We start from the raw sequence: 57,671 nt of genomic DNA, 5'->3' as shown, positions 1-57,671 counted from the left end.
AGAGTGTGATTTCGACAAGCTCAATCACCACTTCAATAGAACCAAAGATTCAACCTAAATATTGAATTAAAAAAAGGATAGTTTTTTATAAAGCTATCCTTTTTTCTTTAGTTGTATTTTCTCACAAATATACTTACCAATATTTCTACCTTGTACTAAACCATTATCTACAGCTGCTCTGTAATGAATTCCTCCATAAAGTCTACTTATTGCTGCTTCTTCCGCTGCCTGATTAAAAGAGGTAAATTTTCTTGAGGGTAATCCATAAGGCAATTCAGTAGTGTCTACAAAAGCAAAATTGTCTTTAAAAACATGAGTTAGTATAGTTGATGCCGCTCCAGAAACCACTGAATGACCACTTGTATATTCTGGAAACGGGGGAGTTTGTAAAAGTGGAATCCAGTTTTTATCAATAGTTGTATTAATTAAAGTTTCAGGTCGTATTAGATTACTTCTATACTTTTCATCCCAACAACTTATAAAAGCATCAAACATTCCTATTGAAGTATAGGTATGTGCATAAATTGCTTCTTCAAAACTTAATTTATTTTGAATACAAGCTATTTTGGTTATCCCTACCCAATGTCCACCTGGGGTTATTTTTTTAGTCGCTACAGTTAAATGTCCTGTACTTACTGCCACATAAGGATTACAATCCCAAAATTGAGCTATTTTAACCTCTTCTGCCTCATCTCCCTTTTCTCTTATTTCATTTGTCACTTGATAAACCTCAAGCAATTCTTTGTAAAAATCGCTAGTCTTTTCAAGAGAAAAATCAGGATGCCTTTCAGGTTTGAATTGAGAAGCTGAGTTTAAAACCAAAGGAGTAATTTTATTCCAATGTGGTTCTATTCCATCCATGTATGATGGTGGTGTAGGCTGCCATCTAGAAATATCATCAGTATCGACTGAAAACTTTGGCATTGTTCTCGTTTGATTGTAATGATCGTTTGTAAACCACTCTTGTATATGTTGTGCTACTTTTTCTCCATAATTTTTAGACACTTCAAACTCATTTTTATTTATTTTTTCCCAACTTTTATATAATGAATCTTGAAGTTTATTCACAAAATCATGTGTGAAAGTAAGTTTTTTACTAACTTCCATATAAGCTACTAAAGCGGCTACTTTTGTATTCACAGCATCTGCATTTACCACAGGAATCTTTTGTAACGATTCTATTTGAGATGATAAAGACAGATAATTTTCATCATTTTGAGCTATAATTTCATACGCTGCAATATTAGGATATACATATACCCTACTGGCTACTGGTGGCGAAAAAATATCGTGAACTAAAGTATTTGTAACTTGATCTATACAAGCATAATAATTTTGTGCACTAATGCTAATTGTTTTCTTTTCTTGTGTACATGAAGAAAAAAGAAATACGCAAAAAACTATTAAAAGAGTGCGAAAATTATTCAAGATTAAAGTACTAAAATTCTGTTTCATAATACGTTGTTGCATCTGCTAAAAGTATATGTAAACTCTCTCTTTCTTCTTGTACACGTTTGTCATCCCAGTCCAATATTTTAATACAGTCTTTAACAACAATATCAACATATTTAGATACACTTTGAATATCAAAATATAATCTGCCTGTACGTCTTACAAAGAAATCTGCTAGTCCATTTGTCATTTCAAAATGAACACAATACCATAACTCCGCACGGATTAAGCGTTCTTCTACGGTACCTGTCATAAAAAATGATATTTTATCTACAATCTTAGTTGCACTTTTTCCATAGTTAGTACATAAATACCAAGCAAAATAAGAATCCTCAATACCTAAATCTTGTAATGTAACTTCTAGTTCTTTTTGGTATTGATCTACCTCTTCTGAAGAAATCATTGTTGGATTGACTAATGAAATATGATCTGTCTCAGATTTTTTTAATGATTTCTTTCTTTTTTCACTCATCGTTTTTAATACAGCATCAATAACTCGATGAGCCATTTTTCGATATCCTGTTAATTTTCCTCCAGCAATAGAAATTAAACCAGTTTTAGAAATAAAAATTTCGTCTTTTCTAGACAAATCAGATGGATCTTTTTCTTCCTCATGTATTAAAGGTCTGAGTCCTGCCCAATTAGATTCTATATCCGCTATGGTTAAATGAATATCAGGAAACATGTTGTTAATTGCATTCAACAAATACGTGGCGTCTTCTTCAGTAGCTACTACCCTATCCAAATTACCATAATAATTGGTATCTGTTGTACCTACATACGTACACCTACCTCTGGGAATTGCAAAAACCATTCGCCCATCTGGTACATCAAAATAAATAGACTGTTTAATTGGTAATTTTTCTACAGGAAAAACAATGTGTATTCCTTTTGTAAGATGTAAATGTTTATGATTCATTGAAGCATCTTTCCTTCGTAAGGTATCTACCCATGGCCCTGCTGCAGACACATAATTATTTCCACTTATGTTTAATGTTTTACCTGTGTTATGATCAATACAATTTAAACTTTCAATTTTACCATCACTATTGTATACAAAAGAATCCATTTCACAATAGTTTAATATTGTTGCACCAAACTCAGCTGCCTTTTTAAGAATTTCAATAGTTAATCTGGCGTCGTCAGTTCGGTATTCTGCATAATAACCACTTCCTAATGTAATAGCTTCATCTAGTAATGGTTCTTTTTCTAAGGTTTCTTTTTTATTCAACATCCTTCTTCTATCATCTCCATCTACATTTGCCAACATATCATAAACCTTTAATCCAATTGCTGTCATCATTTTACCATAGGTCCCTCCTTCAATTAACGGTAACAGCATCTTTTCTGGAATTACTAAATGAGGAGCTAGTTTATGTACAATAGCTCTTTCTGTTCCTGATTCTCTAACTAAACCTATTTCTAATTGTTTTAAATAGCGAAGTCCACCATGAATAAGCTTTGTTGATTTATTACTTGTTCCTGAAGCAAAATCATTTTTTTCTATTAAGCATACCTTCATTCCTCTAGAAGATGCATCTAAAGCTATGCCTGCTCCTGTGACTCCTCCTCCAATAACAACAAGATCAAATGTATTTGATTTTGCTTTTTTTAAATGTTTTTCTCTATCTAAAACAGAAAAACGAACTTTCTGTTTCTTTTTTTTCTTTGTACTGCTTTGAGTTCTTTCTATGGCTTTTAACCAGCCTTTGTACTTTTTCTTTCTAACTTTTGGTGCTAGGGAAGCATTAAAAACAGTATCTACTTTACGAATAGAATCAATATCTTCTTGACTCCATATTCCAGCTTTTATTCCTGCTAAAAGGGCTGCTCCAAAAGCGGTTACTTCAATCATTTTTGGTCTGTCTACAGCTACATTTAATATATCTGCTTGAAATTGCATTAAATAGTTATTAGCACTTGCTCCTCCATCAACTTTCAGGGTAATCATTTCCTTACCACTGTCATTAATCATGGCATTAATTACATCTTTTGTTTGATACGCTAATGCTTCAACCGTTGCTTTTATAATTTCATTTCTTCCTGTATCTAAAGTCATTCCATAGATACTTCCTTTAGCTTCAGCATCCCAATACGGAGCTCCTAAACCAGCAAATGCAGGCACCACATATATATTTTCTAAAGGTGGTATACTTTTACATATCGCTTCGGTATCTGATGCTTTTTCTATGATTTGCATTCTATCTCTAAGCCATTGGATAGAAGCTCCTCCAACAAAAATACTGCCTTCTAGCGCATATTTAGTAGACTCAGATTCTAAACTACAAGTTAACGTAGTTAACAAACCATTATCAGAAATCACCTGTTCTTCACCAATATTAAGTAGTATAAAGCAGCCTGTTCCATAGGTATTTTTGGCTATTCCTGACTTAAATCCTCCCTGTCCAAATAAAGAGGCTTGTTGATCACCAGCCACACCATAAATCGGAATAGATAATCCTTCAAAGTCTAGTGTACCATAATCAGATGACGAGTGTTGTACGGTGGGTAGCATTACACTAGGTACATCCAATGCTTCTAATATGGTTTCACTCCAACATAAGTTTTTGATGTCATACATCATAGTTCTTGATGCATTGGTGTGATCAGTAAGGTGTTTTTCTCCTTTAGTAAACTTATATACCAGCCAACTATCAATTGTTCCAAAACATAACTCTCCTTCTATAGCTCTTTCTCTAGCCCCTGCCACATTATCTAAAATCCACTTGAGTTTTGTTCCAGAAAAATAAGAATCTATAACTAGCCCTGTATGTTCCTTTATATATTCAGTTAATCCTTTATCCTTGAGTTCTTCACAAATTCCAGTGGTACGCTTATCTAACCAAACAATAGCATTATGAATGGGTTCTCCTGTTTTTTTATCCCAAACCACAGTAGTTTCCCTTTGATTAGTGATTCCTACCGCTGCAATTTCTGATGGATTAATTTCCGATTTTGCTACTGCTTCCTTAAAGGTCTCTAACTGATCATTATAAATATCTACAGGATTGTGTTCTACCCAACCTGATTCTGGATAATGTTGTGTTAATTCTTTTTGAGCGATTGCTTTTATTTCTCCCTCTTTATCAAAAATAATAGTTCTAGTACTTGTAGTACCTTGATCAAATGCGACTAAATATTTTTTTTCCATTATGACTATGGATTTATTTTGATTAATTTTTTATCTAAAAATGAAATAGGTACTTAACACCAAAATTGTAATGATTAATCCTACTGTTTTTGCGTGTTTCCAAGGAGTAATATCAATTTCTTCTGTAATTTTAGGGATATAAACATCAGTTTTAGGACTTACTTTACCTATCACTAACATGATAATAATGTTAATAACAAATAGAATTCCCATGATGTGAAGAAAGTGTGGATATGCCTCCGCTTCAACAAGACTTACCTTTTTTACATAAGCTTCAATATTTGTAACGTTTATTTCTTTATAATACTCAATAGCTTGTTCTTCGGTCATTTTACTCAAAAAACTACTACTTTTCATGTTATTACTTTCTAACGCTTTTTTAGTAAAGTATGGTTGTAAGCCTAACAAACTTATTAAATACATTAAAACACCAGCAGTAAGTACTATTTTTGCGGCTTTAGCTGGTACATGTTTTGTTATAATACCAACCGAAACCACAGCTAAAATGGGCACACTTAAACTTCCTAATGCTTGTTGTATATAAGAGAATAATCCATCTGGAGCATTGGCAATAAACGGAGAAATACTCATGGCTACTAGTGCTAAAAACAAACCAAAAATTTTACCTGCTTTTACCGTATCTTTTTCTGAAGCATTTTTATTGAAATATTGTTTGTATAAATCGAAACCAAACAAGGTTGCACTACTATTTAATAAACTGTTGAAAGAACTTAATACTGCTCCAAATAATACTGCTGCAAAAAAGCCTAAATAAGCACCTGGTAACACTTTACGTACTAAAGCCGGATAGGCTTGATCCGCATTTTCTAAGTTTCCTTGAAAAATATGCCATGCAATAATACCTGGTAACACAACAATTACAGGAATTAAAAACTTAACAAAACCAGCCAAAATCATTCCTTTTTGCCCCTCTTTTAAACTACTTGCTCCAAAAACTCTTTGTAGTATAGATTGGTTTGTTCCCCAATAATACATTTGGGCAATCATCATACCTGTAAAAATAGTTCCAAAAGGTATCGAAGCATCTGCTCCCCCTATAGCATTAAACTTTTGAGGATTTTCTTTCCAAAGTATGGATAATCCTTCTGAAAAACTATTTTCTCCAATATACATTAGCCCAAAAACCGGTATTAATAATCCTCCAATTAATAAACCTACGGCATTTACTAAATCAGAAACTGCTACTGCTTTTAATCCTCCAAAAATTGCATAAATAATTCCTATAATTCCAATAGACCATACGCAAATCCATATCACAGCAGTTTCAGATATTCCTAATGCTGTGGGTAAATCAAACATAGTACTAAAAGCTAATGATCCAGAATATAAAATAGTGGGAAGTAAAACGACACCAAAAGCTACTAAAAATAATATGGATAAAATTGCTTTTGTTTGATGGTCGAAACGATCTTGTATAAATTCAGGAATTGTAGTAATACCTGACCTCATGTACTTTGGCAGTAGGTATATTGCTGTAAAAATCATTGCTATTGCCGCTAAGGTTTCCCAAGCCATTACTAGTACTCCTTCTGAAAATGATTGTCCGTTAAGTCCCACAATTTGTTCGGCAGATAAATTAGTTAATAGTAAGGAACCAGCTATGGTAATTGCACCTAAGCTTCTACCTCCTAAATAATAACCTTCAGCAGAATTTTCATCTGTTCCTCTAGTTGCATACCAAGCAATAAAGGCTACTAATAGCGTAAAACCAACAAACGAAAAGATCGATAAAAAATCCATAAATTTATTTTATTTTAAGTTGAATTAATCCACAAGCTGGCACTTCAAATTCATGAATACCAGAATTTAAGTTTATAGAATCTTCTTCAATTTTTTCACCTTTACAGTTAAAAATATTCATATGATATTCTCCAAGATCTATTACATTCTTCAGTATAATAGTAGTTGATAATTTTCCATTAATTATATCTAGACTATTAGACTTTTTGTTGATTTCTATAAAGTAGTCGTCATATACTCCTACAATACTTTTGTTTTCCTTAGAAACTTGTTTTATGGGGTAATTTGCTAACGGTTTAAAAGGAATAAAATATCCATTGGTGATTATATCTCTGTTTAGATTCCAATATTTGGTGTAGAATTTAATCATTTTTAAATGATCTTCAGGAATATTTTTTAATACTACTGAAATTTGTGGTACTCCAAAAAGTGTATTGACTAATTGTAAAGCTGCAATCTCTACCTTTTCATCAGTATGCCAAGTAATCATATCACTATGAACTGCTGTATTACCTGCTAGCATTTTTATATCTGCTATTCTCACTCTATTCATTGTTCCATCTCCTGGACAATCAAAAGCTCTAAACATGTTTCCATATTTACGCATTGCAGGCCCTGTATATTTTTGTCTGAATTCAATAAAAACATTAGGATTTATATTTCTTAAGGTATACATGACATCCGTTAATAGCCTATCTACTGCTTCATTTATAGAATGAAAATCCATTTCATCATTTTTCTCTTTTATAGTATCTGGATACAGTTTAAAATCATCTATAAAATCAAGTTTAAATCCATCTAAATTCCATTCTACTAATGCTGTTTTATAGATGTTGATTAAATATTCTCTGACTTCTGGATATCTAGGATCGAAAACTGGTGCCCAGCGATGATCCTCCGTAAGAAACTTTCCTTTAAAACGTTGATAAGCTTCTGAATGTTTACCACAAAAAGGAACGGAGTACCAAAAACCTACTTTCATTCCAGTAGCATGCACATCAGCAACAAACTTTTTAGTTTCTGACAATCGTTCAGGCTTCCAATCACCAGTATAATCATATCCTCTATTACTATCATTGGTTTGCCATCCATCATCTATGATTATAGCTTTATAGCCTAAATCATAAGCTATTTTACATTCTTCTATTAGTGTTTGTTCTTTTAAACTTTGATGAAATTGATACCATGTAGAATATAAAGGCATCTGTGCTATTTCTGGAACAAAAGCTGGTTGTAGAGCCTCATAAGTTTCCCACCATTTTGATACGCCTTTAATCGCTTCAGAAAAATGTTTGTCTCCTGAATCTATTCTAATCTGAGCATTAAAATGATTCAATTTAGAATGACGCTCTTTAAACATTTCAATATGACAATAAAAATGATCATCTTCCTCTCGTATTACTGCGTCTAACTCTAATTTATTAATTGCATTTGAACAAGAAAACGTATGTATATTTTCATCATTATTTCCAAACAAACAAATAATAGGTGAATCTATTGAAATTCGAGATTCCATAGGTTTTAGTTCCCAATCTGCTTGAATACGTTTTGCAAAATCTGTAGTAGGTTTCCATATTCCTTTTACATTATGAGCGGGTATTTTCCATGAAAAAGAAATTGGTTCTGGAATGGCAGGTTCTACTGCGGTTATATTGATGTCATAAATAGTTATTCCATCCTGATTATAAATTGTATTAACTTGTGTTTTAAAATTATCTGTTAATCCACCTATTTGTATGTCTTTATCTAAAATAGTTGATATTCCTATGTTCATTTTTTCTTTTTATTAATTGAAAAAAGTTTTGCTCTCTGATTGTTTTGAGTCGCTAAAACTATCTGTTCTCCCTTTTTATTTTTAAATTGAATGATATGATTTGACTGTCCAGGCACATAAAATCCTGAATTATTATTTTTTACTACTTCAAAACCATTTTTACCTCCTTTTAGATACACTCCTATAAGTCCGTCGTTATAACCATAATTAGTCTCACTGGTCATATCATTACCTACCAATAAAGCATCTAAATATCCATCATTATCTATATCTTTTATAGATATATCATTAATGGGGGCTATTTGGCAAGTTTGGGGTAATTCTGTAAGTTTAAAATTACCGTTTCCTAAATTTTCTATATAACTACTTGAAAAAGTTGTTGCTTTTAACGTTACTTTTTCTAGGTTTTCGATTTGTAAAATTTCTTCATAACTCGCTTTTGAAAAGGCTCCATAAGTTGGGTATCGTTTTTTTAAACTCACCACTTGTTTCATTATATCATCCCTTGATTGTACTGGAAATAACGCTTCATTATTAGGTGAGTTCATATGATATTGTCCAATAATAGGATCTATACTTCCATTACCATCAAAATCATTAGCATATACGTATACTGGTTTATTTTTTTGGGGTTTAATAAATCCATTAGTTCCTTGATTACCTATTAAAAAATCAACATCTCCATCATTATCAAAATCACCTGACGCAATAGTATTCCACCATCCATTAGTTTCAATTGAATTATTATGGTTATCTATAAAGTTAAATGTAGTTTTTTCTAGCTTTCCTTTATTATTGATTAATATGGTAATTGGCATCCATTCACCAACTAATATTAAATCATCCCATCCATCGGAATTTATATCTTCCCATACAGCATCTGTGATCATTCCTAGAGTTGCTATCTCCTTATGAATTATATCTGTAAAAATTCCATTCTTATTTTCCAACAAATAACTTTTAGGAGCTGTAGGATAACGACCTGTAACTATTCTAGTTCCTACAAAAAAATCTATATCACCATCTTTATCAAAATCGTTAGGTCTTACACAAGAACTAGTTGTATACAGCTCTTTTGGTAATTTATTTTCAGCTAATTTGAACTCACCTTCTCCATTGTTTATATAAATTCTATCTTGTAGTTCCTTAGCATTATCGGGGAATTCTGAACCTCCACTTGCCACATACATGTCTAAATCATTATCTCCATCGATATCAATTAAAGAAATGTCTGTATCTTCACTTTCATTGCCAAGTGTTTGCTTTAATTCAAAATTACCTACTGAATTTTCAAACCAAATTGTTAAAGGTTCACCTTTACTTCCTCCAAGAATGATTTCATCTCCAGTTTTTCCATCAATGTCTCCCGCTGCTACACATGGACCAAACTTTGAATATTGACGGACTAATAGATGTTGCTTTGTATAATCATGACCTTTATTTTCTTTATGTTCGTACGCTATTGTTTTAGAGATATCTCTAAAAATCGTTTGATTATGGGTTAAGTGTTTAGTATACTCTTTAGCTAAAAGTATGTCAAGCTCAATAGTTGTGTTGGTATTAATTTCTTTTAGTTTAGAAATTTTTCCATTGGGCCAAATTACTTGTAGTGAATCTGCTTTGATTGAATCTACCCCAAAATGGACAATTGGTTCCATAGAAGATAAATACCCTCTAATTACGGATTGATATTGATGTTGTGATTTTCCATTTTGCCATAGGGTTATTTTAGCTCCAATTGCCTTTTTGTTTTTAAACGTACCCTTTAACTTTACTCTTAAAAAGTTAGTATCCTCAAACTGCTCTGCATTATTTTGTAGTACAAAAGCATTTTCATTACTGTTGTTTACTACTATATCTAAATCTCCATCATTATCTAAATCAGCAAATGCTGCTCCATTTGAAAATGATGCTTTTTCCTCCATCCATTCACTACTAACATCCTTAAATTGTATTTTCCCATTGTTCTTATAAAAATAATTTGGCAGATAAATACCGGGTAATTCTTTAAGCATTTTTTTGAGCTTTTGATCTTTGGATTTTTGATCTCCAAAAATGGTACTCTGCGATGAATAATTTATAAAATCTAAGTCGGTAATATCTTTTACATATCCATTGGTTACAAATACATCTTTATCTCCATCATTATCAAAATCAGCTAAAATGGGAGCCCAACTCCAATCAGTAGAAGACATTCCTGACATAAAACCTACTTCACTAGCTTTCAATAATGAATCTTTGAGCATTCCATTGTGTATTTGTAATGTGTTATGCATAAACTGTGAAGCATAGTAATTACGTTTACTCAATAGGTGTTTATCGTAGTTCATACTTCCTAACATTTTCTTTTGCCTTTGATATTCCTCTGGAAGCATATCTACCACCAAAACATCTGGATTTGCATCATTATTTACATCTGCTACATCCACACCCATAGCATTATAGGTAAGATGTTTAAAAATGAACTGATTAGACTCTTTAAAACCTAAATGTGTATTGGTTTGTATATCTACTCCTTGATTTAAATACAATAAATCTTCAGTAATAAAGTCATTAGAAACATAAATATCTGGTAAATTATCATTATTAAAATCCTGAATAGTTACACCAAGAGCAAAACCTTTATATAGTATTCCTAAATCTTTAGAAACATCTTTATACACAGGATGATTGTCTCCTTCTTTTTGTTCATTTACTAATAAAACATCTGTTAAGTTTTCTGGCAAATAACGTTTGGGTAATGGTGAATTTTTATCATATTTCAAGTTCCCATTTCTAGCAATAAAAACATCTAAATCTCCATCTGTATCAAAATCAAAAAAGACAGCTTGTTGGCTATATTCTCCTTCGTTTAAATTATAAGCTGCTGCTTTTTCTACGAAAACGGGTATGCCTTTATTGTTAGTTCCTTGATTGACAAACAGTAAATTATTACAATCATTATTACAATTTGCTCCACCAACACTTAGGTAAATGTCATCCCAACCGTCAGCATTTATATCAACTATGGCAACACCTGTAACCCATTCTTTAGAGGGTATTATTAATCTTGACTCTTCAGTTATATCTTTAAATTCAAACTCTTTTTGATTTAAATATATTTTAGACGGAACTTGGTTTCCAGTGAAAATAATATCTGAAAAACCATCATTATTAAAATCACCGATACCAACACCTCCCCCATTATACACATATTGAAAAGTAACTACATTTAAGGAATCATTTTCAGTTATTGTATTTTCAAAAGTAATATTGGATTTTGAAGATGGTACAAATGTAAATTGTTTACTTAACTTCTCTTGTTTACAGGAGATTGTAAACAAAACAATACATATGGCGAAAAAAAGGGTCTTAGTTTGCAAATTATTTATTTTATATCACTAAAAATCAATACAAAAGTCAAATTTATGTATAAACTTGACTTTTGTAAAAACAATGATTAATGGAATGGTTAATATCCAGGGTTCTGACCTAATCCTGGATTTGCGTCTCGTTCTGAATTTGGTATCCAAACTAATTCGTGCTTTGAAGTTTGAAACACTCCTCCGCTTAATGATTTCGGATGATAGGTTTGTGAACCATTAGTTACATGTAATGATGTAGCTCCTAAATAATCGTCTGCCAAGCCCCAACGTACTAAATCGAAAAAACGATGACCTTCACCAGCAAGTTCCATTGCTCTTTCATCTATAATAGCTTGTTGCGTTTGTTCCTTGGTTAATCCAGAAGCTACAGGTGTTAAACCAGAACCTGCTCTTTGTCTTACCATGTTAATATAGCCTATAGCTTGTGACGTCATATTATCTTCATTCAATGCTTCTGCTAGCATTAATAGTACATCCGAATACCTTATAACTCTCCAATTATTTCCAACATTGGTTCCTAAAAAATCTACTTCTGCTCTAGAACCTATATCCATTCCTGAATATTTTTTTGAGAAAATAGGTTCTACACTTGCATCATTAGCTACTGTAATATCTTCACTTAAGTCTGTTAAAAAAGCTTCTCCTCCATATCCTGTAGCCCCAGGATAATCGTAAGCTAATGTTTCATTTCTTCTAAAGGTATCATTATTTGATTCAAATAGATTTTTTAACCATGGATTTACCACATGGCTTCTATCTGGAGATTTTGTAGGTGGTGCATAATCGATATGATAATTCCCCATAGTTCCTGTTTGTGGTATATCTGACCCCCAAACGAAATTAGCTTGACCTAAAAATTGCAGTTCAAAAACAGATTCCGCATTATTTTCATTCGTAGTTGAGAAATTCTCACCGAATTGTGCTGCTGGAAGTAAGCTATATTTACCTACTAAATCATCTAAAGTTTCATGTGCTTTTTTCCATTCTTTCATATATAGGTAACTTTTACCTTTTAATGCCGTAGCTGCTCCTGAAGTTGCTCTACCTAAATTTTCGCCAGTCCAGCTATCTGGTAACATCATTTCTGCCTTTTCTAAATCTGCTATAATTTGATTCCAAACATCTTGTGGAGCAGCTTGATCTACCAGTAAATTATCTAAATCTGGTAATTCTGTAATTAAAGGAACATTACCATATAAGTTTAATAGATACCAATAATCAAAAGCTCTTAAAAAATAAGCCTGACCTACCAAACTATCGTAAGATGTTAGATCTTTAGAAGTATTTATGATGATATTATTACATCTGGCAATAGATTTATATAATTCTTGCCATGGTTCTGTTGCCCATCTATCTCCCGGATTTCCTAAAAAAGTAGACATTGCTGTATTGCTTCCAAAAGGAAATACATTGAATTCATCTGAACGTAATAGTGCTCCAGTATGTACAATTCTACCCCAGAAAAAAGTTCCTGTTACTGGATGAAATGCTCCATTTATTGCCGCTTCTACTTGTTCTACTGAAGTACCAAAATTGGCGGTTGATGTAGCATTATTATTTTGTTGATTTAACACATCATCTGAACACGACACTACAATGAAAATTAAACTAAATATTGCAGTTCCTATTACATATTTATAACTGAAGTTTTTTATTTTTTTCATAATTAGTTTTTAAAATTTTACTTGCAATCCTAAACTAAATGTTCGAGCATTTGGATATGCTCTTGCATCTAAACCTCTACCCAATAAAGAGTTAACATTTGTTCTTAATCCTGGCACCCCTGAATTTAAATTGGCACGACCACCATTTGTTGATGCTACATCAGGATCGTAGCCGCTATAATCGGTAATTACAAATACGTTTTGAACGTTGAACGATAACCTTAGATCGTTAATCCATTTTACACCTAATTCTCCTTCTTTAAAAGAATATCCAACCTCTATATTTTTAAGTCTAAAATATGAGCCATCTTCAACAAAGAAAGACGAAGGCTCTCTATTTCCTTCCGGATCAGCTACAGTTGCTAAAGGAATATTAGTATCTGTATTAGTAGGTGTCCATGAATTTAAAACTTCACTCAGTTTTCCTCCATCTTGCCACAAAATATTATAGTATCTACCTAAATTATAAATTTCGTTTCCTTGTACCCCGTTGAAACTTAAAGCAAAATCGAATTGCTTATACCCTCCATTCATATTTAAACCATAAGTAAAATCTGGAGTTGGATCACCAATAATTGTTCTATCATTATCATCTACAGTTCCATCTCCATTAGTATCTACACGTACAAAATTCCCTGTAGCAGGATCTACTTTATCTTCAATTACCCAACCATAAAATGCTCCAACAGGGCTATTAGCTTGCGTTCTATTCACTACTCTCAAATCTTCATCAACTCCTGGTCCTAATATGGTAGCAGGCACATCTTTTGCTTCATTTTTTAGATTGAAAGAAAAATTAGTGGCAATGGTATAGGTAAATTCTCCTTCAGATTTGTTATAACTCAAATCAAATTCTAATCCGTTATTTACTAATGTTCCTGCATTTCTAGTAACTGGTAAACTTACACCAGCAGTAGATGGGACATTAATTGGTACTAAAGCATCTTCAACATTTTTAGTGTAATAATCTGCTGTGAATTTAATTTTGTTATCTAAAAAAGCCATATCAATACCAATATCAAATGTCTTTGTAGTTTCCCAAACTAAATTATCATCTGCCAACGTTGTTTGCGCTAAACCTGTTGCCAAAGCTCCTCCAAAACTAGTGTTGGATTGATTTGCTAAAAACACCGCTTGAGTTGGATAAAATTGATCTGGATAAGAGCCTAATTCACCATACGAAGCTCTTAATTTTAAGAAATTGATAGCTTCTAACTTCCAAAAATCTTCGCTACTAATATTCCAAGCACCAGAAAAAGCAGGGAAATAACCTACCCTATTCGCTTCAGCAAATCTGGATGATTCATCTCTTCTTACTGTAGCTGAGAATAAATATTTATTATCATAATTGTAATTTACTCTTCCAAAATAAGATAGTAATGCTGCTGTATTATTTTCTCCCAAAGTTTGAACTACATTAGTGAGTGCACTAGCAACTTTGATACTGTTTGCCGGTGTACCTTCTCCATACAATCCGTTACTATTTTGATTTTCTATAAATCTAGTGTGTCCTAAAACAACATTTAGTTTATGTTTTTCATCAAACTCAGTATCGTAAGTTATTGTGGGTTCAAATAATAAGTTGATATCCTCTTGTCTAAAATCAGTTAAATCATTGAACTCATTAAAATTTCTGACTGGATCTATTCTAGTTGCTGGATCCACTGTAGTCATTAAATATGTTGGTGTAAATTGAAAGTTTCGTCTGTTTGTATAATCTAAACCGAAATTAGTACCTAATGTTAATCCTTCTAACACTTCATAATCTATTTTTAGACTTGTAAATAGTGTTCTGGTAGTTTCTAAATTTTCTTCTAAAGAAGCCAAACCAAATTGATTTACACCACCTGGACCATGAATATCAGACGTAGGACCATCAAAACCTCCTTCGAAATTTGGATTAGTTCTGGCAATAGTTGGCGCTGTTGTTCCATCAAAGCCATACCAATTATTCTCTTGTAATTTACCTTCAGTTACACCTAAAGATTGAGTAATTTTAAACTTTCCTAAAGTATGGCTAGAGTTAAATCTGGCGTTTAATCTTCTAAAGCCTGATCCAACTAAAATTCCATCTTGTTGAAAATAATTCAAAGACCCAAAATATGAAGATGCATCACTTCCTCCAGAAATAGATATTCCATATTCTTGTAGCAATGCAGATTGTAATGATTCTTCTTGCCAATCAGTACTAACTCCATTCCAAGTAACTCTAGTAGCTGAACCATCATTCTGAAAACGTTGATTCAGATAATCAGTAAACTGCTGTCCATCAATAAAATCTAGTTTTTTACTTGGTGTATCTACACCTGTCCTAGAATTAAAAGTTACAGACAGAGCTCTATTTTTACTACCATGCTTAGTAGTTATAAGCACTACTCCATTTGCTGCTCTAGAACCATAAATAGCTGCGGCTGCAGCATCTTTAAGTACAGATAAATCATCAATATCGTTAGGATTTATGTAGTCCATATTATCTACAAACAATCCATCTACGACATAAAGAGGATCTGCATTACTTAATGAATTAATTCCTCTAATAAACACATTTGCAGATCCTCCAGGTTGCCCCCCAAAACTTTCAACTTGGATACCTGTTAACTTACCTTGTAAGGCTGTAGTTGGGTTACTGGCAACTGTATTGACTATATCTTTTCCTTTGATAGAACTAATAGCACTTGTAGATTCTCTTTTACTAGAACTACCATAACCTTGTATAATTACTTCATCTAAGGTACCAACATCTTCTAACATCACTATATTCAATTCACTTTGGCCACTAAACTCAATTTCTTGAGTTTGAAATCCAACAAAACTAAATAAGATAATATCTCCTATTTGTACATTATTTAGTTTAAAGTTACCATCCAAATCAGAATTTGTTCCATTAGTAGTACCCTTAACAAGAATATTTACACCAGGAAGTGGAAAATCCTTATCAGATACTTTTCCTGAAACCGATTGAGCATTTACTACAAAACCAATAAGAATTATGGTTATGCACAACATAAGTTTCATTGTTTTTTTATTCATAAGCTTGATATTAAAGTTATTATTGAATCATAAATGTAAATACTACACTTATTGAAGTTTTCATAAAAAATCTAAGACTGTTTAAGGTCTTAGTTGGTAAAAAATTCAAACTGTGCTACACTATGCTACACACAAATATAAGCTATTTTTTTACATATTTGATAATTTGACAAAAAAAATAGTTTTTAATTACAAAAAACCAAACCTAAACTATTGGTTTTTGAATTATAATGAATTCCTTTTTTTTACCTCTAAAGAAATTATTTTGTGAATTGTAGATTGGTTTTTGATATGTTGGGCTACCAGTAATCCCATTTCTTTAAAATCTGTAGAAATTGTAGTAATACCTCCCGATATAATTTCTTTTACTGTATTATCATTATGCGCAATTATTCCTACTTCTTCTCCTATAACATATTCTTTCAATTTACAATCTCTGAGCAGATACCATAAATCAGCATCTCTTATTGTAAAATACAGTGTATTAACTTGTACCGAATTTTGTGTATATTCTTTTTCTATCTTTCCATTAACTTCATATAAGCGTATAAACTTTTCAAATGCATTTTGTATTCCTTTTGGGTAATCTGCATTATCTGTATATAATAAAACCATTTCATTATACTTTTTTATAGCTGGTAGTAACTCTTCTAATAATGAAAAGGTTGATCTCTCAAATTCTTGAGCAATGAATGAAAACTCATTAGGCAATTCTATAAATCTGTCAATAATCACTAGTTTTTCTGACGGAAATCGCAGTAAAATTTTTTGCACCTCCAAATCTGGTATTGGTGCTATAGCATACATTCCATACTTCCCTTTAATAGAGTTTACGATATTTTTAAATATAGAAAGATTATTATGATGAAAGAAGACATCAATATGATATGCTTCTCCTAACTCTTTTCTGAATGCATTATAAAAATCTTCTTGAAAAGAATGAAAAGCATATAACAAAAGAGCGACCTTCAGTTTTACTTTTGTGTTTGTGTTTAAAACATAATATCCTTTAAAGTTTTTAGATTCTACTAATCCTCTTCTTTTTAACTCCTCATAGGCTCTAACAATTGTTTTTCTAGCGTAACCTAATTCACCAACCATATGGTTAATTGACGGTAATCTATCTCCTTTTTTTAAAATGCCATCGTTTATTGCATTTAAAATTCCATGCACTAATTGTTCATGTTTAGAATATAAACTTTCGTCTTTAAGCTCTTCTATTTTGAGAAACAATTTATCCATGATATCATATTTAAAATTACACTACAAAGTATATTCCTTGTGCTAAAAGTTCTTTATATTTTTCATAATCAAACTTATAATAAAACGCCCCTTTTCTGGAACTCGTTTTATCTTTTTCCTCCAGCTTAATTAGTACTCCGAATGATAATACTTTTTTTCTAAAGTTACGCGAGTCCATTTTTCTTTGATAAATTGCTTCATATAAGCTTTGCAATTGCGGTAAAGTAAATTTTTCTGGAAGTAATTCTAGACCTATAGGTTGGTATTTGGCCTTTCGTCTTAACCTAGCCATAGCGTCTTCAACCATTTGATTGTGATCAAGTACTAAATCTGGAAGTTCATCGAAAGTATACCACATAGCACCATGCTTTTCAACTAAATCTTTATCATAATCATCGATTCGTATTAAAGCATATTGACCAACTGATACGCATCTAAAACCTGGATCTCTTTCTACAGCATTATAAGTTTTAAGCTCTTCCATAAATACATTTTGTAATCCTGTAATTTCATGAAGAACTCTACTTGCGGCATTAGAAATACTTTCTTCTAATTTCACAAAACTACCAATTAAAGAGTACTCTCCTACATTAGGCTCAATCCTTCTTTTAAAGATCAATAATTTTAATACCCCATTATCAAAACCAAATATAATACAGTCAGTTCCAATATACATTTTATCATGTACCTCATAATAGTCTTTCTCCCACATATTTTACCCTAGATCTATATAATTTTCTACTCAAATGTAGTCAAATTTATTCGGATGAAATCTTCTTGTCATGCTTCCAAAAAAATAAACGTATTTTTTACGTTAATAATTTTTTACCTATATTGCGAACTCAAAAACTTAATTTGGAAACACTTAATAAAGACTATTTTGAAGACTTTGAGACTGAGTTAACAGTATTTTCACCAGGTAGAATAAACCTAATTGGAGAGCATACTGATTATAATGATGGCTTTGTATTACCAACTGCTATTGATAAAAAAATCTCTCTCTCATTTAAAAAGAATAATACTGCTGAAACGTGTAATATTTACAGTAAAAATTTTGATGCTTTTTTACAATTTCAGCTAAGTAAGATTGAGCCTAGTACTACAGAATGGGAAAATTACATATTAGGGGTAATTCATGAATTTCAAAAAAGAAATGCTCCAATTACTGGATTTGATTGTGTCATTCACAGTGAATTACCTATCGGAGCTGGTATTAGTTCTTCTGCTGCTCTAGAATGTGGAACTGCAATAGGAGTTAATTCTTTATTCAACTTACAATTTTCTTCTGAAGATTTAATTACATTTTCTCGAGATGCAGAACATAATTTTGTAGGCACAAAATGTGGAGTTATGGATCAGTTTGCGGTAGTAATGAGTGAAAAAGATCATCTGTTACTACTGGATTGTAAAACATTAGCTTATGAACTTATTCCTTTTAATTTTTCTCCTTATAAATTACTTTTAATCAATACGAATATTTCTCATAATTTAGCTAGTAGTGAATACAATAAGAGACGAGAAGAATGTGAATTAGGAGTAAAAATAATTCAACAAAACTACCCAGAAGTTACATCGCTAAGAGATGTTAATTTAGATATGTTGAACAGTCTAAAACCTGATTTAGATGAAACAATCTACAGAAGATGTAAATATGTTATCTCAGAGAACAACAGGGTTAAGCAAACTGTTAAAAATCTAAAAGAAAGCAATTTAAATTTAGTGGGCGAATTGATGTATGCTTCTCATGAAGGACTTAGAAATTCATATGATGTAAGTTGTCCTGAACTAGATTTTCTCGTTGACTTTTCTAAGTCTTACGAGCTTATCTTAGGTGCTAGAATGATGGGTGGTGGTTTTGGAGGTTGTACAATACACTTAATACATCAAGATTTTATTAATGAATATACTGAGATTGTTTCTGCTGCTTATCAAAAGCAATTTGGAATTAATGCAACTGTTATAGAAGTTAACCCTTGTCAAGGAAGCTATATAAAAATATGATTTATAATAGATTATATATTATAGAAATAAAGTCTCAAAACAAATCAAAGTAACTTAAGAATGGAAATTTTCACAACTTCACATATTAGAAAAAATATATTAACAGGAGAAGAAGTTTTAGTATCTCCACACAGAACAAAACGCCCATGGCAAGGTAAAGTTGAGGATGAGATAGAACCGATAACAATATCATATGATGAAAACTGTTATTTATGCCCTGGAAATACTCGTGCTAATAACGAAGTCAACCCTAACTATACTTCTACTTTTGTTTTTAAAAATGATTATGCGGCATTAAAGGAAGATGTAAAAGATCTGAAATATTCTAATGGTTTATTAGAAGCTAAAAGTGAACAAGGAATTTGCAAAGTTGTTTGTTTTTCTCCTGATCATTCATTGACACTTTCGAAAATGGAGGTAAAAGATATTGAAGAAGTAGTTCATACGTGGCAGCATGAATTTAAAACATTAGCTGAACTTTCTTATGTTAATAATATTCAGATATTTGAAAATAGAGGTGAAATTATGGGATGTAGTAACCCTCATCCTCACGGACAAATTTGGGCTCAAAATTCTATTCCATTAGTTATTCAAAGAAAAACTGAAAACTTTAAAAACTATTATAAACAACATCAACAAACATTATTAGAAGCGTATATACAGCAAGAATTAGAATTAGATGAACGTGTTGTTTATGCTAATGATAGTTTTATTCTAGTGGTTCCTTTTTGGGCTGTATGGCCATTTGAGACCATGATAATACCTAGAAAAGCAAGCTCAAATATTCTTCATATGACAACTAAAGAGATTACTGATTTTGCTACCATTATAAAAAGAGCTACTAGTATTTACGATAAGGTTTTTAATGTTTCTTTTCCTTATTCATCAGGTATACATCAAGCGCCTGTGAATAATGAAACAAATTTGGGTTGGCATTGGCACATGAGTTTTTTCCCTCCTTTATTACGATCTGCAACTGTTAAAAAGTTTATGGTTGGATATGAAATGTTTGCTACACCGCAACGTGATATTACTGCTGAAAAAGCAGCTGAAATGCTTAAAGAAATTAACACTAAACTTCAATAATATTAATAAAAATCCCTGTAAAAAACACAAGCCATATGTTCCCCCTAAATGGCTTGTGTTACTACTGAATAATCAATATGATTATTCTAAAATATGTTCCGTTTTTAAAATTTTAATTTTTCATTTTTATCCCAAATCCCCCAGTAAGCCCCTACATCTCCTTCATCTCCTACTTTCCATGACTCATCAAAAGAAGAGAAATAAAACATTGGTATGTTCTCTTCTAAAGCCCATAATTGTGCATTTATAAAATAATGCAGCGCATTTTCATAAGATGGCATGGCAGCCTCCAAGCCTTCTTCTCCTTGACTTGGCCAACCCGTTTCAGTAATAATTACGGGTTTTCCTTGCGCAGCATCTCTAGCCTGATCATACATTTGCTTCATATATATCAAAGAGTAATTAATATGACAACCTTCCCAATAAGGATAACAATTGGTTAAAATAACATCACAAGCTTCTGTAATTTTGGGCCTAGCAGAAAACTCATAATAAGCATCTACATATCCCATAGGAACATGAATCGGTAACTTCTTTTTTACATAATGCATAAAATCCAACAGTTCTGCTTCGGTTAAATCTTTACGATACATTACTTCATTACCTACAGCTGCTATATCTACATAACCTTTGTTTGCCAACACTATCAACCCTTCTATTTCTTTTTCATTGATTTCAGGATCGTCCCCTAACCAAGCACCAACTAATGTTTTGATTCCCATTTCTTTTGCTATAATGGGAATTAATTCATTTCCTTCCGTACAAGAAAAAGAACGAATCCATTTGATGTGTGGTTTCATAATAGCAAGACGTCTTCTGATTTGTTCTTCTGTTAAATCATCTCCTGGTTGTTGTCCTTCTTCATAAAAACTAGCACATAATCCATGCATACCCCTTTCGAGTATCTCTTGAAAAGTTTTTTTTAGCTCCTCAATTGATTTTTGGTTCAGGGAAAATCCTGAACTATACATCAATGATTTTAGTTTGCCTGCTCTGTACGACATTATTTAATGTTGCTTTTAGTATTTAAGTTGTTCGTTTTTATCCCAAATTCCCCAACGTGCTCCTACATCTCCTTCATGATGTACTTTCCAAGACTCATCGAATGAAGAGAAATAAAATATGGGGATGTTTTTTTGTTGAGACCAATGCATGGTATTGATAAAATATTTCATTGCATTGGTTTTTGAAGGTTCAGCGTTTTCAGTATTCTTCCCTTTATTAGGCCAACCTGTCTCTGAAATAATTACTGGTTTTCCATTTGCTATTTGTTGCGTTACTGCATACATTTTCTTTAAATAATCTGAAGATTTTTCTACACTACTTCCCTCCCAAAAAGGATAACAATTTGCTAAAATCAAATCATTTACTTCGATTAGGTTTGGGCGTTCTACAAATTGATAGTATGCATCAACATATCCTACAGGAATATCTGGTATGGCCTGTTTTACTCTTTTAATATAACTTAACAACTCTTCTTCAGTTAAATCTTCACGAAGTAATACTTCATTTCCAACAACAGCTACATCTACCAATCCTTCTTTAGCTAAGTTGATTAGATTTGTTATTTCTATTTCATTTTGATTTTTATCAGCACTAATCCAAGCACCCACCATAGTTTTTAAACGTCTATTTTTAGCCACTTTTGGTATCAATTCATTACCATCTGTACAAGAAAAAGATCGAATCCATTCTGTATAAGGAGCTACAATATCCATACGCTGTTGTATTTGAGCTTCTGATAATTGATCCCCAATATTTTGTCCTTCTAAATACGGACTAAAACATATTCCATGTAGTTTATTGCCCAATGTACTTGCAAAGAGTTTGCTTATTTCTTGTTGAGATTTAGTGCTAAAATCAATAGTTGTTGCGGTATCAATTTTCAAATCAGAAGACCATAACGATGCTAATTTATCTGCTTGATAGTAAGATGAACTTATTGGCTTTTTACGACGATCTAATGCTTCACGAATTTCATTTGCTCTTTCTTCTGAAACACTATAGTTACGCATCACGTACATTGCTGCTATTGTTCCTAAAATTGGGAAAAAACAAAAAAATGCATGTAAACCATCTACCGAAGCTTGTTGTGACGTGGTTGGTAAATCTGAATTAAATCCTACAACCCAAATGATAACCCCACTCAAAGCACCAGCTATAGCATACCCAACTTTAACCATCCACCAATAAATAGCTCCAAAAATTCCTTCTCTACGTTTCCCTGTGTTTAGTTCATCGATGTCAATAACATCTGCTGTCATAGACATCATAATGGTGAATAAACTACCTATTCCAAAAGAAAAGAATGGCAACGCTATAATATACATCCACGGTTTTCCTGGTATAAACAGAAAATACAACATGATGTATCCTGCAATAGAAATAGTTTGGCTAAGCATAAATGCTTTTTTCTTACCTAATTTCTTTGACAACCAAGCTACAATCGGTATCACAATAAAAGTGGTTCCTAAAGCACCTAAACATCCAAACAAGGAAACCCAAATTCCAGAAGCTCCAGCATCTCCATTAAATAATTTATATACAATTACAAAAAAGGTCAGTGATGATACTGCCATGAATGCATTATAAATGAAAAATGTTGCTGAGCATAGTTTTCTAAATTCTTTTATTTTAAAGGCTTCTCTAAAGCTAGTACGGATTTTTTGTAAACTGCCTCCGATATTTGAAAGGTTTAGAGGCTCGTAGTCTTTATTTAGAGTAGATTCGCTCTTAATAAATAATGCAGGAACAATAGCACAAATAGCACAAGGAACTGCTACCCAAACGGCTAGCTCTCTTGCAGCGACATCAGCAGATGGAAACCATTCAGGATCATACATAATAATCCAAAATAAAGGAGCTATGACCCATGCCCATTGTCCAATCCATTGTGCAATTGCCATAATATTTGTGCGTTCATGAAAATCATCACTCATTTCATATCCCATGGCAACATAGGGTACACTAAAAAAAGTGAGTCCTAAATAAAACACCACAGACCAGAGAAAGAAATACCAAAAATTATACTGTACGGAATTTTCTTTAAACAATTGCCACATAAACACATAGGCAATTCCCATTATAATTCCACCTATTAAAACATATTGCCTGCGCCTACCCCATTTCGATTTAGTATTATCAGAAATAAATCCCATTAATGGATCTGTAATTGCATCAAACAAACGTGGAAATAAATAGATCATTCCCCACATCAATCCTGTAAACTTTAAATCTTCAACTAAGACGACCATAAAAATACCAAGTATAGCAGGAAACATTTGATTGGCAAACATACCAATACCAAAAGCGATTTTTTGACCTAATGGAACTTTTACTGATTGTGACATAATTAATCTATTTAATGAATGGAATTATAATTTGAATTTTTAGCATATGTATTGAGTTATTTTTACATCATAATTATCAAATACATACTATTTTATTTAGGGTACAATTACCAATTCTTTCTTGGTAGGTGGCATTGAAACTTCTATTAATAATGCTTCTTTATTGCCTTGGTATGTTTTTCTAATAGGATTTCCTCCACGAGTTAGCCCATTAAAAACTCCGTTATCAACCATTTCCCATAATGCGTATTTAGCTTTACCTTTAACAGTAAATAATCCAAAATGATTTTCTGAACCACCAGGGTTTTGTGCATCTTTCCACATTTCGTCAAAAGCTTCAAAATAGAAACAAGACATACCTTCTTTAGCAGTCCAATCTCTCATGTGTTTATAGAATATGGCTTCTTTGTATTCATCTGTAGCTTTAGAACCTGGATTTCCATAGAATCCATTAGAAGAACTAGCCCAGCCTGTTTCGCCAATATGAATGGGTTTTTCTATACCAATACTTTTCATATACCGTTCCACTCCATGATACTGTGATTCTGCATAACGACGAGAACGTAACATCGCTTCATCTATCTTTTCAAGGTTAGATAAACTGTCTTCTTTTTGTGCAACTCCCCAAAAACGAGGGTTGTAATGCGTATCGTGCATTGGATAGGTATGCATAGAAATAAAATCTACAGCCGCAATCAGTTTGTTCAACTCATCTACATGGTATTCATTACTACCGCCTCCCCATGAAGCAAAATTATCGGAACTTGTAATCCATAAGTCTTTATCAAGTTTACCTTCTTTTTTTAATTTTTGAAGGTGATTTACCCATTTTAAAATTATCCAAGGTTCTACATAGTAACTTGTTGCCCATTTCACCATCGCTTCATTTCCTACAGCTATCATTTTTATAATATCAGGGTATAGCTTTGCTAAAGCTACAGCTCGGGCTATTTCTTCTTTATTTTTTTCACTTTCTTCATTATGATTTACAGGTTGAGCGGTCCAAGCATTTTTACAATCAATCCAAGCGCCTAACATTACATACATTTCAAATTCTGCATTCTCTTTTTTTAACTCACTAATTGCTTTAACTACATTAGTAGCATGAGGTAATTGAACATTATATGTACGTAAAAGTTTAATTCCCATGGCATGAAGAATTTTCATATCTTCTTTCAATTCTTCTATTGTGGGTTGTATGTCTCTTGTATGTTTTCTATAACCTCCATATGAAATCGCTAAATACTCTGGATTTCCTAATATATCTTTAGCTGTCACTTGTTGCTTTTTTATGGAATGTTTCTTAACGTTTTCCTGTTTTTGAGCACACGAGACTATTAGTAGTATTGTAAAAATTATGTGTACTCCTAATTTCATTTTACTTTTATTTTAGATGATTTAGTTTAACGTGAACATTAATTTGAGAGATTTCTCCAGTTCTATTAAATATTTTCATACTTAAATCAGTTGTTAATCTTAGATCACTCACTTCTAGTCTTTTGTTATTTTTATCTATAATTTCCAGCTTATATTCTTCTGAAATTTGGTAAATGATTGGTACTTGACAATAGGTAAATGCTAACATCCCTTTTTGGAGTTCAATACTCTTTTTCTGTTCTTTTATATCAATATATTCTAGAATTTTAGACTCTTTTAGAAATTCATCTTTTCGTAATAAACAAGGATCAAAAAACAAGGTTCCATTGGCAACAAAAATGCCTAATTCTCCAAAACGACTAAGAATATCTTCCTTTACCTGTCCTGTCATTCCTGGCTGTTGTGCGCCTTTTCCTGCTGGAGTATGTGAATACGGATCTGTTGGAAATGCGCCATATACTATTGGTGGTTTATGTACTCCTATACCTTCATTAATTTCATAATAATGTTCTAACAATCTCCCTATTACTTCTTTATCTTCTCCTTTTTTAATGGCTTTTAAACTGCACTCTTGTACTGCTAATTGAAGTTTAGATACCATATGCCAATAAATTGACCCCAACCCTTCATATCCATAAAAAGTTCCTGAACGGCCTGTGAATGCTTTATGATTAAATACGCTTTCAAAAATATTCAGTACTTCTTTTCTACATTCATCTGAAATTTCTTGTGAAAGCTTGTTTAATGCTGCATTCAGATCATTTGCATTTTTAAAGTTACCGTTAAAGTGAAAATTCCCTCGTACGTCTCTCTCTATAATTTGAGTATTTCCTTCTGTATTTAGCTGTTGTAAAAGAGTTGACTTTTGTATTGAAGATTTAGGTATATTATTTCGTTGTAAAAAGCCTGCTAAATTTTTATTCGGATACAACATATAACTGTATTGATCTTCTCTAAACAGTTTACTATTTTTCATTCCGTCTAAAACTAATAAAGCTTCCTTGGCCTCTAAATAACCAGAACTTAAAACGGCTACTTGTCCTTCTAACATTTCATCTAGATAAGAAATAGAAATCTCTGTATCACTTTCAATAGTCATTAGATTATAGGCATGGTATAAATTATCTGAACGTTTATTGGCTTCAATAGAATGTTCTAAATATTCTAAACTGATTTGCACAAAGCTTTGTAATGATTCTAAAGAAATTTTACTTTTTCTACCAGAAAAAGCACTGTCATAGATTTTTAATCTGAAATCACTTCCTGATTTTCCTAAACCATCTAACATTTCTTTTCGTTGTGTATCTGTAAAAATTCCAGATAATAGATTTTTATGTTGTTGGAATGTATTTAAAGTACTTTGATAAAAAGTTTCTAATTCTTCAGAGATTTCCACAGACTTGACCTCAACATCATTTAAGATCTCTTTGAAGAAATGTAGGAATCGTCTTAAATAATATAGTGTAACCATAGACACACCATTACCTACTAATGCATTATTAGCATCATTCCATTCAGGACGTTGAGTATTCATCCAAATTCCTGCTTCAGGAATAAAATTTGATAGTTTAGCTAATATTGTTGCCAGGATTTTTTCAATAAAATTGACTTTTATAATCGTACTATTTTCATTACGGAGTAATGCTCCATCAGCCGCTAACTCACTGCGATCTATTCTAATTTTCTTATCTGAATAGGTATCAAACTCAATAGTATCTTTTGGATTTTTGAGTATGTCTTCATAGGATTTTATCTTGTAAGGAACATTGGCATACACAAAAATATTTTGATTGAATAAACTCTCTAATTTTTTAGGTTGATGGTTTTCTAAAAACTCTAAGAATTTCAGTAAATAAATGATTTGATGATCTCCCCAATATCCAATATAACTCCAAGGATCATCTGGCTCAATTGTTTCCCAATCAAAACCTCCTTTTGTTACTCTATATGGGTTATACCCATCGAAAGTAGTTGCATTCAAAAACTTATGAATCATACTTTCTATAAATTCAGGATATGAGTGCGCCAATGCTTCCCAATTTTGAAAAATATCTCGCCAATTTCCTTCATAATCCAAAATTTTAGAACCATCTTCGTTCTGTGTATTGATAGAAAATTTGTTCCATGGACGACTCGGATCTCCATGTCTTCTACTGAATTTTAAAGGCATATATTCTAAGCATAGCCGTTTAAAGTCTTTATTTAGAACTTGTGAAGAAATTTTCTTTAACGTTAATAGTGAGAATTTTTCAGGAAGATTATCTATAACTTTTTCTTGGCTTATAGTTACATTTCGATTTGCTTTAGTAATGTAGTTTTTAAAATCTGATCGTTCAATGGTATAATTATCATCAAAAATTCCACCGCGCATAATATTAAAAAGCGTATTGGAAAAATGACGCGTGTCTCTTAATTCATCTGCAGTTAGTTGAATAGCATCTGATGATGCATTTAAACGAATTAATCTGTCCGTTCCAATTGCAATATCTTCGTTTACCTTTTCAATTAGATCTAAGTTATTCGTAATATTTTCTGAAAGTTGTACTACATCAGTATGATTTTGATTCACGTTAGCTATAAGCATCCAATTTTCTTCAAACTTTGGAGCCAAGTCTATAGTTGCATTTACAAAATACCCCCCTTTTTCAGCTTTGATGTCTTCTTCTTGTTGTACAGATTGTTTCCTTCTAAAGTTTTTTAATTGGAGGGAGCTCAATAAGTATTTTGGATTTTTCAATCCTAAAGACCAAGCAATATTCGCTTTTAAAGCTTCGCTTGGTTCTGCTTTATCAACAATTATAGCACTTAATGCAAAAATTCCTAATCCTGAATCTCTATCCAATTCACTTCGCTTATAAGCATCAACTAAGTTACTGCTTGCGTTTTGTAAATCGCTTCCTACTCCATAAGGTAGAATATTCTGAATTCCATCTACCAATGCTACCTTTATATAACTCTCTGTATTATTTTTTAATTGAGCTTTACGAACAAATCCATATACATCACTTGAATTCCATTGGTAACGAAATGTTAGTTCTAAATCGTGATTAATTTCTTCAAACAATACTTTATTTCCGTACTTATTTTTATAGAGATTTCGTGTGGTTTCATATTTCCCTTCAAAACGTTCTGAAAGAGGTTCCCAAACATGAATCTCTCCATTTTTATGCACTTGAAAGATTGATTTACTTCCTGTGATCTCTGCACTTTCAGTAATCTTATCATCTGTATAGTAAGGGAAAAGCGAATATTCAGCATTTTGACGCCCAGCAGTTAATCCTCCATTACTGGAAATAAACATCCAATGGTTAGAAGCACTTACAATACTCATGAAAAATGGACGCATTTCATCACTATTCGTTATTTTGAAAAACTCCTCATTTTCAATTTTAACTTTACTTAAGGATACTTCCTTACTCATTTTTGTTGTTAATGTAGAATTTGTCATTATTGTGTTGATATGTATATTAGTTTGCTGATTGTTTTTTAAAAAGGCTAAGTGTACTTAGCCTTTTTAACCAACTACTAATCATACTGGGGGTTTAAGTGTTATTCTTGTATTATATCATCGATATAGTAAATCTCATCTTGGGTGGTTGGTGCATCTTCATCATCTGGTATGATTACAATTTTATCGTAACCATCGGCAGCATTAAGTGCAGTAGATGAAAAATCAAATGTTAACTCTGTCCAAGTATTTGCATTAGTTACTGTTTGTACAATATTATATGTTGGAGGGGTTCCTCCTCCTCCTTCTTTTTCTAATTGAAAACGGACTTTAACATTAGCCTTAGGACACCATATTTTAATTTTAAATGTTGTTCCTTTAGATAAATCTAAGTCTGCGCTGAAAATATGGAAGATCCCTGAGTACCAAGCTGAATTTAGCACCTTGTTTAATTGGTATACTTTTGCTGAAGTATTACCATTTGTATCAGGATTATTTACAACACTACCCGTAACTCCGTCTCCAGCTTCAAATACCCCTGTAAAAGGAACATCATCTTCAAAATCTAATAAGGCTGAAGTAGTAGATCCACCGCCTCCAGTACTTCCTGGTGCTTTATGAAAATAAATATTATCTAAAAAGATATCAAACGGCGTTGTTGTATTGGCTGTATCATCTGCATTGAATTGACCATCAAATTTCATTTGCACTACAGAATTCCAAGTCATACCTGTGAATGCTGACTTTGGTAAATCTACACTATTCCAAGCACCTGGTGTTACAGGTACTTCTACTAATATTTCTGCTGCTCCAGTTGCTGAAGCCCCAGCATTAATAGGACTTATTTTTACTTTTCTATCGGTTATTGTTGACGCTACCCAAATATCTACATGTAAAAACTCCATTGCAGATGCATCTACTGGACCTGCTGCTCCAAAATCAGTTCCTTGATAATTGAAATTTGGATACGCCAATACCAGATTACCATCTCCTGGATCAAACATAGTATTTACTTGCATATGTCCTGATTGTCCCCAGTTAGGATCGTAATTCGCAACTGCTATGTTTGTATATGTGCCTCCATAGATAGAAATTACATCTGTTGCATTTCTAGCTGGAGGTACTGGGGCTGACATTCTCGGTGACGTTGGCGGTGCTATTACCTCTACTGTTCTTGTTATTTCTGAAGCTGCATTACCAGCTGCATCACTTACATTATACGTTATTGTATATGTTCCTATAGTATTTACATCAACTGTATCTCCGCCAACTACTATACTTCCAGAAATATCACCATCTATATTATCTGTCGCAGTTGCTCCCGGATCTGTAAATGTATTTCCCTGTACTATGGTAATCATTGCATCTCCATTAAGTGTAATTGTTGGTGGTGTAACATCCGTTGTTATGGTTTGCTGAATATTATCCACATAAAAAGTTCCCGCTGTAGTTCCAAATCCATCAACAAACATGGTAAATCTATTATACGATGCATCAGATGTAAATGTAAAAATCATTTCTTCCCATCCTGTTCCTCCATGGCTTACTAATAGTTCCGTTGCTTCTGCTGTTCCTTCTTCTAATTTTACCAGTATATCCACTGCTGCATTAGACCAGAAATTCATTTTTATAGTTTTATCTGTGGCTAAATCAATTGGAGCATCTAAATTGTAGAAGAACCCCTCAAAGTTTGCTCCACTATTAGTTATAGCCCCTACTTTGGAAGCTGTTGCGTTTGAACCTGAAGGATCTGGATTATCTACAATCTCAAAAGCTGCTCCATTGAACACTACAACCTCTTCATATTTAACGTTAGCTGTATCAAAATCAATAGGTAAACGTACTGGAATAGGAATATTAATAAATACCCTATCTTCAAAAGAATCTGAGGCCCCAGAAACACTTTTAGATTTTAAGGTTACTGTAAATTCACCTGTTTCAAATGTTTTTTTAGGATTGATTTCCTTTGAAGTAGCCCCATCTCCAAAATCCCACTCATAATTATCAGCATTTTCTGAGATATTGATAAATGTAACTAAACCTAAATCTTGATTTACTGTGTATGTAAATCCTGCTTTTACTGTAGGTAAAATAGCATCTTCCTCTTCACACCCCCAAAAGGCTAAGGTTAAAATGAAGATTGATAATAGCTTTATATTTTTTATTATTTGTTTCATCTTTTTATTGTCTTTTGAGTTTATCATTTTTTGTATACTCTTACGTAATCTACAAGCATATTTTGTGGGAATACTGTATCGCTATTTGGAGATCCCACAAAACTTCCTCCGACAGCTAGGTTTATGATGATATAAAATGGATGATCTAAAACCCACTCACCTGTAACATCTTCTCTGGTGATTTGATTATACAATACGTCATCCACATAATAATTCACATAATCAGGAGCCCATTCAATACCAAAAACATGAAAGCCTGTATCAAATCGATCATTTGGTAATTGATAGCTTTTAGTAATTGCATTACCCGCAGAATACTCAGGTCCATGAACACTTCCGTGAATTATAGTTGGTTCTTGACCTCTGAACTCCATAATATCAATCTCACCACATTGCGGCCATGTAAAACCAGGTTCGTTACAATTATTCCCTAATAACCAAAAGGCTGGCCACATTCCTTGACCAAAAGGCACTCTAATACGTGCTTCGAACCTTCCATAGGTTTGCTCAAATAAATCTTCTGTTTTTATTCTTGCTGAAGTATATGCAGCACCATTAAAATCTTCTTGTCTTGCGGTTATGATTAACACCCCATTTTGTACCGTTACATTTTCTGGTCTATCTGTGTAATATTGTAATTCGTTATTACCCCATCCATTCATTCCTGTTCCAATATCGTATGTCCATAATGAACTATTTAAAGTTCCATCTACATCAAACTCATCTTGCATAACAAGATTAGAAAAAGTAGCTACAGTTTGTTCTTCACTAGTGTTACATCCTATGTAAAATAGGAGTACTAGTAGTATAAAATAGTTCCATATTTTTGATGTATATATTCGATTCATATTGCTCGTTTTTGCGTTCATCATTTTATTCATAGAAATAAATGTTATCTAGGATAAAATCTACATTACCAGAGAAAGCTATTTGTGCTAAATTATTTTTCTGAGTAGCCAATCCGCCTGTTAACGGAATATCTACAGAAATCCATTGTCCAGATACCAATTGAGCAGAAGGTATAGTAAAATCTATCTGCTGGTCATCTTCCGTTGGTCCTCCAGTATTCACATTAGTATTCAGTTCTCCATTAGCTCCCCTGTCTCTAATATTGAAGCTTAAAGATGGAGATGAAGTATCAGATACAATAAACACATCCAGATGCAAGAAATTCATGCTACTTGCGTCTATAGTTGGATTTTGAAATTGAATACCTGCGAAATTTACATTGGTATTAAAAATTAAATCATCGTTACCTAATTTTAAGAATGTTGTTTGTGTTGTAGAACCTCCAAAATTTCCGTTGAAAGTATCTACGTTAACATTAGTATAGGCATTGCTATATACTGAAATTACTGTATTAGCAGCTCTAGTTGGTGTTGGTGCAGAGCTTATGTTTAAAGAAGAATCTACTGTTAAAGAACCTTTAGCTAAAACTCCATCTATTGAAGCTGTTATGATAGCCTTACCTGAATCTAAAATGGTTACTTCTCCCCTTTCATTAACAATAGCTATACTTTCATCTGATGACATAAAGTTAAAATATGAAGGTGCCGCAATTACCATGATATCTTCTCCTGTACCTAAATTGAAGGTTTGTGTACCTGTAATTGTTGTTGTACTTCCTTTTACGGTTTGTAACATTTCATCTATTCCATTAAAAATAGCTGGCCTAGGTTGAGCTATAGTTCCTAAACGTTCAAATTTTAGTTCATCAATCCAAAATGTATATCCTCCTTCATCTGCAGCATTTTCAGCTCCTTCGGCATACCAAAACATTCCAATTTCTTGATTTAATTTAGATGCATCTGGAATAGGTATCGTATATTTTTTCCAATTGGTAGTTATAGGCATATTTTGCAATGTTACTTGATACTGATTGTTGGTATCTCCATTGACTCCGAAACCTATTTCATTAATATCTGCTCCTCTTGATGCTTTTGCCCAAAAAGTTAAGGCATCATAGCCGGATAAATCTCTGGGACCTGTGCTAGGAAAAGTAGCTCCTCCGAATCCTACTCCAAAAACTGGAATGTCGAAACGCATTGAAGCAGTTCCCATAAAACTTTCATTTTGATCTACAGAAAAAGCTTCTGCAAATGACCCTCCAAAAGGAAAGTAATCTAATCCTCCTACAAACGAATCAATAAAAATATCTCCATTGGTAGGAAATGTTGCCAATTCTGCCTCTTCGGACAAGCCTCTTTCACACCCAGTAAGTGTTACTAGAATCAACCCTAAAGTGACAGTGATTTTTATATATGTATGTTTTTTAATCTTCATTCTTAGTTGCATTATTTTCCTATGTTGATATGAATGTATGTTCTAATTTCCCACTCCGAACCGTTCTCAAACCCTACTGGACTTATGATCGGTGAGTTTGCAAATGGTAATGCTGCGTTAGGTGCATATCTTGGTGAAAATTGATCTAATGAACGCCATGTTCCGCGTAGTCCAATTTTAGTACTTGGTAAAATGAACCAGTCTTGCTTTCCGATAGCTGTGGATACGTCTAACATTAATTGTAATGGAAAAGTTAAGTTAAAATCTCTATGATAATCAAAAGGTCCCCAGTCATTTACTTTAACTGCTCCCATAACTTTTAAATTCTTATGGATTACTTTTATGTCTGTTCCAAATCGATCTATAGTTCTCTGACTATCACCATTTCCTTGTCCATTTCCAGCATATATATTAGCTACCAATCCAAAATCTGGAGTAATTTTAGATACTACACGAGAATGTACTTCCCATAAATCTTGAGCAGGTGCAGAATTTGGAAATGCGAATATGGTTCTATCCGCTAAAAAACCTACATGAGCATCTTGAGTTGTAGGCAAATGTCTATAGACAAAACCTAAATTCATGGCAAACTTGGCGTCTTCAGCTCTATCATTATCCCATTGATACATCCATGTTGCTGGTGTTGGATCGTACGTAAATAATATTTCACCCGCAGTAGTTTCTCTGTTGGCTCTTACTACAAAAGGATCATCTAAAATGTTTCTTAATCTTCCTGGTCCTCCAACATCATTTGGCATAACATCTACTAATGGTTTTTGCCACAGAAAGTTTGGAGCTATTTGGAAATTCCCTAAACTATATGTGAAACCAGAAAGTATATTAGTTTGATTTCCACTTCCTGTATCTCTTAGTTTCCAACCCGTAAAAGTTTGTGTTTGATCTCCTCCTCCATTGGCTACTAATCCCATAATAGCGCCTTGTGCATACCAATTGATTGGTCCTTTTTGATACGTTATTTTAGCTTTTCCTCCCCAGTTATCATCTGAATTTATTTTATCAGTATATACAGTATAGTTTCCTGATGTTCCTCTAACATCTTGAAAAGAACTGCCATTTAATGGGTTTCCTGCCCAAATTCCGCCTAAAGCAACCTCTACATTTCCAAACTTTTTTTCCAAAACTAAAGTTGCTCTTTCTGTTGGCCAAGCTGGTATTACCCCACTTCGAACTTGATTTTCATCTAATATCCTTCTTCCGTTTTGATCAAATTCTAAATCTGTATTTAAATCTCTTTGATAAATACCTGTAATATCAATACCTGCAATTTTTCTACTGTATTTGAATAATGCTGTTGGATTTGCTCCCCACCATACTTGAGGACCTGCTACTACTTTTAAACCTTTGATTGCTCTTTTTCCATCTATCTCTACTCCTAAGGTTTCTCCTCTATAAATATCTAAATTAGGTCCATAATTTGCTTCTCGATATAGTCCGAAAAAATCTCCTTCATATCCCCAATGATAATGCCCTGTTCTGTAAAATCCTCTGATATCAAAATCTTTTGCATTCCATTCAAATTTTGCGTTATACACACTTAACCTGTTTACATCGGTTAGATTTACATTACCATTTTCTGTATTTACCTCTGGTATTGGTCTTGCTAAGTTTTCATAAAAAATTTCATCTATAGGGTTTTCTGCTACTTTACCAATTACATTGAAGTTAACTTCTGCACTCATATTATCTGTTGGTTTACCTTCAACTCCTATAAAATATGAATGCATAAAATCAAAACCTCTTCTATTTGGATATAGTTGAGTATTAGGATCTGGATTTTCAGGAGTGGTTAATAATGAACCACCAGTAAAAAACGAAGTTAGTTCTGCACGTAATTGACTAATTCCTAACCTATTTCCACTTTCTGCACCTAAAGCAGCTTTATCGGATCTGGCTCTAAGCACTGCATCTGCTAATTGAATATTTTTGAAGTAATTGTCTACAAATTCAAAGTTTATGTCTTTTGTATAAGGATTCAGTGCGTGTGCCTCTTTTAAAGCATAGTACGCTGCTCGAGGATATAATTCATATAAACCTTTAACATCCGTTTTACCTTTCGCACAGATTCCAAACCATTCTTCATTCATATTATTCTGACCTTGGGCAAAATCCCTTTGATATCCTCCGTTAGACCAAGAAGCATTATTATCATGTTTATCCGCATTTTTTCTTTCATTCCATCCGTATTTCCACCATCCGTCACTAAATTGAAAAGTAAAACCTCCAATAGCATTTCCTACTTTTCCTAAACCCGCTGCATTTTTATAAATTTCTTCCCAATTTTCAACCATGTAATATGCTTGAGAGTATTGATCTTCTTTACCTTGTAAGGCATTGTATGCATCTGCACCAAATTCTGCGAATAAAATGGGTTTATCTAATTCATCTTTTACTCTTTGAAATGCATCTCCAAAAGAAATACCTCGATACATGTTGGTTCCATATATATCTATGTCTTTACATTCTTCTTTAACAATATCTAGAAATAATAAATCTCCATTACATATGGCTACAGGATGATTATTGTCTATGGATTTCATTTCCTTAGCAGCATCATTAAACAATTTATACATTGCTCTAGCTCTTTTACGAATAGTGGATCCTTCGCTTTCAATTGGAATATCTTCAGTTTCCGCTCCTCCCCACGAAAGATGATAGTTATTCTCATTTCCTAGCATAAACAGTAGTAATCCAGCTATATTCTTATATTGATTCGCTAATGTTTTTGCGTCATCTAATAACTGTTTTCTTACTGCTTCATCACCATATTCAGTATTTGGATACCAAACTCCATTTACAGTTAAACCATAGGCACCAAACGTATGATTTAGCATTGTGTAAATTCCATAATTCTTATAGATATAAGTGATCCATTTGGGTTTGATACCTGTATATACCCTGATGGTATTTACTCCCATGTTTTTAAGAAGAGACATTTCAGAGTCTAAGGCTGCTTTTATATAGTCATCAGATTTATCCCAAAAACCATTTAAAACATTAGTACCTATTGGAACATAATCCCAATTCATACCATTTACCATAAAATCCTCTCCATTTACTACTAATTTCATTCCATTATTATTCCTTTCCACTGAAACTTTTGCTTGTGAAAAAGATAATATCGAATAAAATACAAGTGTAAGTATGAGTATGTTTTGTTTCATATAAGTTGTATTAGAAAAGTGGAGAGAAAACTACCACTTGATATTGAGTGTATTAAATTTACGAAACACTGTTTAAGAATTTCACAAAAAAACCTATACAAAAAACATACATCTTAAAAAAAACACATTTAATTTTGATAAAATCGTATCTAAACCTATGTGTTTTTGAGTATTTAGAGCAAAACAACGATTACGAAAAAAAACAACAAAAAGATAAGTTGTATAGGTAATGTTGTGGTAAAAAGCTGTTATGTATAGTTTCTAAACACTTAAGATGTATTCTATAAGATTTGCTTTTTGAGGAAGATCGAGCTTTTTACGCAATCGATATCTTTTAATCTCTACGCTTCGCACTGAAATATTAAACAATGGAGCAATCTCTTTTGAAGTTAGATTTAACCTTAAATAAGCACATAATCTAAGGTCGTTTGGTGTTAAATTATCGTGTAATTTTTTAATCTTGTTGATAAAATCCTTATCTGCATTATTAAAGGCTTCTTCAAACATTTTCCAATCATCTGTGTTATTCAAATTTTGATCTATCGTTTTAATAACACTTTGTAAACTCTTTTCATCTCCCTTTACAATATCCTTTTTTAATGCATTTAACAATTCATTCTTTTTGATCATACTCATGGTAGAAATAGCTAATTCTCTATTTTTACTCTCTACATCTTGCTCTAGCTGTGTATTCTTAATTTCTATGAGTTCTTTTTCTTTCTCAAGGGTTTTTAATTGAAAATCTTTTTGTTGTTTCTTCAATAGGCTTTCACGTTGTCTTCTATAGTATCTTTTATATACTCTATCCATAAAAATGGAAAATAGAAATACTATTAATGCATAACCTAAAATTGCTGTATTTGATATGTACCAAGCTCTATTGATATAAAACGAAAAGCTAGGTATATTTTTCACTTCATTTTCTCCTATTTTAGCCTTTACCTTAAATATGTAATCACCAAAAGATAGATTTTCAAAAAGTATTTTATTAGAGAAAGTCCAATCACTCCATTTTTCTGTATACCCTTCTAGTTTATATTTATACTTTACAGCTATATCTTTCGATAAATATGGTACACTATATGAAAATTCAATACTATTATCTTTTGCAGGTAATTCTAGTTCTGAAGTATTTTTTAACGCTAAATGTTTCGCTTTTTCATCTACAGCATGATTTTTAACCGCATTAATAGATAAAGTATATCCATCAGTCTTTTCTGTTTTTAAATTGGTTATTAAATACCCATTTAATGTACCTAACAGATAGGTATCTTCGCCTATTCTATTAATATTTTCATAACCTACAGCACCCTTTCTCAAAGAACTTTTGATTCCTTTTTTTACTATAACAGCTTCGGTACTGAACTTATCAGGTCTTAGATAACTAAGATTATCTTTAGAAAAGCTAAACAATTTATTTGAATGTTTCGCAAAGATTAGCTTACCTGTTAAAAAATCTTTTTCACTGATTAAAGTATTTAACACAGTATCTTTTTCGAAACTGCTTTTACTTTCTGAGTATTTATATACTCCTCCTTTGTACGCATAAATAATTTTGTTTTGATACTTTAAGAGACTAGAATGTAAACCTTTTACTACAGAAGTATCTATTTTAGACTCTACAACAGCTGTAAAATTTTGATCTATTTTTAATTTATAAACTCCTTTATATTCGTGATTAATAAATATTGTATTGTTATCATACAATTCAAAAAATCTGCAAGAATTATCAAAGCCTTTTATTTTATTCAATACTTTCCAGTTTCCTTTTTTCTTTTCTAAAATGTATAAGCCATCATAACTACCCTGTAATAATTTACCTTCTTTTATTTTTTTTACTCCCCATGCACCAGATATATCATTTATTTTTCTTGCTACACGATTTTCAATACTAAATACTCCTGAGTTGTGGCTACAAAAAAGTTCGCTATCTATAGTATGTAAATTCCAAACTTGACCTTGTGTACTTTCTACAAAACTAAAATTATCTATTGAGGAATATTTTTTATAAAACAAACCTTGATTGGTTCCTAAATACAAATAGCCTTGGTGATACGCTGAAGTATATACCGTACCTAATTTTCCTTCTAAATCTTTATAAATTCTAAAAGGAGAAGTGATGTCTATTTTATTAATTCCATAATCTAAACCTAACCACACATCTCCCTTTCTATCTTCAAAGGTTGATAAAACGGTATTATTTGAAAGCCCTTGTGTTTGATTTAAACTAAAAATTATTTTTCCTTTTACATTTGCGTATATTAATCCATTAGAAATGGTTCCAATAACAAAATTCTGCTTTTTCAAACGAAGAGCACTATATACCGTTTTTCGATTTAGGAAGTTTTGTAATTGAGGATTCTCAAATGTGTATTTACCCTCTACGGTAAAAAAACCTTTATCTTGGGTTAGAAAAATAAGTTGATTTGTTTTCTTAAAAATTAAAGTAATTCTGTTTTCTTGGAGTTCTTTTTTATTAGTAATTAATTTCGGTTTTCCATCTTCTATTCTAAAAACACCTTTACCTAATTCTTGAAAATAGACATCATTTTCTACTTTAAACATCTTGGTTATAGAGCTATCAGAATTAATGATTTTAACTTCTTTAGTTTTTAAATTATAAATATAAATTCGTTGTAGTGATTGGAAAAGAATCCATCCGTCTAACTCCAGAATATTCCAAAATTGTTCATCTGGAAGTAGTGATAGTTGATTTTGTGCTACAAGTGAAGTAAATTGAAGTAATCCAAAAGCATCTCTCTCCCAAAACCCAAAATCCATATAAAATCCAGTAAAAACCTTTTGATCTAAAACTTTAACGGATCTCATTATGGTTTGATTCGGTGTTGGATACAAATTCCAGTCTGCTCCATTAAATTCGAGTAAACCTTTATTATTTGCTACATAAACATATCCATTAATTCCTTGTCCAACAGACCAATTTTGTGATTCGGCATTATAATCTTCTGGTGAGAATTGATTGACTAAAGGTAATTCTTGTGTGTTTCCAAATTGCCATACGAACAGCAAAAAGAAGAAATACTTTGTTATGTTTTTGAACTTATAGCTAAAGTTTAATATTATCATCTATATAAAAATACCAAATTATTTGGGATAATGGTACAGTATGAATATCTGATTATTTTAGGTTACACAAATTCTAAAGAGGTCTAAAAAGTAATTAGTCACCATTATTACTGTAAAATTAAGGTTAAAATAATTCAATACATAACCATTTGGATTTTACCTTTTTCACAATGTAATCAGGAGTAATTTTGTTTAGACCTCTTTTTAAAAAATAGGATTACTGATGAGTTTATCTTACCAGATCTCCATTATTTGTATCATTATTACATTCTACAGGAAACTCTAGACGAAGATTTCTATAATACGCACCATCTTCCCAAACATTTCCTGCTCCAAAGAATCGCTCTTCTCCATAAGCTGGTCCAAAACGAAGTATAGTATGTGTAGTTCCAATTTCATCATCGTTATTAGGAATTACTCTCACATTAAATCGATCGCTATCAGAAAATGTACTTCCTAAAACATAAAAATAAAATTGTTCATTGTCTCTTACATTTCTTTCCATAATTTGATAACAGGGTTCATTTCCATCTGGGCAAACTTCTACTATTAATGTACCTGTTTTAGAGGCTGGAATAGCTTGAAATATATTTAGAATTTGCCTGAATTGTATTTTACCTTTAAAGCTATTACAGCTACCATACCAAGCTCTTGCTTTTCCCTCTATAGGTAATTCAACCTCTAGTTGTTGCTGCTCTAATATAACTTCTTCATTTTCTTTAGTACAAGAAAAAAACGTGCTTGATATTACTGTTACTATTATTAGTGTTTTTATTAATTTCATCTCTTAGTTTTTTTTATTAGTATATATTAATTAGGGTTCTACACAATCTGCTCCACCACAATTATCATTAGGATTTGTTCTATTTGGTCTTCTGACTGTTCTTCCATCTGCCCATTTCCTAGCTATTGGATTCACAACCCAAATACGTAATCCTCTATTAGCAAATTCATTTTTTTCTAAGTCTGAACTTAATCGTAAAGTAATTACATCTCTACCTCTATCATCTACGTATTGTACTCTATTTGCACCTCTATAAGTACCTATAATAGTTTCTCCTGTTGTAGTTCTAATGTCTACATAAGCATTTTCTTCAAAGTTATTTCCTACAATCCAAATGCAATTGTTATCATCACAACCTGCTCCTGCATTAAAAATTATAGGAACACCTATTTCTCTCACTATTGCTGCATTATAATCTAAGAAGTAAGTGAAGAACGATGAACATGCTACATAATTTGATAAGTAATCTACAAGTTCAAAACCTGGTGGAACAGGTTGAGGAGCACAAATAATAGTATATGAGGAAGATGATCTAGCTAGCTGTTCTTTATCTACCTCAATATCTCTTATTTCAATATTTTGAGGATCCAGTCCATCGTTTATTGATTCTTCTTCAGTTTGACAACTGATAATAGAATATAGAAAAAATACACTTGTAAAAATCAACTTTGATTTTTTTATAATTTCATAAATTGTTAAGCCTTTAGGCAGTAGATTTTTTTTACTCATTTTTTTAAAATTTAAAAGATTGATATTTCATTTTTGTTGTAAAAACAACACTACAATGGTAACTACAAACCTCTGTCTACAAAAGACTTACAACATCATTTTTATAAATTTGACCACATTTAAAATCCTATAAAACAAAGCGTTAACTCATTTCATATATTCTCATAAAAAAATCACCTATGAACTAGGTGATTTTTTAAGTTTTAGCTTTATTTTCGGTTATTATTTCTTTATCAATCTTCCATTAATTTGATAATAAAAAGTTTTGGTACCTCCCATCAAAAAAGAGTAATATAATATACCACTACTAAACTTTTGTTCACTTATGGAAATAGTATGTTCTCCTTTTTCAGCATATGACTTATGGGTATGATGTTGTAAAATCCCTTGTTGATTGTAAATATTTATTTTTACTTGCTGATTTATCCATTCAGTTTTGAATTTAAAATGTACTTCATCATTAAATGGAATTGGATAAACCTGTACTACATTTGAATTTTCTCTATACTTTTCATGTATTTTAATTCTTTTTTCATTGTTTGTTTCATCCAATTCTTTAATACTATTACCTGGATCTACAATGAAACTAACCTCTCGATTTTGTAAATATATATTGTAATACTGCTGGGTTACATTAATTGTAATTATTTTAGATTCTCCAGGTAATAATTGTGGAACAATTTGACTTTGAATTAATTGTTTAGGATAACTTTCTCTATAAAAATTAATTTTAGATACAGGAGAGACTACATGACCTTTATTTGTAATAGTTGTTGACAATGCATAAAAGTTATTTTTATAAAAAAGATCATACAAACTACTTTCTGTGTTTATTTTGTAAATCCTAGCATCATTTATTTCTAAATCTTTATGTTGCTGTATAAAAATCTGATTGTTATTTGGATTACCATCTGTAGTAGTTTCATTATTATATTTAATATTAATGATTACATAATTACTATTGGTATAAGGTGCTATAAAATCAGTATAATTTGAAGTATATTTTTTACTTCCTAATCCCGATAGTTTGTCCATTTGAAGTGTAGTTTGCAGGGTATCTCTTTTATCTAAGTACTGATCTCTAGAAGCATAAATTTCAATATCAGTATTTCCTTTACTAGGTCTTATCGATTGATTTTTAACAGTAAAATTAAGCTTTAATTTGTTTTCGTTTTCGTAATTAAAGGATGGATAAATAACTGCTAGATCTGGATTTGGTGTTACATAAGCTACATAATTAGATGTATTAAAACCGACAAGGTTTTCTTTTGGTAAAGGTATTGGAGTATAGCAACTTCCATCTTCTTCTTTACATGTTTTTAATGAAAATCTAACTACATTAACTCTATCTTCCTCTAAATAATAACGTCCACCTATATCATATACTTTTTCTCTTTCTTTTTGTAATTTGTTTCTCGATCCATTGTTTGTTGGTGGAGGAATTTTAACTGGTACTAAAGTGGTATGAGGAGTTTGAATTTCTAACTTTAAACTGGTAAGGTTAGTATAATCAGATTTATATTCTACATTTAGTAACACTTTAATATTATGCCAAAATCGTCCATACTCTACAGGTATTCTTATGTTGACTTTTGGATCTAAATCTTGAGGCACTATGATTCTTGCTGAATCTTTATATACCTCAACAGTTACCTTTATAGTACTGTGAGTAGCGGTTTCTTTTTGTTGATTTTGAGCGTAATTTATTAATGAAAATAATAATAGAAAAACACGTAACAATTTCATATTTTAAAATTTGATTGAATTAATTCAAAGAAAGATAGTACTTTACTGTACTTGTAACCTGTATTTGATTTTACAATTTCATCAATTTTATAAAATTGATCTTTTTTACCTCCTATTATTCACTATATAGTAGAAAGTTCTTTCTGTGTTTGCTTTATAAAATAAGAATGAGAAATACCTGTTTGTTTTTTAAAAGCTGAAGCAAAAGTATTCACGCTTTTATATCCTAACTCTGTTGCAATTGCTTTAATGGTATACGATTTCATTTTCTTATCCTTTTTAAATGTCACTAAGAAATAGTTTATACGTAACGCATTAATGTATTCATTAAACGACTGTTGCTTATGGTCATTAATAATTTTTGAAAGATATGTGGTATTAGTATCTATTAATTTAGCGGTAGTATATAAACTACAATCTTGTGCTAAGAAAAAATTGGTTTCTTCTAAGTCTTTCAAATTTTTCAATAATGTACGGACTTTTTCATCAGTTACTAGTTCCTTCTTAGAAGGTTTATCATCAAACTCTTCTGGTTCAGTTTGAATATTTTCCTTTTGTTGTATTGTTAGTTCTTGAAATAGTTTTTTATTTTGTTGTTCTTTTTTAAAAAAATAAACAGACAATCCTAAAATTATCAAAGTAAAGAGGAATATAAGTGTAATATAGGTTGTTTTTTGCGTAGATAAATTTTGATTTTTCTCTTCTAACTCACTAATATCTTTATCATATAATCTATCTTTTGTTCTGATATCATCTAAATGAAAAGCATCTATAACTCTCCTGTAAGCTTCACCATATTTTATAATTAAATCTTTATTATTTATTTTTTTGGCAGCATTATATGCCATATCATACATTTCATTGATTTTTTCTATTTCTCCTTCTTTTTGTTGTTTCTCAATAATTATAAAACTCTCAGATAGATAGTCTAATGCCTTTTGATATTCTTGTTGTTGATAAAAAACTGTAGCTAAATGAAAATAGGAAGTATGTAGATTAGGATCAAAATTAGAAGTGGTAGATTGTAATTCTCTATTGGCTTCAAACAAATATTTTAATGCTTCATCATACATTTTTTTTCCTGTATAAGCTTCACCAATAGTCATATTAAAAATAGGCTGGTATACATTTAACTTATGATTTCTTGCCATTTTTTTTCCTTCTTTATAAGATTGAATAGCTAAATCATATTCTTTTAAATGAAAATAACAGACTCCTTTACCTAGTAGTAAGGAGATAAAATTAGCCCAATAATTATCAATATGCTTGTATTCATCTTTTTCTAATAAATCAATAATTTCATTGTAAGACACCAAAGCTTCTGTATAACGATGGGCTCTGGTTCTAATCATATTAATATTAGTTAGTAAGCCTATTTGTAATTTATTTGGATTTCTCTTTCGATGAATTTCATTGGCTTGAATAAAAAAATTTAAAGATTCATCGTAATTTCGCATTTTATAATAAATGTTTCCTAACTGATTTAAAGCGGAAATTTGTTGTCCTGAATTGTTATTATCGTTAGCTGTTTTTAACATTGACTTACTGTAATCAGCAGCAATGAGATAATCTCCATTCTCGTAGGCTATATCACTTAAATAATAGGATGCATACAACTGAATGTTCTCATTCTTTTCCAGCACACCTCTCTCTAAATATACTTCAAAATACGTTTTAGCTTTTTGTAAATCTTCAGTATATTTTTCTTTTAAAAAACTGTGTATTTTATCTAGATTTTTTTCGCTTTGAATAAATTCTTTTTCTTCTATTTTAATAATATCAGATTGAAATCCTAAACAACTATCTATACAAAATGAATACAGTAAAATGATTGAAAATACTTTGAGTATTTGCACAACTTTAATTGACATAACTATATAACGTATAGTTTCCTAAACTATATATAAGAAAATATACTAAATAACTTGATTGATTTAATTATCACAAATATACCTCAGATAAACTGGTTAAAAAACAATAGGAATTACATACTTAAAAAGCACTATTAATAACAATACAGCTAGACAATTTAAAATGAAACCTGTTTTCATCATATCTTTTACTTTAATATAACCACTAGCAAAAACAATAGCATTTGGTGGTGTAGCCATAGGTAACATAAAAGCACAACTACTTGCCATAGTTACTGGAATTAATATGTAAATAATAGGAATATTTAACCCTGTGGCTATACCAGCTACCACAGGAGCCAAAACAGCAACTAAAGCCACGTTACTCATTAACTCTGTCATAAACAACATTAGTACAATTAGTACACTAGCCGTAATAAAGACCCCTAAATTACTAGCTGCTATACCACTTGAAACTAAGCTTACTATACCGCTACTAGACATTCCTTTAGCTAAAGCTAAACCTCCTCCAAAGAGAATTAGAATTCCCCAAGAAAGTTGATTGGTATCTTTCCATTCTAATATAAACTCTCCTTTTTTATAATTAAATGGTATTGCAAAAATGGCAATTGCTGATAACATACTTATTAAGGTATCCGAAAGTTTTAAGTCTGGTAATACTTTATTAAGTAATGATCTAAAAATCCATAGTGTTACTGTTATTCCAAAAATGAATAGTACGTGTTTTTCTCTTTTACTAATTTTTCCTAGTTTTTTTAATTCCTCATCTATAATTGTGTGTGAAGTGGTAAACGTTAACTCTTTATTAGGATACATAATCTTTACTAATACTATATAGACAAATGCAATCATTATGATTGAAAAAGGCAAACCAATACTCATCCATTTTAAGAAAGAAATTTCTATTTGATATTCATTTTCTAGTAAACCTATAAGAACCGAATTAGGTGGCGTTCCAATTACCGTAGCAATACCTCCTGCATTAGCAGAAAAGGCAATACCTAACATTACTGCTAAGGCAAAATTTTGATCTTTTTGAGTAAAACCATCTTCATCATTAATCAATAATCGAATAACGGATAAAGCTATAGGTAACATTACTACTGTGCTTGCTGTGTTGCTAATCCACATACTCAATAATCCTGTAGCAATCATAAAACCTAAGATTACTCTATTGGGTGTTGTTCCTGTTAGCTTTACAATAGTTAACGCTATACGTTTGTGTAAATTAACTTTTTCTAAGGCTAAAGCTAAAACAAAACCACCAAAGAATAAAAAGATAATCGGACTTCCATAGTTAGCTCCTACTTCTTGTATTGGCATTACTTTTAATAACGGAAAAAGCAACAATGGTAATAGCGCTGTTACAGAAATTGATACTGCTTCAGTAATCCACCATATAATCATCCAAGTTGCTATACTAATTACCTCATCTGCTTTATTAGATATAATATCAAAAGGTAAACTAGTAATTATTAAAAATAATAATGGACCTAAGAAAAGGCCTATTTTTTTTGTTTTTGTGAATTTCATTTCAATCTTTTAGATGGAATTTGAAAGCGAACTTATCTATAATCCATTAAAAATAAAAATCATATTTCTATATTCTTAATATTGAATCAATTGAAATTAGTAGTCTTCCTTATTTTCCTCAATTACTATGAGTTTTTCAAAAAAATGATTTCAAAAGAAAACTACCTTTTTAAAAACTTTATTTTCCTGTTTTTTCTCAGGTAAACTCCTGAATAAATAATCAATAAATATTCAGAACTTTACACTAAGGGCAAATATTAAAACTACGTTTATTTATAACACACTACCTTATCTATTCCATATACTTAAAACATGGAAAAACAGATAGCCCTTTTTTGAGTATTTAGCTATTGGATCGGATTCTTTACTTAGTAGAGAGTTCGGTCTTTTTATTTAGTCACTGTAACCTTTTCTTCTTCTAATAATCCAAATTTTCTGGAAATAATGGTACTGAAATTGTAAAAATTTTGCGCTGTCATTCTTCGGTAACCTTCTTCTATACTTTGTATATTTTGAATATTATCTAAAGCATTTGTTTTCTGATTAAACTCAAAGCTTTCAGTACTCTCAGGAATATTCATTTCAAATGAAAAATTAATTGCTACACCTATAAGGTAAGATATAAACTCTTTTTCAGCCCCAAGAGTATTATTTTTAGAATGCACCCAAATAACCGGATGATCTTGATCTTTTATAAAAATTCGATCTTCCTGATTCTTTATTTGGTATTTGATCGAAATTTGCAAAGGACTTTTAGCATACTTATCGGAAGTTACTTTAATAAAATTATTTGAAAGTATATTTTCAAAACCAGCGTCTAAAGCATCTATAATAATATCTTCATATTTTCTAATATATCCTTGGCTATAGTTACTTGTTATATCAATAATATTTTCTGAAATTTTTCTTTTTTCTATAACTTGAAAGAATTCATCTAACTTACTTTGTACAGAAATATCATAATCTTGGAAGTTTTTCACATCTATATCACCTTGCAAGCTTAACACTATAGTTGATGCATTATGATCTCTCATATAACGTAAAAGACTTCTAAAGAAACTTACCGCATCTGCATCTAAATTTTCTTTATTCACCACTACTTCATCATAGCGTTTCATCTCTTCTTCCCAAATAGTTTCATTGATTTGTATTACTTCGTTTCTTTTTTCACTTTCAGGATATGCGTCTAAAAACTCTCGGACTACTTCTATATCATTAGTTACCTCTACCTCAATGAAACGTACTTCTTCTGTAAAGTATCCTTTAGGATATGCGTTATAATATCTATTACAAGCACTTTGAGTTCTTTTATTCTTTACACTCAAATATGAAAAATAATCACCAAAAAAAGCAAAATAAGCTATGATTAAAGCTAAGGCAGCAAAACCAATGTAATATGGTTTTTTGTTTATTCTTCCATCATAATGTACTCTATTCTGGCATTTAGGACAGGTAAATACTATGTTTTTATATTTTGGCACACGTACTCTGTGCTTACAACTGGGGCAATGAATAATTTCCTTTTCCATCTTATTGCATAAATTTTAACATTTACAGTCTGCTAAAATATTAAAAACGAAATACATATTTATTAAATATAAAAAACCACACCTTAAAGGTGTGGTTTTTTAGTATTATTTCTAATTCTTTTTATGCCTATATTATCTACTAGCTCTAACTGTTCTTGATCTTGATCTTGAACTTGTATTTCTTGTTGATCTATTATTCACACTTCTTTTACTCGTTCTTGTATTAGATCTTGATACTTTTGCTCTATTATTATTTCTACTTGTTTGAGCTCTTTTTGTTGTACTTACGGAACGACTTCTAGTATAACTTCTAGGTTTTTGTGTTGTTCTAGTCGTTCTATTATTAGTAGATGTTCTACTATATGATCTGTCTGCGATAGCTTTTCTATTTCTTCCACTATTAGTATATGTTCTATTACTCGAAACTCTACTATTTGATCTATCTCTTGAAACAGTTCTTGTATTTCTTGTTACAGTACGAGATCTAGTTACATTTCGATTGTTATTGTTTGCGACTCTAGATGATCTACTTCTGTTGATGCTACTATAGTTACGATCATTTCTCTTGTACATCGCTACTCTATTATCTCTAGACCTATATCTTACATTTCTAGCATTTGCTACTCTATATCCTCTGTTGTAACTTCTGATAGTACTATTAGGTCTATAATAACTACGATTTCTATATGGTCTACTATAATATCCGTTGTAATAATTGTTTCTATATACTGTATATGAACATCTGTAAGGAGAATAAAATCTTCTGTAAGGACGATCCCAAACAATACATCTATCTACAACTGGTACTGAAAAGTATCTATGATAAGGTCTATACACATAACGTCTATTAAAGCTATTGATATAACCAGAACAGTTCAGAAAATCTCCATAACCATTATAATGTACATATAACCCTCCTACTCTAGATACTCGTCCCCAACGATTATATCGAATAAAAACATCACCTGCTTGAACAATTCTACCATAATGATCGTAAAAAATCGGAGTATCTTCAATTTGCACTACTGCTCCATAGTCATCATATTGTACAAATGGATCATAATTATACCCAGAATTAAAACTTATATTCAAGCCTGGCGTGTTGATATTAACATTCACACCACATGATTGCTCATCTAGGTAAAAATCGAATTGTCCATCTGGATATACTGCGAATTCAACACCACCTTCTGTAAAGATGAATGATTTACCGTAGTTATAATAACGTGCGGTTGTATTTGTATTCGCTTCTGACGCGTTAGCTGAAAACGTTGCTAACAAAATTCCTGTAAGTAGTAAAACAAATTTTCTCATACTATTTGATTTTAAATGCATATCATTTTTTTGATATACACTTACAGTATACCAAGTAGCGTGCCAAAATTGTAAAACACTAGAATTCTGTGCTTAAAAACTCACCTCTTTTCTTTTACAATTCTATTAGAAATAAAGTATTTCGTATAAAAAACATAGCTCGAAAAATTTCCGAGCTATACTTTTTAATTTAATTTTTGAATTTATAATTATAATCCTCTATTACATTTCCTTCAAAATCTTTCACTGCTTTCAATCTATCAAAAATATCATATTCGAAATAAGTGGTATTTCCTCTAGGATCCGTGATACTGGTTAAACCTATAAGTGGATCCAGTGTATATGTTGTTATTAGCGCTTTTGGAAAATGACCTCTTAGTTTATTAAGAATATTTCTTAGAGCGTTTACATTAGAGTTATCGTTTAAAGCTGAAAGTTCAACGGAACTAAAAACAGCTATCATCTCATCATATTTTACGCCCTCAACTTTAGCTAAAGGGTATTCTTTATCAAATCCCCATAAAATTGATGTATAAATTCCTCCAGGACGATGATACTCTAATAAGTTATCATGATCATCGTATTTATCATAAATCATATTTTCATAATCTGGATTATTTCCTTTTGATACAATTTCTTTATGAGGTAAAACTTTAGTTCCCAAAGTGGATTCAATAGGAAAAATATTGTATTCCGTTGTTTTTTCTCCAAGAGTTACACCGTTATTTTTAGAAATAAGTTTAAGCGGTGTTTCGGTTATATTTTTATCCATTAATTCTTGGTTTGAAGCACTATAAGGCAAATCAAAAACATATTTTAACTCTTCTTCTTGAAGATCTCCTCTACTATTTCTAGTTTGTAATTTTGATACTTGAAGATTGGTAGTTTCATACTGATACTCTTGAGTGGATTCAACATTATCTACTTTGGTTGTTTTTGATTTTAAGATAACTTTTGTTTGTGGAAACATTTCTTTTACAGTAAAGAAATTTACTCCTAAAGATAATTCTCTATAATCAGGAGAACGATAATTAGTATAACTTCCATTCGTTTTCCAAAGATCATAATACTCTTGATTTCCATTTGCTGTAGAAGCCTCAAAAACATATGTAAATTGAAAGTTATTTGTGATTGCTTTAATTTTCCTTTCTGCATTTGGTAAAGACAAATCAAACTCAAATTCTTCTTTACGTACTACTTCTTGTGATTGATTAGATTCTTCTATTTTATATGTTAAACCATTAAATCGTCCTGTAGTTCCAAAATAACTTCTATCAGGAAACGGATAAATATCTTTTCCTTCAATTTCCATCAAACCAAAAGATAGTTTATACAAGGGCCAAGGATTTCCATGACTTGTTATGGATAAAATACCTGATTCTGCTACATAATTAGGTTCTATAGTTTGATACTCATCCGAATTTCCACCGCTCATTCGAACTAAAGTTCTATTATCTTCATAATGATTGAAAAATCGTTTTTCTCCCATTGAATTATTACTATTGGGGTCCATTATTCTTTCAGAAACCTCATTATATATAATTTCATTCCCTGAAATATCAAAATTAGATCCTAATGGATAATTGGACGTTTTAATCAATTTTTTTAGTAAATAATTTTGATTGGTCGTATAGAGTTGATCACTTTGACTACTTCCATAATCTATTCCTTTTTTAAGTAAACCTTTTGCTTTATTATAGGCTATTGTTAAACTATTATCATAATAAGTATAGTTCTTATTTTCTAGCTGTGCTCTATCTATTTCATTATCATACCCATGATTTGCGATATAGGCAAAACTAGGTCTGAACATAATATTTCCTGAAGATTTATCGCTTTGAGTTTTCAGGTTATATCCATATTGTTTTACAATTTTTGAGACCCCATCTTCATCATTATATGATAATTTCTTCACTCGAACACCAGGACCAACAACGTTTTTCTCTTTAGTATTCACATCATAATACATGTTGGGTTCATATTCAATATTTAAGGAACCAGAAGTTGGAAATGTGACTTGCTTTAACGTACCTAAGGTAGTTTCTGAGGCTATTGGAAATCGATCTGATCCTTCAAAAACAAAATAATCTGAATTTTCTGGACGATGATACATTATTTTATATCCTGCTGAATTCGAGTTAGCAACATAAAATTTAGGAAAAGAAGGATGCGCATCTTTACTATCTAATAAAGGATACCCCCAAATATCTTGAAACTGTGCTGTATTTTTTCTTTTTAATAATTCAGGCCTATCATAAGCAAAGGTATACGATCTTTCTTTTCTAGAATCTGTAAGAGAAGTTAAAAACATTCTATGTCCCTTATGATGAACGTCTCTAGAATATTTAAGAATATCTTTTTTAAGAATAAACTCTCTTACAAAATTTGAAGTAATTCTATCTAATATTTTTACTCTAGTTAGATTCGCATTAAAACTTGATTTAACATCTAATCTACTTGCATTAGATGATGATGAAGATTCATATTCAAATTCTATAATCGCTTTAGGTAGAACAACTCTTTTTAATTCATGTGTCACAACTCTTTTGTTTACATAAAAGTCTCCATTAGCTTCAGGATGCCATAGCGGCTCTAAGTTATAATTATACCCTTTATATTCTCCTAAATGACTTCTTGTTACCTCTACATCATGATTATAAGTTACTGGATAATATTCAAATAAAACTTCTAATTTGTTAGGTAATACTATTTTACTAATCTTCCAAGAAGTAGTTAATGAAGATTCCATTCCCCATTGCATAGCTTTGGTTCCTGATTCAGGGTAATTCCATATGGGTAAAAAATAATCGTTATCAATATGTGTGTTCAAATATTCATTATCCACATACGTAATTTTATCAAAAACATATTGTACTCCCTTTTTGTCGGTAATTATAAACCCTGAAATTCCTTCTTTTAAATGGTAGTTTACAGATTTGCTTTGAGGATTACCATTTGCATCAAAAGTAATTTCTCTGCTTCTGTAAGGATTAGGTTTGTTAGTATCATACCAGCGGTGAAATAAAGGGATATTATCTACCTTAAATTCTATTTTATATCCTTTATCATCAAGAGGTATAGCTTTATACACATGCCAACCATTATAAGGTTTTCCACCTCCACCTGGATAATCATCAACATTACTTCCATCATGCATTTCTTTTTCCTGTAGCATAAATGAAAAATCTATATTACCCAACCTTACCTTAAAAATATCACGCTGCATATCATTTTCAGATCTACCCGAATAGTACTTAAACTCTTCCATAGTATCCTTTATGTTGGATGTTTTCATGCGCCTATTTCTAGGGAAATGATACATATAATATGTAGCTTTATTATTTCGTAAAGACCCAAAGAAACCTACATGACCAATACCAGAAAACATCTGTGTATCTTTATCATACTTGTGATTATCAAAAAGTCCTGCTCCATTTGGTCCTCTGTTAGTAGCTACATAACCTCTTGAATTAGGAAACCTATATTCTCTACCTGTAAAGGCATTATTAAAAGATTGCCTAGAGCCTTCATTAGCACTAGATGTTAAATCATCTGGCATACCTTTTACAATTCGCCTTACTTCTCCTCCAGCTACTAAATCCCAATCTATACCTACAGTAGATAATTGTTCCGACATTTTAACTCCTGATGTAGAATAATTAATACCAAAAGGCAATTGAATATGTTCATCTGAATAGGTATAAAACGGAACAGTTAATTCAAATTTTCCATTTGTTTTATTAACAGAACCTTCTCCTGTATAATCAATAAAGTCATACGATTGTGGTGCTTTTTCAAACTTTCGAGTTTTGTCTTTTTCAAATAATTTGAAAGGTTCATCATATCCATATTCTCGCTCTTGTGAAAAAGAATTATAACATATGAATAGCGCACAAATCAAAAATAAATGGTGTTCTTTTTTAAGCTTCATATTGTTGAATTATAATTAATTGCTTTAAAATTTTATTATTTAGTAAAACTAAAATTGGTTATCGTGTTTCCTTTTCTAGCTTCAAAATTTATATTTCCTTGACGTACACCAATTCTATTAGGTGATATTCCTCTAGCTATTAGAAAGCTTTTGATTGCTTCACTCCTATCTATATTAATCCCTGGCATTGACTTTGCTAAATCTGGATGATCAAATTGTCTGCCCTTAAAGAATGAATCTCTCGAGATCATTAAAGTGACATTAGGATCTGCTATTAAAGTATTTAATACTGTATTTAGAAATTGTTGAGTAGTAGGATCATTTCCAACTCTAAAATTACCTCTTCCTGGCTGTCCAAGTATATCTATCCTAGATACTGGAATATTTACCGGAGTTTCTCCTACTTCTATTATAGGATCTTTTCGTTTGGCTTCCATTAATTCTGGTAAAGGTAAAGTCGGTAGAATCATCGGATCTGGCGTAGGTACTTTAGCCCCTCCAAATAAAGCATTTAATTCTGAATTTGAAATTGACTTTGATTCTTCTTTTTTTATTGGATCTGGTTTCGAATCAGATGGTTTTTGAGGAGTTTTTTTTCTTACAGGCATACCTGTTGATCTTGAAAAATTTTCTGAACTTCGTCCTTTAATTCTATCTCCTGATGTTATTCTTTTAGATTTATTAACAAATAAACCACCTATTGACCTTAAAAATCTTCCTATCCAAGTAGTGCCTGGTTTTGGTTTTTTTCCTCCTCCAAAACCATAGATATCTACAAGTTTTACCGGATTATTGTCTGCTAATACATAAGGGGTTTGATTTTTCATGAAATCAGCCATAGGGTCTATAACCATAAATCTAGCTATAGTAGGATCGTAATTTCTAGCTCCTAAATCTAGCCACTCTAATCCTAATTCATTATGCTCTTCTTTACCATTAAACCCGTAGTTGTGGCTTATACCATTTACAGCTGCATTGTATCCTTTATGCTGTAATCCAAAGGGATAGTAATTCTTTTCTTCAAGTATTTCATTTTGTGTAACATTACCATCTTCATTAGTATCTTTATATGAAAGCCTTATATTTCCCAAGTGATCTTTATATTGATATACATATTCAAAACCTTCAGAAAAATCAATCTCATTTTTAGGTATTATGTATCCTTGTGAATGATTTATGAAAGTTAAGAAAGTACCTACCCTTGGTTTTTCTTCATAAACATACTTACCTGCATAAAAAGTTTTTCCTCTATTAATATCTAATTGTTTACTTAATTTATTCCCCATAGCATCATACACATAAGAAATAAAAGATCCATTAGCTTTAACTACTGTAGGTAAGTTTAAATGATTATAACTAATACCTTCAATTCCTTTGTTTTTATCAATAGTCATGTTACCATTAGCATCATACTCATAATCATCATCAGTGTTACTACCATCTTTAAACCCTGATTTTTTTCCTGCAGTATCAGTCACCTTTAACAATTTATTACCAGTATCATACTCATAGTTCAACCAATCCATCCAGTCATAATCTCTTTCTCTATAAGGCTCATCGAGTTCCATGTACCCTATCCGTATTAAACTTTTTATATTTCCATTTTTATCATAGTCTACTTGTCTTACATCAAAATTTCCTTCATTACTCTTCGCAGTTGTAATACGATTCAATGCATCATAGCTATACTTATAATTACGAAGTTGATTATCATTAGCTGTTTTCCAATGTGTTTCACTAATATTTCCGTTGAATAACGGTTTAGCTGAATTGATCTCGGTTTGATCATAATTAATTTTAAATGCAAATAAATCATCTCCCAGATTATCTACATCATTAATTTCTTTTAACCAACCTCTAACATTGTATTTATAATTAACATCTTGCAGTCCTCCTCCAACAGTTTTCGTTGTCAACTGCCCTATTTCATCATACGAATTATTTACAATTTGTTCTACATTTTCATTTGTAAGTATTCCATTTTTAGCAACTCCACTAAATGTTTTATTCGTTGCCCCTAAAAAAGTAAAACCTGGTGATAATAGAATATTTGAAGCTTCAATATTTTGAGTACTAGTGATCTCTTTATTGAACTCTACTTTAGATGCTATACTAACATCTCCACAATTGTCAACTAAACTATCATCTCCTATACATTGATTTTGTGATAGCAAACGATTCATATGATCGTATGTAAACGTGTCTACCGTTACAATTTCAGATTGACTTCCTTTTTGGTGCTTACTTCTAACTTTTAACGCATTTCCAGTAAAGTCAAGTTTTGTTTTTACAATATCAGTAGTATTCAAATATTCATTGGTACTGTGTACATAAATACTTCTTCCTTTTTGATCGTAATAGTTTACGGTAGTTGTCCAATCGTCTCCACCTAATACTCGAACTTTTGAACCAGTAAGTAATCCTGTTACGTTAGTGGTTATTGATTGATCATATACACTTTCTGGTGCTGAAACATTATGATCAAAATTATAATCATCATAATAGTTTACGGTATATACTCGAAGTATTCCTCTAAAAGGATAAGAGTTGTTGGTATAATATATTTCAGCTTTACCTAAAGTGTTTACAGCATCTATTTTAGTCTCGTAAATTGGTCCAGTTGATGCATTTGCTCTATTTTGAACAACTTTTCGAATACTTCCATCAGATACAAAACCTGTATAGGCTACTCTGCCAAAAACATCATATTTAGTTAGCAACCATTGCTGTTTACTCTTAAGATTACTATCTTGAGTTAAAATTGGTAGATCTAACTTATTATACACAATATATTCCCAACCTTTACCAGGAATCTTCTTTTCAATAATTCGATTACGTACATCATACCTATATTGATAACATAACTCATTAAGTTCATTATCTGAAATTCCATCAGAAACATCAACTTTTGGAGGAATTACATACGTCAAATTATCATAATCATCATAAACATAATATGTTTCGTGAGGTATATTGTTACTGTAGGTACGTTTTAAAACAACTTGCCCCTTTTTATTTGTAAACTCCTCGGTAGTATAATCTTTTTCATTGGTTTGATTAGGTGACCAATTTTCATCTTTTACTATTCTTTTATAAATCTCATTTGGTTTATAATATTCGCCAGATTCTAATTGAGGGATTTCCGTATTATTAAATGCAAAAGTTACCCTATATAATCTAACATCATCTCCAACTGTACTAGCTTCTGATACAGAATTAGAAGTATATTCATACTTCATTGTACGATCGTTATCATTTTGTCGATTTACTAACCAAGAAGTCCCTGGAAAACCTGATTTTAAAGATCTACTTAAAGGAGAATTTTCTAGAACTGTTTCTGTATATGGATTTTCACAACCACTACAATTGGCTTGAAAATCCTCTTGGTATTTATTTTTATGATATTGTTTGTTTAATAACTCTACATTTTCAGATATAATAACTCCAGGATTTGAGTTATTTACTGAAAAAGAAAGATACTGTTTTGATTGACGTCCAAATTCATCGTATACTATTGGAGTTACGATATCTTCTTTTTGTCCACCCGCATTAATCGCAATCATTTGTTTCTTTCTCCCTAAATCATCATAATAATCAACACTTCTAATTGTTTTATTTTCATTATCAGAAGTTGGATTTTGTACTACTTCTTCTAATTCCTCCGAATTTAAAGGCACTCTTGGCCTAATCGTGTAAACAAAATTTTCATCAACATCTAATCTAGGTATATCATTACATATTGTTTCTACAGGACCAACAATCGTAGTATTTTCATCTAATGTTTCATCTGCATCTTGTTGTGCTGTGTTTGATGCTGACTCCACCTTATAATATGCATCGTTTATTTTATATATTTTATCTACCTTTAAAGGTTCTTGTAACCAGATATTAGCTTTAAAATCCCAATCGCTAGAAGGTTTACATCCTTTTACAGCTTCACCGGTTGTTTTTCCTAGGTATTTTAATCTATGGTATTTATATGACGAAAAATCACATGGATTTATCGGTGTACCTACAGCATTTTCCTCTAAATTTTCATCTGCATCTTGATTTTGAGCATCTGAAGCTGTAATTACTTTGTAGTACTTTGTTATATTGTTTATGGTAATCGGATACGTTACGTTTACTGGTAATTTATTTTCTAATAAAATATTGACCTTTAGATTCCACACTTGTGTATTATCATTACAATAACGTCCTGTTTCTTCTGGTGTATTTCCTAGCAATCGTAACCTATGGTACTTATAACTCCTAATACTACAAATATCTATTGCATTGCCTATTGCATTTCCATACATATTTTCATCTGCATCTTGACTTGGAGTATCAGATGCAGTAACTACCTTATAATATTTTGTAACATTATTTAAAGTAATAGGATAAGTTGTTCCTACTGGTAGTATATTTTCTAATAAGATATTAGCTTTTAGATCCCATACTTGCGCATTATCGTTACAATATTTAGGAAGTTCATTTAATGAAGTTCCTAAAAGTCGTAATCTATGATATTTATACGTTGCTAGACTACATATATCAATGGCATTACCAATAGCACTTGCATTAATATTGGTATTAGTATCTGAATTGGCATTAGTTGAAGTACTAATGACTTTATAATATTTTGTTTTGTTATCAATAGTAACAGGATATGTGTTTCCTACTGTTAATGGCGTTGCTATCAAGATATTTACACTTACATCCCAATTTGTAGATGCATCATTACAAAAACGACCTAAGAATTCTGTGGTATCATCCAGTAACTTTAACTTATGATTTTTATATACAGGTAATGCACAAAGATCAA

29 protein-coding genes (1 of these 29 running past the window's edge) are annotated in these 57,671 nt (G+C 31.4%); 2 read left to right on the top strand and 27 right to left on the bottom strand.

Annotation, left to right across the window (positions count from 1 at the left end):
• Window positions 1-93: 93 nt before the first annotated feature.
• From BVC87_RS02535 to BVC87_RS02495, 9 genes are all read right to left on the bottom strand, one after another.
• Window positions 94-1,455: a vanadium-dependent haloperoxidase gene (locus BVC87_RS02535; protein ID WP_075340776.1), complete on the bottom strand. Its 1,362-nt coding sequence runs from the start codon at window positions 1,453-1,455 to the stop codon at window positions 94-96.
• Window positions 1,439-4,603, bottom strand: a complete 3,165-nt coding sequence (glpK, locus tag BVC87_RS02530) for a glycerol kinase GlpK (RefSeq protein WP_075340775.1) — start codon at window positions 4,601-4,603, stop codon at window positions 1,439-1,441. The genes BVC87_RS02535 and glpK overlap by 17 nt, the downstream gene beginning before the upstream one ends.
• Before the next feature lie 30 nt (window positions 4,604-4,633).
• The gene (locus BVC87_RS02525) at window positions 4,634-6,364 is read right to left on the bottom strand and encodes a solute:sodium symporter family transporter (RefSeq protein WP_075340774.1); all 1,731 of its coding nucleotides are present in this window, start codon (window positions 6,362-6,364) and stop codon (window positions 4,634-4,636) included.
• 4 nt (window positions 6,365-6,368) lie between these two features.
• A complete protein-coding gene (locus BVC87_RS02520) occupies window positions 6,369-8,138 on the bottom strand; it encodes a glycoside hydrolase family 36 protein (RefSeq protein WP_075340773.1) in 1,770 nt (589 codons plus the stop codon).
• Window positions 8,135-11,461: a VCBS repeat-containing protein gene (locus tag BVC87_RS02515; protein ID WP_234974623.1), complete on the bottom strand. Its 3,327-nt coding sequence runs from the start codon at window positions 11,459-11,461 to the stop codon at window positions 8,135-8,137. Before BVC87_RS02515 ends, BVC87_RS02520 begins: the two co-directional genes overlap by 4 nt.
• A gap of 128 nt (window positions 11,462-11,589) precedes the next feature.
• Window positions 11,590-13,167 (bottom strand): RagB/SusD family nutrient uptake outer membrane protein, encoded by a 1,578-nt coding sequence (locus tag BVC87_RS02510; protein WP_083629210.1) that lies wholly within the window; start codon window positions 13,165-13,167, stop codon window positions 11,590-11,592.
• 9 nt (window positions 13,168-13,176) lie between these two features.
• The gene (locus BVC87_RS02505; RefSeq protein ID WP_075340772.1) at window positions 13,177-16,197 is read right to left on the bottom strand and encodes a SusC/RagA family TonB-linked outer membrane protein; all 3,021 of its coding nucleotides are present in this window, start codon (window positions 16,195-16,197) and stop codon (window positions 13,177-13,179) included.
• A 225-nt stretch (window positions 16,198-16,422) separates the two neighbouring features.
• Window positions 16,423-17,439: a GntR family transcriptional regulator gene (locus BVC87_RS02500; protein WP_075340771.1), complete on the bottom strand. Its 1,017-nt coding sequence runs from the start codon at window positions 17,437-17,439 to the stop codon at window positions 16,423-16,425.
• Window positions 17,440-17,455: 16 nt separating this feature from the next.
• Window positions 17,456-18,151, bottom strand: coding sequence for an NUDIX hydrolase (locus BVC87_RS02495; RefSeq protein ID WP_075340770.1), 696 nt, complete (start codon window positions 18,149-18,151; stop codon window positions 17,456-17,458).
• Between the two features lie 143 nt (window positions 18,152-18,294).
• Between BVC87_RS02495 and galK the strand changes: the two genes are divergently transcribed.
• On the top strand, window positions 18,295-19,440 hold the full coding sequence (gene galK / locus BVC87_RS02490; protein ID WP_234974622.1) for a galactokinase: 1,146 nt from the start codon (window positions 18,295-18,297) through the stop codon (window positions 19,438-19,440).
• 60 nt (window positions 19,441-19,500) lie between these two features.
• Complete coding sequence (locus tag BVC87_RS02485) at window positions 19,501-20,526, top strand: UDP-glucose--hexose-1-phosphate uridylyltransferase (RefSeq protein WP_075340768.1); 1,026 nt, start codon at window positions 19,501-19,503, stop codon at window positions 20,524-20,526.
• 104 nt (window positions 20,527-20,630) lie between these two features.
• Here BVC87_RS02485 and BVC87_RS02480 read toward each other — a convergent pair whose 3' ends face one another.
• The 18 genes from BVC87_RS02480 to BVC87_RS02395 all read right to left on the bottom strand — a co-directional run.
• Window positions 20,631-21,530 carry a glycoside hydrolase family 17 protein gene (locus BVC87_RS02480; RefSeq protein ID WP_075340767.1) on the bottom strand — a complete coding sequence of 300 codons (900 nt, stop codon included), beginning with the start codon at window positions 21,528-21,530 and terminating at the stop codon, window positions 20,631-20,633.
• Between the two features lie 15 nt (window positions 21,531-21,545).
• Window positions 21,546-23,876, bottom strand: a complete 2,331-nt coding sequence (locus BVC87_RS02475; RefSeq protein ID WP_075340766.1) for an MFS transporter — start codon at window positions 23,874-23,876, stop codon at window positions 21,546-21,548.
• A gap of 96 nt (window positions 23,877-23,972) precedes the next feature.
• Window positions 23,973-25,253: a glycosyl hydrolase family 17 protein gene (locus BVC87_RS02470; protein ID WP_075340765.1), complete on the bottom strand. Its 1,281-nt coding sequence runs from the start codon at window positions 25,251-25,253 to the stop codon at window positions 23,973-23,975.
• Window positions 25,254-25,260: 7 nt separating this feature from the next.
• Window positions 25,261-28,674 (bottom strand): hypothetical protein, encoded by a 3,414-nt coding sequence (locus tag BVC87_RS02465; RefSeq protein WP_234974621.1) that lies wholly within the window; start codon window positions 28,672-28,674, stop codon window positions 25,261-25,263.
• A gap of 128 nt (window positions 28,675-28,802) precedes the next feature.
• Window positions 28,803-30,878, bottom strand: coding sequence for an immunoglobulin-like domain-containing protein (locus tag BVC87_RS23320; protein ID WP_200799155.1), 2,076 nt, complete (start codon window positions 30,876-30,878; stop codon window positions 28,803-28,805).
• 23 nt (window positions 30,879-30,901) lie between these two features.
• On the bottom strand, window positions 30,902-31,726 hold the full coding sequence (locus BVC87_RS02455) for a glycoside hydrolase family 16 protein (RefSeq protein ID WP_075340815.1): 825 nt from the start codon (window positions 31,724-31,726) through the stop codon (window positions 30,902-30,904).
• 25 nt (window positions 31,727-31,751) lie between these two features.
• Window positions 31,752-33,161: a hypothetical protein gene (locus BVC87_RS02450; protein ID WP_075340814.1), complete on the bottom strand. Its 1,410-nt coding sequence runs from the start codon at window positions 33,159-33,161 to the stop codon at window positions 31,752-31,754.
• Between the two features lie 11 nt (window positions 33,162-33,172).
• Complete coding sequence (locus tag BVC87_RS02445) at window positions 33,173-36,343, bottom strand: glycoside hydrolase family 2 TIM barrel-domain containing protein (RefSeq protein ID WP_075340763.1); 3,171 nt, start codon at window positions 36,341-36,343, stop codon at window positions 33,173-33,175.
• Between the two features lie 261 nt (window positions 36,344-36,604).
• Complete coding sequence (locus tag BVC87_RS02440; RefSeq protein WP_075340762.1) at window positions 36,605-39,430, bottom strand: helix-turn-helix and ligand-binding sensor domain-containing protein; 2,826 nt, start codon at window positions 39,428-39,430, stop codon at window positions 36,605-36,607.
• Window positions 39,431-39,659: 229 nt separating this feature from the next.
• Window positions 39,660-40,214, bottom strand: coding sequence for a hypothetical protein (locus BVC87_RS02435; RefSeq protein WP_075340761.1), 555 nt, complete (start codon window positions 40,212-40,214; stop codon window positions 39,660-39,662).
• 30 nt (window positions 40,215-40,244) lie between these two features.
• The gene (locus tag BVC87_RS02430) at window positions 40,245-40,943 is read right to left on the bottom strand and encodes a hypothetical protein (RefSeq protein ID WP_075340760.1); all 699 of its coding nucleotides are present in this window, start codon (window positions 40,941-40,943) and stop codon (window positions 40,245-40,247) included.
• Between the two features lie 222 nt (window positions 40,944-41,165).
• Window positions 41,166-42,689: a CARDB domain-containing protein gene (locus BVC87_RS02425; RefSeq protein WP_075340759.1), complete on the bottom strand. Its 1,524-nt coding sequence runs from the start codon at window positions 42,687-42,689 to the stop codon at window positions 41,166-41,168.
• A gap of 122 nt (window positions 42,690-42,811) precedes the next feature.
• Window positions 42,812-44,560: a helix-turn-helix domain-containing protein gene (locus BVC87_RS02420; protein WP_075340758.1), complete on the bottom strand. Its 1,749-nt coding sequence runs from the start codon at window positions 44,558-44,560 to the stop codon at window positions 42,812-42,814.
• A gap of 96 nt (window positions 44,561-44,656) precedes the next feature.
• Complete coding sequence (locus tag BVC87_RS02415; RefSeq protein WP_075340757.1) at window positions 44,657-46,093, bottom strand: SLC13 family permease; 1,437 nt, start codon at window positions 46,091-46,093, stop codon at window positions 44,657-44,659.
• Between the two features lie 389 nt (window positions 46,094-46,482).
• Window positions 46,483-47,622 (bottom strand): hypothetical protein, encoded by a 1,140-nt coding sequence (locus tag BVC87_RS02410; protein WP_075340756.1) that lies wholly within the window; start codon window positions 47,620-47,622, stop codon window positions 46,483-46,485.
• 132 nt (window positions 47,623-47,754) lie between these two features.
• Window positions 47,755-48,936 (bottom strand): hypothetical protein, encoded by a 1,182-nt coding sequence (locus BVC87_RS02405; RefSeq protein WP_075340755.1) that lies wholly within the window; start codon window positions 48,934-48,936, stop codon window positions 47,755-47,757.
• Between the two features lie 190 nt (window positions 48,937-49,126).
• On the bottom strand, window positions 49,127-52,867 hold the full coding sequence (locus tag BVC87_RS02400) for an RHS repeat domain-containing protein (protein ID WP_075340754.1): 3,741 nt from the start codon (window positions 52,865-52,867) through the stop codon (window positions 49,127-49,129).
• Window positions 52,868-52,902: 35 nt separating this feature from the next.
• Window positions 52,903-57,671 carry the 3' portion of a DUF6443 domain-containing protein gene (locus BVC87_RS02395; protein WP_075340753.1) on the bottom strand. Its footprint extends 1,120 nt past the window's final position, so the window shows 4,769 of its 5,889 coding nt (coding positions 1,121-5,889); the start codon falls outside the window, past its right edge; it ends in the stop codon at window positions 52,903-52,905.

The sequence above is a fragment of the Tenacibaculum agarivorans genome (genome assembly GCF_001936575.1).
Lineage (GTDB): Bacteria > Bacteroidota > Bacteroidia > Flavobacteriales > Flavobacteriaceae > Polaribacter > Polaribacter agarivorans.
This window is presented reverse-complemented; position numbering and strand designations above follow the sequence as displayed.

What these genes read in the sequence shown, in the direction of transcription:
- BVC87_RS02520 (WP_075340773.1), bottom strand. Translation starts at nt 8,138, where the DNA reads ATGAACATAGGAATATCAACTATTTTAGATAAAGACATACAAATAGGT.
- BVC87_RS02455 (WP_075340815.1), bottom strand. Translation starts at nt 31,726, where the DNA reads ATGAATCGAATATATACATCAAAAATATGGAACTATTTTATACTACTA.
- BVC87_RS02500 (WP_075340771.1), bottom strand. Translation starts at nt 17,439, where the DNA reads ATGGATAAATTGTTTCTCAAAATAGAAGAGCTTAAAGACGAAAGTTTA.
- BVC87_RS02505 (WP_075340772.1), bottom strand. Translation starts at nt 16,197, where the DNA reads ATGAATAAAAAAACAATGAAACTTATGTTGTGCATAACCATAATTCTT.
- BVC87_RS02480 (WP_075340767.1), bottom strand. Translation starts at nt 21,530, where the DNA reads ATGTCGTACAGAGCAGGCAAACTAAAATCATTGATGTATAGTTCAGGA.
- BVC87_RS02495 (WP_075340770.1), bottom strand. Translation starts at nt 18,151, where the DNA reads ATGTGGGAGAAAGACTATTATGAGGTACATGATAAAATGTATATTGGA.
- BVC87_RS02450 (WP_075340814.1), bottom strand. Translation starts at nt 33,161, where the DNA reads ATGAAGATTAAAAAACATACATATATAAAAATCACTGTCACTTTAGGG.
- BVC87_RS02410 (WP_075340756.1), bottom strand. Translation starts at nt 47,622, where the DNA reads ATGGAAAAGGAAATTATTCATTGCCCCAGTTGTAAGCACAGAGTACGT.
- BVC87_RS02435 (WP_075340761.1), bottom strand. Translation starts at nt 40,214, where the DNA reads ATGAAATTAATAAAAACACTAATAATAGTAACAGTAATATCAAGCACG.
- BVC87_RS02430 (WP_075340760.1), bottom strand. Translation starts at nt 40,943, where the DNA reads ATGAGTAAAAAAAATCTACTGCCTAAAGGCTTAACAATTTATGAAATT.
- glpK (WP_075340775.1), bottom strand. Translation starts at nt 4,603, where the DNA reads ATGGAAAAAAAATATTTAGTCGCATTTGATCAAGGTACTACAAGTACT.
- BVC87_RS02400 (WP_075340754.1), bottom strand. Translation starts at nt 52,867, where the DNA reads ATGAAGCTTAAAAAAGAACACCATTTATTTTTGATTTGTGCGCTATTC.
- BVC87_RS02440 (WP_075340762.1), bottom strand. Translation starts at nt 39,430, where the DNA reads ATGATAATATTAAACTTTAGCTATAAGTTCAAAAACATAACAAAGTAT.
- BVC87_RS02475 (WP_075340766.1), bottom strand. Translation starts at nt 23,876, where the DNA reads ATGTCACAATCAGTAAAAGTTCCATTAGGTCAAAAAATCGCTTTTGGT.
- BVC87_RS02485 (WP_075340768.1), top strand. Translation starts at nt 19,501, where the DNA reads ATGGAAATTTTCACAACTTCACATATTAGAAAAAATATATTAACAGGA.
- BVC87_RS23320 (WP_200799155.1), bottom strand. Translation starts at nt 30,878, where the DNA reads ATGAAACAAATAATAAAAAATATAAAGCTATTATCAATCTTCATTTTA.
- BVC87_RS02510 (WP_083629210.1), bottom strand. Translation starts at nt 13,167, where the DNA reads ATGAAAAAAATAAAAAACTTCAGTTATAAATATGTAATAGGAACTGCA.
- BVC87_RS02525 (WP_075340774.1), bottom strand. Translation starts at nt 6,364, where the DNA reads ATGGATTTTTTATCGATCTTTTCGTTTGTTGGTTTTACGCTATTAGTA.
- BVC87_RS02535 (WP_075340776.1), bottom strand. Translation starts at nt 1,455, where the DNA reads ATGAAACAGAATTTTAGTACTTTAATCTTGAATAATTTTCGCACTCTT.
- BVC87_RS02415 (WP_075340757.1), bottom strand. Translation starts at nt 46,093, where the DNA reads ATGAAATTCACAAAAACAAAAAAAATAGGCCTTTTCTTAGGTCCATTA.
- BVC87_RS02425 (WP_075340759.1), bottom strand. Translation starts at nt 42,689, where the DNA reads ATGAAATTGTTACGTGTTTTTCTATTATTATTTTCATTAATAAATTAC.
- BVC87_RS02445 (WP_075340763.1), bottom strand. Translation starts at nt 36,343, where the DNA reads ATGAAACAAAACATACTCATACTTACACTTGTATTTTATTCGATATTA.
- BVC87_RS02405 (WP_075340755.1), bottom strand. Translation starts at nt 48,936, where the DNA reads ATGAGAAAATTTGTTTTACTACTTACAGGAATTTTGTTAGCAACGTTT.
- BVC87_RS02420 (WP_075340758.1), bottom strand. Translation starts at nt 44,560, where the DNA reads ATGTCAATTAAAGTTGTGCAAATACTCAAAGTATTTTCAATCATTTTA.
- BVC87_RS02470 (WP_075340765.1), bottom strand. Translation starts at nt 25,253, where the DNA reads ATGAAATTAGGAGTACACATAATTTTTACAATACTACTAATAGTCTCG.
- BVC87_RS02465 (WP_234974621.1), bottom strand. Translation starts at nt 28,674, where the DNA reads ATGAGTAAGGAAGTATCCTTAAGTAAAGTTAAAATTGAAAATGAGGAG.